Annotated in this window: 47 protein-coding genes, 1 tRNA gene and 1 pseudogene (1 of these 49 only partly in view); 22 read left to right on the plus strand and 27 right to left on the minus strand. The window is 68.9% G+C overall.

All coding sequences use genetic code 11. The features are described 5' to 3' along the window. From IEV99_RS23945 to pyrF, 3 genes and pseudogenes are all read left to right on the plus strand, one after another. Nucleotides 1-480, plus strand: a pseudogene (locus tag IEV99_RS23945) (class I SAM-dependent methyltransferase); its annotated part reaches 93 nt to the left of the window's first position; the annotation flags it as partial. Nucleotides 481-779: 299 nt separating this feature from the next. Then, a complete protein-coding gene (locus tag IEV99_RS01735; RefSeq protein ID WP_188516007.1) occupies nt 780-1,373 on the plus strand; it encodes a histidine phosphatase family protein in 594 nt (197 codons plus the stop codon). Beyond that, nucleotides 1,370-2,077 (plus strand): orotidine-5'-phosphate decarboxylase, encoded by a 708-nt coding sequence (gene pyrF, locus IEV99_RS01740; protein WP_244643456.1) that lies wholly within the window; start codon nt 1,370-1,372, stop codon nt 2,075-2,077. The genes IEV99_RS01735 and pyrF overlap by 4 nt, the downstream gene beginning before the upstream one ends. A gap of 101 nt (nt 2,078-2,178) precedes the next feature. On the opposite strand, the gene IEV99_RS01745 is transcribed toward pyrF, so the two are convergent. Beyond that, nucleotides 2,179-3,705 (minus strand): YifB family Mg chelatase-like AAA ATPase, encoded by a 1,527-nt coding sequence (locus IEV99_RS01745; RefSeq protein WP_188516008.1) that lies wholly within the window; start codon nt 3,703-3,705, stop codon nt 2,179-2,181. Between the two features lie 248 nt (nt 3,706-3,953). On the opposite strand from IEV99_RS01745, the gene IEV99_RS01750 reads away from it, so the two are divergent. Further along, the gene (locus tag IEV99_RS01750) at nt 3,954-6,770 is read left to right on the plus strand and encodes a [protein-PII] uridylyltransferase (protein WP_188516009.1); all 2,817 of its coding nucleotides are present in this window, start codon (nt 3,954-3,956) and stop codon (nt 6,768-6,770) included. A gap of 164 nt (nt 6,771-6,934) precedes the next feature. Here the strand turns inward: IEV99_RS01750 and IEV99_RS01755 are convergent, their stop codons facing one another. The 6 genes from IEV99_RS01755 to dctP form a co-directional block, all read right to left on the minus strand. After that, a complete protein-coding gene (locus IEV99_RS01755) occupies nt 6,935-7,144 on the minus strand; it encodes a DUF4287 domain-containing protein (protein WP_188516010.1) in 210 nt (69 codons plus the stop codon). 20 nt (nt 7,145-7,164) lie between these two features. Continuing rightward, the gene (locus IEV99_RS01760) at nt 7,165-8,682 is read right to left on the minus strand and encodes a malonate--CoA ligase (protein WP_188516011.1); all 1,518 of its coding nucleotides are present in this window, start codon (nt 8,680-8,682) and stop codon (nt 7,165-7,167) included. 160 nt (nt 8,683-8,842) lie between these two features. Beyond that, nucleotides 8,843-10,138 (minus strand): malonyl-CoA decarboxylase, encoded by a 1,296-nt coding sequence (locus IEV99_RS01765; RefSeq protein ID WP_244643757.1) that lies wholly within the window; start codon nt 10,136-10,138, stop codon nt 8,843-8,845. A gap of 142 nt (nt 10,139-10,280) precedes the next feature. Further along, nucleotides 10,281-11,642: a TRAP transporter large permease gene (locus IEV99_RS01770; protein ID WP_188516013.1), complete on the minus strand. Its 1,362-nt coding sequence runs from the start codon at nt 11,640-11,642 to the stop codon at nt 10,281-10,283. Then, the gene (locus IEV99_RS01775; RefSeq protein ID WP_244643458.1) at nt 11,639-12,190 is read right to left on the minus strand and encodes a TRAP transporter small permease; all 552 of its coding nucleotides are present in this window, start codon (nt 12,188-12,190) and stop codon (nt 11,639-11,641) included. Before IEV99_RS01775 ends, IEV99_RS01770 begins: the two co-directional genes overlap by 4 nt. Continuing rightward, nucleotides 12,187-13,206 carry a TRAP transporter substrate-binding protein DctP gene (gene dctP, locus IEV99_RS01780; RefSeq protein ID WP_188516014.1) on the minus strand — a complete coding sequence of 340 codons (1,020 nt, stop codon included), beginning with the start codon at nt 13,204-13,206 and terminating at the stop codon, nt 12,187-12,189. Before dctP ends, IEV99_RS01775 begins: the two co-directional genes overlap by 4 nt. A gap of 126 nt (nt 13,207-13,332) precedes the next feature. Between dctP and IEV99_RS01785 the strand changes: the two genes are divergently transcribed. The 3 genes from IEV99_RS01785 (at nt 13,333) to IEV99_RS01795 (ending at nt 16,134) form a co-directional block, all read left to right on the plus strand. Continuing rightward, complete coding sequence (locus IEV99_RS01785; RefSeq protein ID WP_188516015.1) at nt 13,333-13,980, plus strand: GntR family transcriptional regulator; 648 nt, start codon at nt 13,333-13,335, stop codon at nt 13,978-13,980. 67 nt (nt 13,981-14,047) lie between these two features. Then, a complete protein-coding gene (locus IEV99_RS01790; protein WP_188516016.1) occupies nt 14,048-15,343 on the plus strand; it encodes an O-acetylhomoserine aminocarboxypropyltransferase in 1,296 nt (431 codons plus the stop codon). A 2-nt stretch (nt 15,344-15,345) separates the two neighbouring features. Next, entirely contained in the window at nt 15,346-16,134 is a 789-nt protein-coding gene (locus IEV99_RS01795) for an alpha/beta fold hydrolase (RefSeq protein ID WP_188516017.1), read from the plus strand. Nucleotides 16,135-16,346: 212 nt separating this feature from the next. Here the strand turns inward: IEV99_RS01795 and IEV99_RS01800 are convergent, their stop codons facing one another. Beyond that, nucleotides 16,347-16,781, minus strand: coding sequence for a DUF983 domain-containing protein (locus IEV99_RS01800; RefSeq protein WP_188516018.1), 435 nt, complete (start codon nt 16,779-16,781; stop codon nt 16,347-16,349). 166 nt (nt 16,782-16,947) lie between these two features. On the opposite strand from IEV99_RS01800, the gene IEV99_RS01805 reads away from it, so the two are divergent. The 3 genes from IEV99_RS01805 to IEV99_RS01815 all read left to right on the plus strand — a co-directional run bounded on the left by IEV99_RS01805 (nt 16,948) and on the right by IEV99_RS01815 (nt 21,999). Beyond that, nucleotides 16,948-18,153, plus strand: a complete 1,206-nt coding sequence (locus IEV99_RS01805; protein ID WP_188516019.1) for an MFS transporter — start codon at nt 16,948-16,950, stop codon at nt 18,151-18,153. 260 nt (nt 18,154-18,413) lie between these two features. Continuing rightward, nucleotides 18,414-21,476, plus strand: coding sequence for a DNA polymerase I (gene polA, locus IEV99_RS01810; protein ID WP_188516020.1), 3,063 nt, complete (start codon nt 18,414-18,416; stop codon nt 21,474-21,476). A 172-nt stretch (nt 21,477-21,648) separates the two neighbouring features. Beyond that, nucleotides 21,649-21,999 carry a RidA family protein gene (locus IEV99_RS01815; RefSeq protein WP_188516021.1) on the plus strand — a complete coding sequence of 117 codons (351 nt, stop codon included), beginning with the start codon at nt 21,649-21,651 and terminating at the stop codon, nt 21,997-21,999. A 30-nt stretch (nt 22,000-22,029) separates the two neighbouring features. Here the strand turns inward: IEV99_RS01815 and IEV99_RS01820 are convergent, their stop codons facing one another. After that, the gene (locus IEV99_RS01820; protein ID WP_188516022.1) at nt 22,030-22,794 is read right to left on the minus strand and encodes an SDR family NAD(P)-dependent oxidoreductase; all 765 of its coding nucleotides are present in this window, start codon (nt 22,792-22,794) and stop codon (nt 22,030-22,032) included. A gap of 73 nt (nt 22,795-22,867) precedes the next feature. After that, nucleotides 22,868-23,014 (minus strand): hypothetical protein, encoded by a 147-nt coding sequence (locus IEV99_RS01825; RefSeq protein ID WP_188516023.1) that lies wholly within the window; start codon nt 23,012-23,014, stop codon nt 22,868-22,870. Nucleotides 23,015-23,071: 57 nt separating this feature from the next. Between IEV99_RS01825 and IEV99_RS01830 the strand changes: the two genes are divergently transcribed. From IEV99_RS01830 to ggt, 4 genes are all read left to right on the plus strand, one after another. Continuing rightward, entirely contained in the window at nt 23,072-24,154 is a 1,083-nt protein-coding gene (locus tag IEV99_RS01830) for a substrate-binding domain-containing protein (RefSeq protein WP_188516024.1), read from the plus strand. A 163-nt stretch (nt 24,155-24,317) separates the two neighbouring features. Then, entirely contained in the window at nt 24,318-26,579 is a 2,262-nt protein-coding gene (locus IEV99_RS01835) for an ABC transporter permease (protein ID WP_188516025.1), read from the plus strand. Nucleotide 26,580: 1 nt separating this feature from the next. Next, complete coding sequence (locus tag IEV99_RS01840) at nt 26,581-27,354, plus strand: ATP-binding cassette domain-containing protein (RefSeq protein ID WP_188516026.1); 774 nt, start codon at nt 26,581-26,583, stop codon at nt 27,352-27,354. A gap of 83 nt (nt 27,355-27,437) precedes the next feature. Next, nucleotides 27,438-29,183 carry a gamma-glutamyltransferase gene (gene ggt / locus IEV99_RS01845; RefSeq protein ID WP_188516027.1) on the plus strand — a complete coding sequence of 582 codons (1,746 nt, stop codon included), beginning with the start codon at nt 27,438-27,440 and terminating at the stop codon, nt 29,181-29,183. 132 nt (nt 29,184-29,315) lie between these two features. Here the strand turns inward: ggt and ptsN are convergent, their stop codons facing one another. The 7 genes from ptsN to IEV99_RS01880 all read right to left on the minus strand — a co-directional run bounded on the left by ptsN (nt 29,316) and on the right by IEV99_RS01880 (nt 35,785). Next, nucleotides 29,316-29,783, minus strand: coding sequence for a PTS IIA-like nitrogen regulatory protein PtsN (ptsN, locus tag IEV99_RS01850; RefSeq protein WP_188516028.1), 468 nt, complete (start codon nt 29,781-29,783; stop codon nt 29,316-29,318). A gap of 87 nt (nt 29,784-29,870) precedes the next feature. Continuing rightward, nucleotides 29,871-30,461: a ribosome hibernation-promoting factor, HPF/YfiA family gene (hpf, locus tag IEV99_RS01855; protein ID WP_188516029.1), complete on the minus strand. Its 591-nt coding sequence runs from the start codon at nt 30,459-30,461 to the stop codon at nt 29,871-29,873. Nucleotides 30,462-30,577: 116 nt separating this feature from the next. Next, nucleotides 30,578-32,143: an RNA polymerase factor sigma-54 gene (gene rpoN / locus IEV99_RS01860; protein WP_188516030.1), complete on the minus strand. Its 1,566-nt coding sequence runs from the start codon at nt 32,141-32,143 to the stop codon at nt 30,578-30,580. A gap of 353 nt (nt 32,144-32,496) precedes the next feature. After that, a complete protein-coding gene (lptB, locus tag IEV99_RS01865) occupies nt 32,497-33,309 on the minus strand; it encodes an LPS export ABC transporter ATP-binding protein (RefSeq protein ID WP_188516031.1) in 813 nt (270 codons plus the stop codon). A 320-nt stretch (nt 33,310-33,629) separates the two neighbouring features. Further along, the gene (locus IEV99_RS01870; RefSeq protein ID WP_244643460.1) at nt 33,630-34,313 is read right to left on the minus strand and encodes an LptA/OstA family protein; all 684 of its coding nucleotides are present in this window, start codon (nt 34,311-34,313) and stop codon (nt 33,630-33,632) included. Continuing rightward, nucleotides 34,310-34,996 carry an LPS export ABC transporter periplasmic protein LptC gene (gene lptC, locus IEV99_RS01875; protein ID WP_188516032.1) on the minus strand — a complete coding sequence of 229 codons (687 nt, stop codon included), beginning with the start codon at nt 34,994-34,996 and terminating at the stop codon, nt 34,310-34,312. Before lptC ends, IEV99_RS01870 begins: the two co-directional genes overlap by 4 nt. A gap of 174 nt (nt 34,997-35,170) precedes the next feature. Continuing rightward, nucleotides 35,171-35,785, minus strand: a complete 615-nt coding sequence (locus tag IEV99_RS01880) for a ribonuclease D (RefSeq protein ID WP_188516033.1) — start codon at nt 35,783-35,785, stop codon at nt 35,171-35,173. Nucleotides 35,786-36,136: 351 nt separating this feature from the next. Between IEV99_RS01880 and IEV99_RS01885 the strand changes: the two genes are divergently transcribed. After that, entirely contained in the window at nt 36,137-36,532 is a 396-nt protein-coding gene (locus tag IEV99_RS01885) for a DUF1801 domain-containing protein (RefSeq protein WP_188516034.1), read from the plus strand. A gap of 92 nt (nt 36,533-36,624) precedes the next feature. Here IEV99_RS01885 and IEV99_RS01890 read toward each other — a convergent pair. Further along, a tRNA-Leu gene (locus IEV99_RS01890) sits at nt 36,625-36,711 on the minus strand. Nucleotides 36,712-36,945: 234 nt separating this feature from the next. Here IEV99_RS01890 and IEV99_RS01895 point away from each other — a divergent pair. Together IEV99_RS01895 and IEV99_RS01900 are read left to right on the plus strand one after the other, a co-directional pair. Continuing rightward, nucleotides 36,946-37,314: a hypothetical protein gene (locus IEV99_RS01895; protein WP_188516035.1), complete on the plus strand. Its 369-nt coding sequence runs from the start codon at nt 36,946-36,948 to the stop codon at nt 37,312-37,314. Between the two features lie 34 nt (nt 37,315-37,348). Continuing rightward, entirely contained in the window at nt 37,349-38,347 is a 999-nt protein-coding gene (locus IEV99_RS01900) for a complex I NDUFA9 subunit family protein (protein ID WP_188516036.1), read from the plus strand. A gap of 15 nt (nt 38,348-38,362) precedes the next feature. On the opposite strand, the gene IEV99_RS01905 is transcribed toward IEV99_RS01900, so the two are convergent. From IEV99_RS01905 to IEV99_RS01920, 4 genes are all read right to left on the minus strand, one after another. Further along, complete coding sequence (locus IEV99_RS01905) at nt 38,363-39,070, minus strand: sulfate transporter family protein (RefSeq protein ID WP_188516037.1); 708 nt, start codon at nt 39,068-39,070, stop codon at nt 38,363-38,365. Between the two features lie 19 nt (nt 39,071-39,089). Further along, a complete protein-coding gene (locus IEV99_RS01910) occupies nt 39,090-39,569 on the minus strand; it encodes an MmcB family DNA repair protein (protein ID WP_188516038.1) in 480 nt (159 codons plus the stop codon). Nucleotides 39,570-39,578: 9 nt separating this feature from the next. After that, a complete protein-coding gene (locus tag IEV99_RS01915) occupies nt 39,579-41,873 on the minus strand; it encodes an NADP-dependent malic enzyme (RefSeq protein ID WP_188516039.1) in 2,295 nt (764 codons plus the stop codon). 542 nt (nt 41,874-42,415) lie between these two features. Then, nucleotides 42,416-45,265 (minus strand): DNA methyltransferase, encoded by a 2,850-nt coding sequence (locus tag IEV99_RS01920; protein ID WP_188516040.1) that lies wholly within the window; start codon nt 45,263-45,265, stop codon nt 42,416-42,418. A gap of 258 nt (nt 45,266-45,523) precedes the next feature. Here IEV99_RS01920 and IEV99_RS01925 point away from each other — a divergent pair, with 258 nt between their 5' ends. The 5 genes from IEV99_RS01925 (at nt 45,524) to IEV99_RS01945 (ending at nt 51,556) form a co-directional block, all read left to right on the plus strand. After that, on the plus strand, nt 45,524-46,819 hold the full coding sequence (locus tag IEV99_RS01925; protein ID WP_188516041.1) for an MFS transporter: 1,296 nt from the start codon (nt 45,524-45,526) through the stop codon (nt 46,817-46,819). A gap of 83 nt (nt 46,820-46,902) precedes the next feature. Continuing rightward, the gene (gene mutS, locus IEV99_RS01930; protein WP_188516042.1) at nt 46,903-49,623 is read left to right on the plus strand and encodes a DNA mismatch repair protein MutS; all 2,721 of its coding nucleotides are present in this window, start codon (nt 46,903-46,905) and stop codon (nt 49,621-49,623) included. An 80-nt stretch (nt 49,624-49,703) separates the two neighbouring features. Continuing rightward, nucleotides 49,704-50,168, plus strand: coding sequence for a pilus assembly protein N-terminal domain-containing protein (locus IEV99_RS01935; protein ID WP_188516043.1), 465 nt, complete (start codon nt 49,704-49,706; stop codon nt 50,166-50,168). A 156-nt stretch (nt 50,169-50,324) separates the two neighbouring features. Further along, a complete protein-coding gene (locus IEV99_RS01940) occupies nt 50,325-50,909 on the plus strand; it encodes a TadE/TadG family type IV pilus assembly protein (protein WP_188516044.1) in 585 nt (194 codons plus the stop codon). Beyond that, nucleotides 50,909-51,556 (plus strand): TadE/TadG family type IV pilus assembly protein, encoded by a 648-nt coding sequence (locus tag IEV99_RS01945; RefSeq protein ID WP_188516045.1) that lies wholly within the window; start codon nt 50,909-50,911, stop codon nt 51,554-51,556. The genes IEV99_RS01940 and IEV99_RS01945 overlap by 1 nt, the downstream gene beginning before the upstream one ends. A gap of 513 nt (nt 51,557-52,069) precedes the next feature. Here IEV99_RS01945 and IEV99_RS01950 read toward each other — a convergent pair. From IEV99_RS01950 to IEV99_RS01970, 5 genes are all read right to left on the minus strand, one after another. After that, nucleotides 52,070-53,569: a phosphomannomutase/phosphoglucomutase gene (locus tag IEV99_RS01950; protein WP_188517603.1), complete on the minus strand. Its 1,500-nt coding sequence runs from the start codon at nt 53,567-53,569 to the stop codon at nt 52,070-52,072. Nucleotides 53,570-53,757: 188 nt separating this feature from the next. After that, nucleotides 53,758-54,297: a retropepsin-like aspartic protease family protein gene (locus tag IEV99_RS01955; RefSeq protein WP_188516046.1), complete on the minus strand. Its 540-nt coding sequence runs from the start codon at nt 54,295-54,297 to the stop codon at nt 53,758-53,760. A gap of 104 nt (nt 54,298-54,401) precedes the next feature. Then, nucleotides 54,402-55,307 carry a ribokinase gene (locus tag IEV99_RS01960; protein ID WP_188516047.1) on the minus strand — a complete coding sequence of 302 codons (906 nt, stop codon included), beginning with the start codon at nt 55,305-55,307 and terminating at the stop codon, nt 54,402-54,404. Continuing rightward, nucleotides 55,304-55,951, minus strand: coding sequence for a 2-dehydro-3-deoxy-6-phosphogalactonate aldolase (locus IEV99_RS01965; RefSeq protein WP_188516048.1), 648 nt, complete (start codon nt 55,949-55,951; stop codon nt 55,304-55,306). Before IEV99_RS01965 ends, IEV99_RS01960 begins: the two co-directional genes overlap by 4 nt. A gap of 22 nt (nt 55,952-55,973) precedes the next feature. Continuing rightward, nucleotides 55,974-56,867 (minus strand): 2-dehydro-3-deoxygalactonokinase, encoded by an 894-nt coding sequence (locus IEV99_RS01970; RefSeq protein WP_188516049.1) that lies wholly within the window; start codon nt 56,865-56,867, stop codon nt 55,974-55,976. Nucleotides 56,868-56,892: the final 25 nt, after the last annotated feature.

Consider the following 56,892-nt stretch of genomic DNA (forward strand, 5'->3'; position numbering starts at 1 on the left):
TCCGGCCCCGCGCTCGCGCGCGCCATGGCGGCGTTGGTCGACGTCGGCCGTCCCGGTCCCGTCATCGAACTCGGGCCCGGCACCGGCCCGGTCACGCAGGCGCTGATCGAGCATGGGGTGGCGGAAGAGCGCCTCGTGCTCGTCGAGTTCGATCCCGATTTCTGCCAGCTCCTCCGGCAGCGTTTTCCGCGCGCGACCGTCGTGCAGGGCGACGCTTATGCGATCGACCGGACCCTCGCCGGACATCAGCGGGCGCCTGCCGCCGCCGTGGTGTCCAGCCTGCCGCTGCTCACCCGGCCCGAGGAAGAGCGAGCGCGCCTGCTCGTGCGATCGTTCGGGTTGATGGCTCCTGATGCGCCGTTCATCCAGTTCACCTACGGCTTGACGTCGCCGGTTCCGCGCGGCCCGGGCGTCGCGGCCGCGGCTTCGGCCCCCGTGTGGCTGAACATTCCGCCGGCGCGTGTCTGGGCCTATCGCCGCGCGGACGACGCGCCGGCGTTGCAGGCCAGGCGGCGCTCGCGCGCTGAAGCCGCGTTCGTCCGTCGCCTGAAGTCCGGCACCGGTCGCGTCCGCGACGAACTGCTGGACGGAGCGGACCGGGTGCGGCACGCCTGGGACGAGCAGGCCGATCGCGTGATGCGCGACGAGCGTGTGCGGCCCACGCTGGAGTTCCTGCGCCGCATCAACGCCCACATGGAGGGACCAGACGCGCATGTGGCCGCGGACGCGCAACTGCGGGCCTTGCGCAACCCGCGCCCCAGGCGACGCGGTTAGCCTGCATGGCGACGGTCTTCTACGTTACCCACCCGCAAATCCGGATGGACCCAGCCGTCCCGGTTCCGCGATGGTCCCTGTCTGAACTCGGCCGCGCCCGCATCGAGGCCGCCGCCGGCGCGCCCTGGGTCTCGGGCCTCAGAGCCGTCGCATCCTCGGACGAAGCCAAGGCCATCGAGACCGCCTGCGTGCTCACGCGCGCAACCGGCGCGATGCTGCTGGTGCGTCCCGGCCTGCACGAGAACGACCGCAGCGCGACCGGTTTTCTGCCGCCGCCCGAGTTCGAGGCCGTCGCCAACCAGTTCTTCGCCCAACCGGACGAGAGCGTTCGCGGTTGGGAGCGCGCCATTGACGCCCAGTCGCGCGTGGTCGCGGCTGTCCACGCCGTTTTGGCGGAAGCGCCAGCCGGCAATGTGGCGTTTGCCGGCCATGGCGGCGTCGGCACGCTTTTGTGCTGCGCGCTGAGCGGCTCGGCCATCGACCGGCGTTTTGACCAGCCGGCCGGCGGCGGAAATGTCTTCGCCTTTGACAGGGCCACGCTGCGCGTGCTCCACCGCTGGCGCCCCCTCGAGGACGCCAGAATCGGAGAGCCCGAATGACCGGAGCAGCCCACCCGCGCGACCGTATGATCGTCGCTCTCGACCTCCCCGGCGTGGCCGAGGCGCAGGCCATGACAGAGCGGCTCGGCGATACCGTGAGCTTCTACAAGGTGGGCCTCGAGCTGATCTATGCGGGCGGCCTCGACTTCGCCAAGCGGCTGATCGGAGACGGCAAGAAGGTCTTCCTCGACCTCAAGTTCCATGACATCCCCAACACGGTCTCTCGCGCCGCCGAGCAGGTCGCCAGGCTCGGCGCGACCTACCTCACCGTCCACGCCTATCCGCAGACCATGAAGGCCGCCGTTGCGGCGACCCAGGGCTCCGGCCTGACGCTGCTGGCCGTCACGGTGATGACCTCCTATGACGACGCCGATCTTCAGGCCGCCGGCTACGGCATGACGGTGAAGGACCTGGTGGCGCGGCGCGCCCGGCAGGCCCAGGAGGCCGGCGTCGGCGGGCTGATCCTGTCGCCCGAGGAGCTCGCCGCCACGCGGGCGCTGCTCGGCCCCGGTATGCGCCTCGTGACCCCCGGCATCCGCCCGGCGGGCGCGTCCCTCGGCGACCAGAAGCGCGCCGCCACGCCCGGCTCCGCCATCGCGGCTGGGGCCAATGCGCTCGTGGTCGGCCGGCCGATCACGCAGGCGCAAGACCCACGCGCCTCGGCCCAAGCCATCACGGCCGAGATCGCCGCCGCGCTGGCGTAGAGGGGGCCGACTTACCCTTCGCTATTCGGCAGACGCGGCAGCCGCACCCTCCCCCTCGAGGGGAGGGTGGCGCTTCGCGCTGCTCCGTTTCGACGGCTCGCCTAGCCGTCCACCACCTCGCGGCTGCGGTAAGACAGCGCTTCGGCGATGTGGAGCCGGCCAACTTTGTCGGCCTCGTCGAGATCGGCGAGCGTGCGGGCCAACTTCAGCACGCGGTGAAAGCCGCGGGCCGTGAGCCGCATGGCGTCGGCGGCTTCGCGCAGGATCTTGAGCCCTGCGGCGTCCGGCTGGGCGACGTCGTTCACCAGCCCAGGCGGACAGGCCGCATTGGTGGAGACGGACGCGCCCAGCGAGGCGTAGCGCCTGAGCTGGATCTCTCGCGCCCGCGCGACTCGGATCGCGACCTCGGCGGAGCCCTCGGCCGGGGAAGGGAGCATGAGATCGGCGGCGCTCACGGCCGGCACGTCGATCTGCAGGTCGATGCGGTCGAGCAGCGGGCCGGACAGGCGCGACTGGTATTGCGCCATGCACTTGGCGTTGGGCGCGCGCTTGCACGCGTAGCCGGGCTCGGTGGCGTGCCCGCAGCGGCAGGGGTTCATGGCGGCCACGAGCTGGAAACGCGCAGGGTAGACCACCCGCCTGTTGGCGCGCGAGATCGCGACCTCGCCGGTTTCCAGCGGCTGGCGCAGGCTGTCCAACGCCTGCGGGAGAAACTCGGGCAACTCGTCCAGAAACAGCACACCATGGTGCGCCAGCGAGATCTCGCCCGGCTTGGCGTTGATGCCGCCGCCCACCAGCGCCGCCATGGAGGCGGAGTGATGCGGCGCACGGAACGGCCGTCGATCCGTCAACGCCCCGCCCGCCAGCAGGCCGCCGACCGAATGCACCATGGAGACTTCCAAAAGCTCGCGCGGCAGCAGCGGCGGCAGGATCGACGGCAGGCGCGCCGCCAGCATGGACTTGCCGCTGCCGGGCGGCCCGCACATCAGGAGATTGTGCCCACCGGCGGCCGCCACTTCGAGCGCCCGCTTGGCGCTTTCCTGCCCCTTGATGTCGCGCAGGTCCGGGATCGACGCGCCCGGCTGGCGTACGGCCGGCGTGGGCGGGGAGAGCACCTGGACGCCACGGAAATGATTGGCGAGCTGGATCAGCGAGCGCGGGGCCAGGATGGTCATGTCGCCCGACGCCCAAGCGGCCTCCGGGCCGCATTCCGCCGGACAAATAAGCCCCATGTCCCGCTCGTTCGCCGCCATGGCGGCCGGCAAAACGCCCGCAACCGGCGTAATCTCGCCATCCAGCGCGAGCTCGCCCAGCACCGCGAAGCCGTCCAGCGCGTCGGACGGAATGGCGCCGATGGCCGCCATCACGGCCAGCGCCACAGGCAGGTCGTAGTGGCTGCCCTCCTTGGGCATGTCGGCGGGCGCGAGGTTGACGGTGATGCGCTTCGACGGTAGCGACAGGCCGGACGCCACCAGCGCCGAGCGCACCCGCTCGCGCGACTCGCCCACCGCCTTGTCGGGCAGGCCCACGATGGTGAACACGACGCTGCCGGGCATGATCTGCACCTGCACGTCCACCGGCCGGGCCTCGATGCCTTCGAACGACACGGTGGAGACGCGGGTCACCATGGGCGGGCGCCCGGGCCTGCGACGCAATACGCGATAGTCATGAAATCCGCACGGGAAAGGGCTGGAACAAGGTCAGCCTAGCCGATGGCCCGTGCGCCACAACCGACCGGCGCGTGCGCGAGGTTGTGAAACGCGTGCCGTTTGACGCCGGCGCGGGAACGCCCGAAAAGCAGGTTGTTTGCTTTTGTCGGTTATCGTGCGCCGTTCCGCTCGCCAGGGCCGAACGCTCCGCCTCTGGATTTCGCCTCATGGTCGCTCCGCGCAGCAATCCCGCCCGCCCGTCGCCGGTGTTCGACAGGGCGGAGCTCCGAACCGCGCTGGACAGCGCGCTCCAGGGGGCCGGCCTGGACTCAGCGGCGCGGCGGGCAGCCGTGGTGGGCGTCTTGCGCAAGGCGCTGGACGAGGGGCGTGAGAAAGCCCACGCGATGCTGGACCTGGAGCGCAACGGCCACGCCTGCGCGCGGCGGCTGTCCGATCTCATGGACGCCATGGTGGCGGCCCTGCACGACATCGCCGTGCGGGTGCTCTACCCGGTGCAGAACCCGTCCACCTCCGAGCGCCTCGCCGTGGTGGCGGTGGGCGGCTATGGCCGCGGCACGCTGGCGCCGGGGTCGGACGTCGATCTCTTGTTCCTTCTGCCCTACAAGACCACCCCGTGGTCCGAGAGCGTGGTGGAGAGCATCCTTTACGCGCTCTGGGACCTGAAGCTGAAGGTCGGCCATTCCACCCGTAGCCTCGACGAGTGCATCCGCGAGGCGCATGGCGACTACACCATCCGCACCGCGCTGCTGGAAGCGCGGCTGATCCTCGGCGACAAGGCGCTGTTTACCGAGTTCGAGGGCCGCTTTGACCGTGATGTGGTGCAGGGCACGGCCTCCCAGTTCGTGAGCGAGAAGCTGGCCGAGCGGGAGCGCCGGGTGAACCGCGCCGGGCAGTCGCGCTATCTCGTGGAGCCCAACGTCAAGGACGGCAAGGGCGGGCTCCGCGACCTCAATACGCTGTTCTGGATCGCCAAATACGTCTACCGCGTCCGCCGCACCGCCGACCTCGTCGAGGCCGGGCTGTTCTCGCAGGAGGAGGCGGACCTGTTTCGCCGCTGCGACGAGTTCCTGTGGCGCGTACGCTGCCAGATGCACTACGTCACCGGCCGCGCCGAGGAGCGGCTCACCTTCGACCTGCAGCGCCAGATCGCCGAGAAGCTCGGCTACGCGACCCATGGCGGCATGTCGTCGGTGGAGCGCTTCATGAAGCGCTACTTCCTGGTCGCCAAGGACGTCGGCGACCTCACCGCCATCGTGTGCGCCGCGCTGGAAGCGCGTCACGCCAAGCCTCGCGCCATGCTGGACCGGCTCGTCGGCCGTTTCCGCCGCAGCGGCCGCGCGATCTCGGAGAGCAAGGACTTCGTGGTCGACAACGACCGGCTGAGCGTGGCGCGGCCGGACGTGTTCGAGCGGGATCCCGTGAACCTGATCCGGCTGTTCTGGATCGCCGACAAGCTCAACCGCGCCATTCACCCGGACGCGGCCCGGCTGGTGACGCGCTCGCTGAAGCTGATCGGCCCGGCCCTGCGCAACACCCCGGAGGCGAACCGGCTGTTCATCGAGGTCCTGACATCCACCAACGCGCCAGAGGTGGTGCTGCGGCGCATGAACGAGGCCGGCGTGCTCGGCCGCTTCGTGCCCGAGTTCGGCCGCGTCGTCGCGATGATGCAGTTCAACATGTACCACCACTACACGGTGGACGAGCACCTGATCCGCTCCATCGGAATCCTGGCCGACATCGAGAACGGGCGGCTGAAGGACGAGCTGCCGGTCGCCAACGAGATCCTGCCGACCATCCGCAACCGCACCATCCTGGCGGTGGCGCTGTTCATTCACGACATCGCCAAGGGCCGGCCCGAGGACCACTCGGTCGCGGGCGCGCGCATCGCCCGCAAGCTCTGCCCGCGGCTGGGGCTGACGGACGCCGAGACCGACACGGTGGCGTGGCTGGTGGAGCAGCACCTCACCATGTCGACGGTGGCGCAGAGCCGCGACCTCTCCGATCCCAAGACCATTCAGACCTTCGCCGCCATCGTGCAGACGCTGGAGCGGCTGCGCATGCTGCTGGTGCTGACCGTTTGCGACATCAAGGCGGTGGGGCCGGGCGTGTGGAACGGCTGGAAGGGCCAGCTCCTGCGCACGCTCTACTGGGAAACCGAAATCGTGCTGGCCGGCGGCCATTCGCAGATCGAGCGCGCCCAGCGCGTCAGGCAAGCCCAGGAGGAGTTGCGCCGGGCTCTCCCGACCTGGCCGGACGCCGAGGTCGACGCCTATCTGGCGCGGCACTACCCGGCCTACTGGCTCAAGGTGGACGTGCCCCGCAAGGTCCAGCACGCCCTGCTGCTGCGCAGCGCCGAGCGCGAATTGCGTTCGCTGGCCACCGAGGTGGCGACGGACAGCTTCCGCGGCGTGACCGAACTCACCGTCACCGCGCAGGACCATCCGCGCCTGCTCGCCATCATCACGGGAGCGTGCGCGGCGGCGGGGGCCAACATCGTCGACGCGCAGATCTTCACCACCACGGACGGGATGGCGCTCGACACCATCTTCGTGTCCCGCGCCTTCGACATGGACGAGGACGAGCTGCGCCGCGGCGCCCGCGTGGCGCAGCACATCGAAAAGGCGCTGAAGGGCGAGATCAAGATCGCCGAGGCGGTCGCGGCGCGCGGCCCGGACCGCAGTTCGGCCTCCAAGGCCTTCACGGTGCCGCCGCAGATCATGATCGACAACGCGCTGTCCACCCGCCACACCGTGATCGAGGTCGCGGGGCTCGACCGGCCGGGCCTGCTCTACGAGCTCACGACGGCTCTGGGCAGGCTCAACCTCAACATCGCGTCGGCCCACATCGCGACCTTCGGCGAGAAAGCCGTGGACGTGTTCTACGTCACCGACCTCACGGGTTCCAAGATCGTGAACCCGGCCAAGCAGGGCTCCATCCGCCGCCACCTGATGGACGTGCTGCAGGCTCGCGACACCCACCGGGACCGCGAACCCAAGCTGCGCGTGGCCGCCGGCGGCAAGTAGCCGCCCGGTCGCAACCGCCTCGCCGTCATTGCGAGGCGAAGGCGAAGCAATCCAGTCTGATGGCGAGGCCTGAGGCTCTACGCCCGGCTTCTGGAGTGCTTCGCTGCGCTCGCAATGACGGGAGGATGTGGCCGCCGACCCGGATGACGCCTCGGCAGCACCGCCTACTTGGCGTCTTCGGCGAGGGTATGCGCCACGATCGCGTTGGCGTGGCCGTGGCCCATGCCATGCTCGGTCTTCAGAAAGGCCACGAGCTCCATGTGCTTGGCCGGGCTGCGCTGCCGGACAAGCGCTTTCCAGTGCGCGATCGGCTTCCCATAGGTCTTCTCGATCGACGGGAAGTAGGAGGCCGGGCCTTTGACCGTTTCCGCCATGAGTTCGAACTCCGCCGCGATCAGCCGCCGTACAGCCCCTTGTACTGCTCGCGCAGCACGTTCTTCTGCACCTTGCCCATCGTGTTGCGCGGCAGGTCGTCGACGATCATCACGCGCTTGGGCTGCTTGAACTTGGCGAGGCGGCCGTCGAGCCGGGCGACCACGTCCTTTTCGGTCAGCGCCGAGCCTTTCGGCACGACGACGACGGCCGTGACGCCTTCGCCGAAATCCGGGTGCGGGACGCCGATCACGGCGCTCTCCACCACGCCCGGGATGGCGTCGATCTCGGTCTCGACCTCCTTGGGGTAGACGTTGTAGCCGCCCGTGATCACGAGGTCCTTGCCGCGGCCGACGATGTGCACGTAGCCGCGCTGGTCCACCTTGCCGAGGTCGCCCGTGATGAAGAAGCCGTCCGGCCTGAATTCGGCCGCCGTCTTCTCGGGCATCCGCCAGTAGCCCTTGAACACGTTCGGCCCCTTCACCTCGATCATCCCGACCTCGCCGTCCGGCAGGCGAGCGCCCGTCTCGGGGTCCACCACGCGCAGCTCCACTCCGGGCAGCGGGAAGCCCACCGTGCCGGGCACGCGCTCGCCCTCATAGGGATTGGAGGTGTTCATGTTGGTTTCCGTCATCCCGTAGCGCTCCAGGATGGCGTGGCCGGTGCGCTCGCTCCAGGCGCGGTGGGTGTCGGCCAGCAGCGGCGCCGAGCCCGACACGAAGAGGCGCATGTGCGACGTCGTCTCGCGGTTGAGCCGGGGCTCCTGCAGCAGGCGGACGTAAAAGGTCGGCACGCCCATCATGCAGGTGGCGCGTGGCATGAGGCGCATCATCTCGTCGGCGTCGAGCTTGGGCAGGAACAGCATCGAGGCGTTGGCCATCAGGATGGTGTTCGTCGCCACGAACAGGCCGTGCGTGTGGAAGATCGGCAGCGCATGCAGCAGCACGTCATCAGCCGTAAAGCGCCAGAAGTCCTTCAACGTAAGAGCGTTGGAGGCCAGGTTCCAGTGGCTCAGCATCGCCCCCTTGGAGCGGCCCGTCGTGCCCGACGTGTAGAGGATCGCCGCGAGGTCGTCCTTGCCGCGCGCCACGTCGGCGAACTCGGCCGGCTGGCCGGCCGCGAGCTCCATGAGCGAGCCGTCGCCGCCCGTCCCGAGCGTCTCGGTGGCGGCCACGCCCAGGCGCGCGCACAGTTCGCCCAGCGCTGCTCCGGCCTTGGGCGAAGCCACGACGACACGCGGCTCGGCGTCGCCGATGAAGTATTCGAGCTCGGTCAGCGTGTAGGCGGTGTTCAGCGGCAGGTAGATCGCGCCGACCCGCAGGCAGGCGAGAAACAGCATGATCGCCTCGGGACTCTTGTCCACCTGCACGGCGACTCGGTCGCCGACCTCCACGCCTCGCGCCTTCAGGGCGTGCGCGAGCCGGGCCGAGAGGGCCAGCATGTCCTCATAGGTGAAGCGTCGCCCGTCATTGGTCTCGATGAAGAGCTTCTGCGGGTCGGTGACGCGCTCGCGCACCAGCGCGAAAAGGTTGTCGGACATGGGTGTTCTCTTGCTCTTTAATCGTGTCTGACCAGCCGCACAGCCGACCATCATTTGCCGTCATGGCCGGGCTTGTCCCGGCCATCCACGCCGACGCCCCGCGCGTGGATGCCCGGGACAAGCCCGGGCAGGACGGTGGAGGGACGCCGCGCCACCGCGCTCATTGCAGCGGCACGACCTCGCGGCTCGGCAGATCGCTCCGGAGCGCGTTGCGGACGCCGGAGGCCGCCGCGACGCGGCCCTTGTTGACGAAGGCCTCGTGGTTTTTCTCGATGTCGTCGAGGTCGTAGAGGTAGTTCACCATTAGGCCGTGCGCCTGCTTCAGGCCCTTCGGCGAGACGTCGCCCAGCCAGTTCAGCCGCTCCAGCCGCGCCCCGTTGCCGAGGTGGAACCGCGCCACCGGATCCACGGGCCGGCCGCCGGGCGTCTTGGCGCGGAGATAGTAGTAGGCGGCCGCCTCCATCAGCACGCGCCGAACCGCCGGCAGGCGCACGGCGTCCTGCGTCCAGCCCTGCGCGTCGAGCGCGTCCAGCACGCCCTTGTCCTCGTCCGTGAGCGCCTGGGAGGCCTCGTTGCGGCGCTCCCGCGCCAGCCAGCTCGCGAAGGTCGGGGCTGGCGACAGCGTGACGAAGTTCTTCAGCGCCGGAAGCTGGCGCGCCAGCTCCTCCACCACCTGCTTGATCAGGAAATTGCCGAACGAGATGCCGCGCAGGCCCTCCTGGCAGTTCGAGATCGAGTAAAACACCGCCGTCGTAGCCTGCCGCGGGTCGATCACGCTCCGGTCCTCGGCCAGCAGCGGCCCGATGCCGGCCGGGATCTCGGCCGTGAGCGCCACCTCGACGAAGATCAGCGGCTCGTCGACGATCTGCGGATGGAAGAAGGCGAAGCAGCGCCGGTCGGCCGGCTGCAGGCGCCGGCGCAGGTCGTCCCAGCTCTCGATGGCGTGGACGGCCTCGTAGCGGATGATCTTTTCGAGGATGTTGGCCGGCGTCGACCAGTCGATGGGCCGCAGCACCAGGAAGCCGCGGTTGAACCAGGACGAGAACAGGTGCTGGAAATCGGCGTCCAGCGCTTCAAGCTCGGGCAGGTCGGCCTGATGCCGAAACAGCTCCTCGCGCATGCGCACCAGCCGCAGCGTGCCGCCTGGCGAAAGGTTGAGCCGGCGGATCAGCTCCTGCCGGCGGGGCTCCGCGGCCTTGTGGAGGTCCAGCAGCGTGCGATGGTCGGGCTTCTCGCGATAGGCCGCGATGGCCTTCTCGAGCGCGGCGGGCTCGGCCCCGAAGCGCTGCACCAGCTCGCGCAGGAAGGCCGCCTTGGCGGCGTCCTCCAGCGCGTCGTAGCGATCCAGGATCTCGCGCGCCAGCGCCACCCCGGAGGCTTCGCCGCGGCTGGACAGGAGGTCGCCGCACAGCCCCGCGAGGTCCTTCGCGGTGCCGCCGCGCCCGCTCATGATCATCGAGCGGCCGCGATCCGCGATGCTCTGCAGCAGGTCGCTGAAGAACGAGATGTTCACGGCGTTGCGCCACCCCGCCGCCGCCGCGACGGCGGGGGCATCGGCGGTGGGTTGCGGCTCGGCGTCCGTCATGCGCGCGCTCCGGTCACTTTCCGGCCCCCGGCGGTCCCATCACGAGGTCCGGCAGGAAGGTCGAGATCTGCGGAAACAGGCAGAGCAGCAGCACCGCCACGGCCATCAGGATCACGAAGGGAAGCGTCCCCATGATGACGTCCCGCAGCGGGATGTCGGGAGCGATGTTCTTGATCACGAAGATGTTCAACCCGACAGGCGGGTGGATCAACCCCATCTCCATCACGATGGTCATCACCACGCCGAACCAGATCAGGTCGAAGCCGGCGGCCTTCAGCGGCGGCAGGATGATCGGGGCCGTCATCAGGATGATCGACACTGGCGGCAGGAAGAAGCCGAGCACGATCACCATGCCGAGGATCACAAGCAGCAGCAGCCACTTGGAAAGCCCGAGCGCCACAATCCACTGCGCGGTGGACTGGCTGATGTGCAGGTAGCTCATCACGTAGGCGTAGAGCAACGACATGCCGATGATCAGCATCAGCATCGTGCTTTCCCGCAGCGTGGCGTGCAGGATCGGCGACAGGTCGGCCGGCTTCCACACGCCGTAGATCGCCGCGATGAGCCCCAGCGCCATCACGCCGCCGAGCCCGGCCGTCTCGGATGGCGTCGCGAAGCCGCCATAGAGCGCGATCATCACGCCGGTGAGCAGCAGCACGAAGGGCAGCACGCGCGGCAGCAGCGAGAGCTTGTCGCGGGTCGACAGCGTGTCTTCCTCGAGGATCGGCGACAACGGGCCGCCGGCCTCGTACACCCGCTTGGCGAGCGCGTATTCCTGCCGGAAGCGGATGCCCGCATAGAGGGCGAAGAGCCCGACCAGCAGGAAGCCCGGCCCGATGCCGGCCAGGAACAGCCGGCCCAGCGATTGCTCGGCCGCCACCGCGTAGAGGATCATCGTGATGGAAGGCGGCAGCAGAATGCCGAGCGTGCCGCCGGCCGCGATGATGCCGGCCGCGAAGCCCCCCGAATAGCCGCGCCGCCGCATCTCCGGAATGCCGGCCGAGCCGATGGCCGAGCAGGTCGCCGGCGAGGAACCCGCCATGGCGGCGAACAGCGCGCACGCGAACACGTTGGCGATGCCGAGGCCGCCCGGGATCCGATGCAGCCAGGCGTGCATGGCGGAGTAGAGATCCTGGCCTGCCCGGGACCGGCCGATGGCCGCGCCTTTCAGGATGAACAGCGGAATGGCCAGCAGCGTGATCGAGGACATTTCCTCGTAGACGTTCTGCGTCACCGTATCGAGCGACGCGCCCGGCATGAAGAACGCCATGAACAGGATCGCGACCGCGCCGAGCGCGAAGGCGATCGGCATTCCGGAAAACATCGCCCCGAGCGTCGCGCCCGCATACAGGAAGCCAATGGCGGCGGCGCTCACGCGTGATTCCTCCGGTCCAGCGCAACCGCGATCTGGATGATGATCTGCAGGGTGAGAAGCGTCATCCCGATCGCCATCACCGAATAAGGGATCCAGAGCGGCGGCCCCCAGGTCGAGGACGAATGCTGGTCGTCCACCCAGGCCTCGTGCAGTAGCGTGAAGCTCTTCCACGAGAAGAAGGCGCAGAACGCCGCCGACGCGATGTCGGTGAACAGCATGCGCCAGCGGTTCGCGCGCGGCGACATGATGGACGCGAACGCCTCGATGCCCACATGCCCGCGCCGCGCCTGCACGGCCGCGCCGCTCATGAAGGTGGCGCCGACCAGCAGGAACACGGCCGTCTCGTCCTGCCAGTCGGTCGGGATCTTCAGGAAGTAGCGGACCACCACGCTGTAGGAGAGCACCAGCGCGGCCGCGACCAGCGCGATCCCGCCGAGCCCCATCACGAGCCGGTTGACGAGGTTCATGGCCCTGACGAGCACGCCGACCGGCCCCGGAACGACCGGGACCTCGATCGGCGCAGATATTTCGGGGGCGCCGTGGCTCACGCAACGCCCTCGGCGAGCTTCAGCAGGTCCGCGCAGGAGGCGTTGCGCTCGGCGAAGTCCTTCCAGGCGGTCTCGCGAGACAGCTTGCGCCACTGGTCGAGCGTCGCGTCGTCCAGCGTCTTGACGGTCGCGCCCGCCTTGGCGAACACCTTTTCGACTTCGTCGTCGTCCGCCTTGGCGCCGGCGACGCCGAACGGCTCCATCTCGGCCCCGACGGCCAGGATGGCGTCCTGCTGGTTTTTGGGCAGCGCGTCGAAGAGCGTCTTCGACATCAGGATCGGCTCCAGCATGAACCAGTAGAACTTGCCGCGCCCGGAGGTCAGGTTCTTGGCGAGCTCTTCCAGATGGAAGGAGATCAAGCTGGTGGACGACGTTACGACGGCGTCGCAAGCGCCCGTCTGCATGGCGGCGTAGGACTCGTTAGACGGAATGTTGAGCGTCGCCGCGCCTGCGGCCTTGAACACCATGTCCATCTCGCGCGAACCGCCGCGGATCTTGATGCCCTTGGCGTCGGCCGGGCTGAGCATCGGCTGCTTGCTGGCGACGCCGCCCGACTGCCACACCCAGGTGATGATCATCACGCCCTTGTCGGCCAGGATGTCAGAGAGCTTCTTGCCGACCGGAGAGGTCTTCCAGGCCGCGCCCTGCTCGTAGGAGGTCACGAGCCCGGGCATCAGGCCGATATTGGTCTCCACCACCTCGCCGCCGGCGTAGCTCAGCGGGTAGAGCGTCATGTCCAGCGCGCCCTTCCGGATGGCCGAGAACTGCGCGTTGGTCTTCATCAGCGAAGAGCCGGGATAGACCTGCGCGGTGAGTTCGCCCTTGGTGCGCTTCTCGATCTCGGCCGCGAACTTGCGGCACATGCGGTCGCGGAAGTCGCCCTGCTCGAGCGTGCCGCCAGGGAATTGGTGGGAGATCTTCAGCGTCTTCTGCTGGGCGAAGCTGCCCGTGGGCAGGGACAGGATGGCGGGGGCTGCGAGGCCCGCGCGCAGCACGGAGCGGCGTGAAATCAGCATGGCGTTTCCTCGACTTTGGCCGCCGTTGCCGACGGTCCGCTTCTGTGGCGATGAGGAATAGCCGTACAGGCTCCTGTACGAAGCGTCAATCAATGTGTATACATGGCGCCCAACGCAGGTGCACAAATGACTGACATCCATGCTGCGGCGCCAAACGGTAAGCTCCGCGACCTGATCGAGCAGGCGATCCTGACGGGCGATTTCGGCCCGGGCGAAAAGCTCGAGGAGGTCGCGCTCGCGCAGCGCTTCGGCGTGTCCCGCACGCCCGTCCGCGAGGCGCTGCACCAGCTTTCGGCCGCCGGCCTCGTCGAATCCCGCCCGCGCCGCGGCGCCGTGGTGGCCACCATCACGCCCGAGCGGCTGGTCGAGATGTTCGAGCTCATGGCCAAGCTGGCGGCCCGCCGCCTGACGCCCGAGACGGAGGTCGCCATCGTGGAGGCGCACAAGGCCTGCAAGGCCGCGCTCGCCAAGGGACCGGACGCCTACTACTACGAGAACGAGCGCTTCCACTTCGCCATCTACGCGGCGAGCCGCAACGGCTTCCTGATCGAGCAGGCCACCGCGCTGCACCGCCGCCTCAAGCCCTACCGCCGCCTGCAGCTTCGCGTCCGCAACCGCGTCGCGGCCTCGTTCGATGAGCACGCCGCCATCGTGGACGCCATCCGTGACGGCAAGGCCAAGAAAGCCGCCACCCTGATCCGCGACCACATCTCCGTGCAGGGCGAGCGCTTCGCCGACCTCATGGCGAGCCTGCCGAGCCTCAAGGCCGGGTAGGGCGGGGGAGGCTCTTGCGCGCCGGGCGTGCGGCCGGTCTACTCGGCGCAAACCGCACGAGCGCCCGATGTCCGGACCCAAGCCGCCCGCCTTTGAAACCCTGAGCCTGCATGCCGGGCAGCGCCCGGATCCGGCCACCGGCGCGCGCGCGGTGCCGATCCACCAGACCACGTCCTTCGTGTTCGAGGATTCAGACCACGCCGCCGCGCTGTTCAACCTGGAGCGGCCGGGCCACATCTACAGCCGCATCTCCAACCCCACCGTGGCGGTGCTGGAGGAGCGCCTCGCCGCGCTGGAGGGCGGCGTCGGCGCGGTGTGCACGGCCAGCGGCCAGGCCGCCATGCACCTCGCCATCGCGACGCTGCTCTCGGCTGGCGACCACATCGTCGCGTCGGCGTCGCTGTATGGCGGCACCGTCAACCTGCTCGCCCACACGCTGCCTCGCTTCGGCATCACGACGACTTTCGTAAGGCCGCGCGACCACGAAGGGCTGCGCGCCGCCATCGGGCCGAGCACCCGGCTTGTGATCGGCGAGACGCTCGGCAATCCCGGCCTCGAGGTGCTCGACATCCCGGCGGTCGCCGCCATCGCGCATGCGGCGGGCGTGCCGCTGCTGATCGACAACACCTTCGCGACGCCCTGGCTCTGCCGCCCCATCGCGCTCGGGGCCGACATCGTGATGCACTCCGTCACCAAGTGGCTGGGCGGCCACGGCGTGGCGATCGGCGGCGTGGTGATCGACGGCGGGCGTTTCGACTGGCTGGCGCACGGCAAGCATCCGACCCTCACCGAACCTTACGCGGGCTACCACGGGCTCTGCTTCGCCGAGGAGTTCGGCCCCGCGGCCTTCATCATGCGCGCCCGCACCGAGGGCCTGCGCGATTTCGGCGCCTGCCTCAGCCCCACCAACGCGTTCCACCTGCTGCAGGGCGTCGAGACGCTGCCGCTGCGCATGCAGCGCCACGTGGAGAACACCGCCTCGGTGCTCGACTTCCTGGGCCGGCACGAGGCGGTTGCCTGGGTGCTGCATCCCACGCTGGAAACGCATCCCGACCACGCGCTGGCGCAAACGCTCCTGCCGCGCGGGGCCGGCTCCATCGTGAGCTTTGGCGTGAAGGGTGGCCGCCCCGCCGGCCGGCGCTTCATCGAGGCGCTGAAGCTCGCCAGCCACCTGGCCAATGTGGGCGACGCCAAAACGCTGGTGATCCACCCGGCCAGCACCACGCATCAACAGATGGATGCGGCCCAGCTCGCGGCAGCGGGCGTCGGCGAGGACATGATCCGCCTCTCGGTCGGGCTGGAGAACGCCGCCGACATCATCGGCGACCTCAACCAGGCGCTACGCGCCTCGCAGCGGGGCTGACGATGCGCTTCACCGTCGACCACGAACCCGTGTTCGCCGCCACCGGCGGCAAGCCGTTCGACCCGGCGCTGCCCGCCGTGGTGTTCATCCATGGCGCGGGCATGGACCACACCGTCTGGGCGCTCCAGACCCGCTGGTTTGCGCATCATGGCCGTGCCGTTCTGGCCGTCGATTTGCCCGGCCACGGCGCCAGCGGCGGCGCGCCCCTGCGCACGGTCGAGGCCATGGCGGACTGGACGCTGCGCCTGCTGGACGCCGCCGGACTGCGCGAGGCGGCGCTCGTCGGCCACTCCATGGGCGGGCTGGTCGCGCTGCGCTGCGCCTTGCAGGCGCCGGAGCGCGTCCGCGCCATCGGGCTCGTCGGCACGGCCGGCGCGGCGCCGGTCTCGGCCGACCTGCTCGGGGCAGCGGAAGCCAACCAGCGCCGGGCGGTGGACATGGTGGCGCTCTGGAGCATGGGCGCCCGCGCCGCCATGGGAGGCTCGCCGATGCCCGGCCTCTGGATGCTGGGAGATGGAACCGCTCTCCTGGAGCGCGCCGCGCCCGGCGTTCTCCACGCCGATCTCGCGGCCTGCGACGCCTACCGGGATGGTCTCGCCGACGCCGCCCGCGTGCGCTGCCCGGCGATCCTGGCGCTCGGCGAGCGGGACATGATGACGCCGGCGAAAGCCGGCCGCGCGCTCGGCGCTGGAATCCCGGGCGCGACCACCGTGGTGGTCCCCAAGGCCGGCCACATGCTCATGGCCGAAGCGCCCGACGCCGTGCTGGATGCGCTCAAGACCGTGATGTGAGCGGCGCTAGCGCTCTATCCACTTCACAACGCCCCTCATCCTGAGGAGCAGGCCCCCTTGGGCCTGCGTCTCGAAGGACGAGGGACTTCAGGACGCTCAGAGGTGGAGCAAGCTGGAATCCCTCGTCCTTCGAGACGCATCGCCAAGGGGCGACGCTCCTCAGGATGAGGGGATCCTTCGGTAAACTCCTGGAGGGCGACGGGAACGATCTGTCACACTTTCTCCGCCGGCGGCGCTGTCGGCGCCGTTCCGGGCGGGGCCGCCTCGGGGCGCTCCTGTGGGGCCAATCGCCCTTGCTCGGCCTTGTAGAAATATTGCGAGCAGACCAGCCACCCCTTGATGGGCCGCAGCGGCAACACGCAGAGCGCCAGCAGCATGGGGAGCGACACCAGCAGGTGCCCCCACCACGGCGGCTGATAGGCGGAATCGTACCAGAGCGCGAAGCCCAGCACCGGGAAGCTCATGACGCTCATGGCGAAAAACGCCGGGCCATCGGCCGGGTCGGCGAAGTCGAAGTCGAGGCCGCAATGCTCGCAGCGCGGCGCCAGCTTCAGAAAGCCCGAGAACAGCTTGCCCTGGGCGCAGCGCGGACAGCGGCCGCGCAGGCCGGTCAGCACGGGATTGGGGAGCGCGGCGGCGCTGCTCATGGGTCAACTCCGGGGTCGGGCGGCCGGCGGAACCGGGCGCTGCAGACGAATGCGATGCGGGGCGGCGACGTTCCGCCCGCCATGCGCTGGAGGCGCTAACGCCCGTGGCGCAAACGTGGTTTGTAGCAACAAACGCAGTGAATGCGCCGATCGGGAGAAACTGTCCATGGCCGCGCTCGCGGTGCTGCTCTTCGCCTATGTGCTGAGCCAATTTTTCCGCGCCTTCCTGGCCATCGTGGCCTCGGATCTCACGCGTGAGCTCGGGCTCGACGCCGCCCAACTCGGCTCGTTGTCCGCCGTCTGGTTCGCCGCCTTCGCGTTCACGCAGTTTCCGGTCGGCGTCACGCTGGACCGCTTCGGCCCGCGCGGGACCATCGCGGGCTTCATGCTGCTCGCCGTGGCCGGCTCCGCCTGGTTCGCGGCGGCTGGCAGCTATGCGTCGCTGATCGTCGCGATGGCGCTGATCGGAGCCGGCTGCGCGCCCGTGCTGATGGGCAGCTTATACTATTTTGGCCGGGTCGCCCCGCCCGAGCGCTTCGCCATGATGGCGTCGATCACCATCGGGGTTGGCACCTTCGGCAACCTCCTGGGCGCGACACCGCTGGCGCTCGCGGTGGCGCGCTTCGGATGGCGGCCCAGCATCGCCGCCATCGCGGCCGTGACGCTGCTCGCCGCCGCCCTCGTGATGCTGGTGCTGCGCGACCCCCCGCAGGTGCGCCGCGAGGGTGAGCAGGCCGGCGTGCTGGCCGGGCTCGGCGAGATCGCCCGCATCCGGGCGCTGTGGCTCATGCTGCCGTTGATGCTGGTGAGCTATGCTGTCGTGATCGCGTTGCGCAGCCTCTGGATCGCGCCCTTTTTTGGCCAGGTGCACGGGTTCGACGCGGTGGAACGCGGCAATGCGGCGCTTGCGATGGGCGCTGCGCTCTCGCTCGGCGCCTTGTGCTATGGACCCTTCGAGCGCTGGATCGGCGGCCCCAAGTCCGCCACCCTGGCGGGCAGCGTCGTCACGGCGGCGACCCTGGCGGCGCTCGGCCTCGCGGGCCACGCAAGCGCCCTCGCCGCGGTGGCGCTCTATGTCGTTGTCGGCGCCATAGGGATGACCTACGGAATCCTGATGGCGCATGCGCGGCTGTTCTTTCCGCCGCATCTGCTCGGGCGAGGCGTCACGGCCATGAACTTCTTGTTCATTGGCGGCGCTGGCGTGGTGCAATGGTTGTCTGGCCAGTTCGTCCAGGCCCAAACCGTCGCGGGCGCGGCCCCGGCCGACACCTACGCCCACCTCCACCTCGCCTTCGGCCTCGCGCTTGCGCTGGCCACGGCCGCGTATGTGATGGCGCCAGCGCGGCCGGTTGCTTCAGTCGTAACCGCCTGATCGCGTCGCAGGCGCACCCTCCCTTTGAGGGGGAGGGTCTACGGCGGCAGGCCGGCGTGGTGGGGTGAAGCCGGGGACGAACGCAACTTCGACGAACCCGCACTAATGCGCTTCACGCCCGACGTCACCCCACCCCGGCCCTTCGGGCCGACCCTCCCCCTCAAGGGGAGGGTGGCGCTGCGCGCTTCCACGCTGGCGCGTCCACACCGGCGGCGTCTCGCCCTCTCGCCCGGCGGCGCGGCGGCGTGTAGAACAGGCGCATGACCGACGCCGCCGCCATCTCCCCCGAATCCCGCTCGCCCGTTCGCCCCATCCGCAAGGGCGACCACGTCTTCGTGGTGGACGGATCGTCCTATATTTTCAGGGCGTACCACGCCCTGCCGCCGCTGACCCGTAAGTCCGACGGACTGCCGATCGGGGCCGTGGCGGGCTTCTGCAACATGCTGTGGCGGCTCTTGCGCGACTCGGTCGCGGGCGAGAAGCCCACGCATCTGGCGGTGGTGTTCGACAAGTCGGCGTCGACGTTTCGCAACGAGCTCTACGACGCCTACAAGGCGCACCGGCCCGAGGCGCCCGAGGACCTGCGGCCGCAGTTCCGGCTGATCCGCGACGCCGTGCGGGCCTTCGACATTCCCTGCGTGGAGCAGGACGGCTTCGAGGCCGACGACATCATCGCCACCTATGCGCGCGTGGCCTGCGAGGCGGGCGCGACCACCACCATCGTGGCGTCCGACAAGGACCTTATGCAGCTCGTCGGCAACGGCGTGACCATGTACGACACCATGAAGGAGAAGCGCATCGGCCGCGACGAGGTGGTCGAGAAGTTCGGCGTCCAGCCCGAAAAGGTCGTCGAGGTGCAGGCGCTGATCGGCGACCCCGTCGACAACGTCCCGGGTGTGCCCGGCATTGGCGTGAAGACCGCCGCGCAGCTCATCACCGAGTTCGGCGATCTCGAGACGCTGTTGTCGCGTGTGCACGAGATCAAGCAGCCCAAGCGCCGTGAGGCCTTGGTTGAGAACGCCGACAAGGCCCGCCTGTCGCGCAAGCTTGTGCTGCTCGACAAGCACGTGCCGCTGGAGCGGCCGCTGGACACCATCGGGGTGCACGATCCCGACCCCAAGCGCCTCGTCGCATTCCTGAAGGCCATGGAGTTCGGCGCCGTCACGCGCCGCGTCTGCGAGGCCTACGGGCTGGATGCATCCGAGATCGACGCCGACCCGGAGCTCGCCGCCCCCGGCGCGGCGACCGGCTGGCACGGCGCGGCCGGCTTCACGCCTGCGCCCGCGGACGGCGACGCCGCCGCGCGACCCGCCCGCAGCGCCGCCATGGGCGCGCCGCAGACGCGCGCCGGCTCCTACAAGGGCGCGGAAAACACGGTCCCGGCGGCTCCCTCGGCGGCAGGCGACGCCGCCGGCCCAACGCCCGGCCACGTGGCGGGCGAGATCGCGGCCCGGATGCGCGCCATCCCGTTCGATCTCGCCTCCTACGAGACGGTGCGGACGACCGAGCGCCTCGACGCCTGGATCGCGCAAGCACGCGAGGTCGGCATGGTGGCGTTCGACACCGAGACCACCTCGCTCGACGCCATGCAGGCCGAGCTCGTCGGCTTCTCGCTCTGCACCGCGCCTGGCAAGGCCTGCTACATCCCGGTCGGCCACAAGGGCGAGGGCAAGGGCGACCTCTTCGGGGGCGCCGACCTGCTGCCGGACCAGCTGTCGCTGGCCGACGTGCTGGCGCGGCTCAAGCCGCTGGTGGAGGACCGGAGCGTCCTCAAGGTGGCGCAGAACTTCAAGTACGACTGGATGGTGCTCTGCCGCCACGGCATTCACGTCGCGCCGGCGGACGACACCATGCTGCTCTCCTATGTGCTGGACGCCGGCCGCGCCAACCACGGCATGGACGCGCTGGCCGAGAGCGTGCTCGGCCACACCTCGATCCAGTTCGGCCAGGTCGCCGGCAGCGGCAAGAGCTTCGTGGGCTTCGCCCGCGTGGCCATCGACAAGGCCACAGAATACGCCGCCGAGGACGCGGACGTCACCTTCCGGCTCTGGCAGGTGCTGAAGGCGCGCCTGCCCGCCGAGGGCATGACGACCGCCTACGAGACGCTGGAGCGCCCGCTCAGCACCGTGCTGGGCCGCATGGAGGAGCGCGGCATCTCGATCGACCGGCAGATGCTGTCGCGCCTCTCGGGCGAGTTCGCGCAGAAGATGGCCGGCCTGGAGGCCGAGATCCACGAGCTCGCCGGTGAGCCCTTCAACCTCGGCTCGCCCAAGCAGCTCGGCGACATCCTGTTCGGCAAGATGGGCCTGCCGGGCGCCAAGAAAACAGCCACGGGCGCGTGGTCCACGTCCGCCGGCGTGCTGGACGAACTGGCCGAGCAGGGCCATGAACTGCCGGCCCGCATCCTCAACTGGCGCCAGCTCTCCAAGCTGAAATCCACCTATACGGACGCGCTGCCGAGTTATGTGCACCCGCAGACGCATCGTGTACACACGTGCTTCTCGATGGCGTCCACGACGACGGGGCGGCTCTCCTCCTCCGAGCCCAACATCCAGAACATCCCGATCCGTACCGAGGAAGGCCGCAAGATCCGCGCCGCCTTCGTGTCGGCGCCGGGCACGAAGCTGGTGTCGGCCGACTACTCGCAGATCGAGCTACGCGTGCTCGCCCACGTGGCCGACATCCCGCAGCTGCGCCACGCCTTCGCGGAGGGCATCGACATCCACGCCCTCACGGCGTCCGAGATGTTCGGCGTGCCCGTGGAAGGCATGGACCCGATGGTCCGCCGCCGCGCCAAGGCGATCAACTTCGGCATCATCTACGGCATCTCGGCCTTCGGCCTCGCCAACCAGCTCGGCATTCCGCGCGAGGAGGCCGGCGCCTACATCAAGAAGTACTTCGAGCGTTTTCCGGGCATCAAGGACTACATGGAGGAGACGAAGCGCTTCGCCCGCTCCAATGGGTATGTGACGACCATCTTCGGCCGCCGCGCGCATTACCCGCAGATCAACTCCAAGAACCCGCAGGAGCGCGCCTTCATGGAGCGCGCCGCCATCAACGCGCCCATCCAGGGCTCGGCCGCCGACATCATCCGCCGCGCCATGGTGCGCATGGAGCCGGCGCTCGAAAAGGCGCGCGTCTCCGCCAAGATGCTGCTGCAGGTGCACGACGAACTCGTCTTCGAGGTGCCGGACGAGCTGCTCGAAAAGGCGATCCCGATCATCCGCAGCGTCATGGAGGACGCCCCGCACCCCGCAATCCAGCTCGCCGTCCCGCTGCAGGTGGACGCAAGGGCCGCGCACAACTGGGAGGAGGCGCACTAGCGCGCCAGCGCCTCGCCGTCATTGTGAGCCGGAGGCGAAGCAATCCAGACTAAAAGCCCGCCGTAGGGCTGGATTGCTTCGCTGCGCTCGCAAAGACGGGAGGGCGTCATGCCATCCCTTGCGCTCCCGCCCCCGCCGCCCTAATCCGGGGCTCCCCAACGGAGAACCCCCAATGAGCATCGAACGCATCGGTTGCGGCCCGCGCATGAGCGACGCCGTGGTGCACGGAAACACGGTCTATCTGGCCGGCCACGTGGCTGACGCCGCCAAGGGCAAGAGCGTCACCGAGCAGACGCGCGACATCCTGGCCCAGATCGACGAGACTCTGGCCGAGGCCGGCACGGACAAGACCAAGGTCCTCTCCGCCACCATCTATCTCGCCGACATTTCGACTTTCGCCGAGATGAACGCCGTGTGGGATTCCTGGGTCCCGCAGGGCAACACGCCCGCCCGCGCCACCGTGGAGGCGAAGCTCGCCGCCCCGGCCTACACGGTCGAGATCGTCATGGTGGCGGCGCGCTGAAGCGCCGCCCGAGCCAACAAAGGGCGGCGGCTACACCCAGCCGCCGTCCACCACATAGTGCTGGTTGGTGCAGGCGCCAGCCTCCTCCGAGGCCATGAACACCGTGAACTTGGCGAGGTCGTCCGGCACGAGCTTGCGCTTCAGGCACTGGCGCTCCATCAGCTCCTTCTCGCCCTCGGGCGTGAGCCACAGGTCGAGCTGCCGCTGCGTCATGATCCAGCCCGGCGCGATGGCGTTGACCCGGATGTTGTACTCGCCGAAGTCGCGCGCCAGCGAGCGCGTCAGGCCGATCACGCCGGACTTCGAGGCCGTGTAGGCGGCCATGCCGCCCTGTCCGACCATCCAGGACACCGAGCCGAAATTGATGATGGAGCCGGCCCGCGCCGCCTTCATGTCCTCCAGCACCGCTTGCGCGCAAAAGAACTGGTGGCGCAGGTTCACGGCGATGCGGCCGTCCCAATATTCGGGCGTCACGTCCTCCGTCTTGTGACGCTCGTCATGGGCGGCGTTGTTGACCAGCACGTTCACGGGTCCGAGCTTGGCGCGGATCGCCGCGATGGAGGCGCGCAGCGCCGCAATGTCCGTCAGGTCGCAATGCTCGAACGCGACCGTCGCGCCCTGGCCGGCGACATCGGCCGCCACCTTCTCGGAGGCCGGCTTGTTGATGTCGAGGAAGCCCACCTTGGCCTTCTGGCGCGCAAAGGCGCGCACGATGGCCTCGCCGATGCCGCTGCCGCCCCCGGTCACGACCACGACCTTGCCTTCGAGATCGGGGTAGATGGCTCCCTGCGCCATGATGTCCTCGCTGTTGCCCGGCCGCCCGGCGAGCGGCTTCTGGTTTGGCGCACATTGCCACAGCCCAACGGCGTTATCCAGCCGGAGCGCCACTGGTCGAGGCACGTACCTCAACCTGAAATTGCATGGCTTGAAAGCTGATTTGCGCGAGCAGTTCGGCGGACAAAGAGCGGCGCACGTCATCCTTGATTTTCGCCCACAGGCCGATACCGTTGCGCATGCCGCCGAGCCGGACGCCGCAAACGGCGCCGCGAGCGGCGCTTTGGAGGGCGTCCTCATGCCATTGTTTCTGCGCACGGCCGCGCTGGCCGCCGGGCTTTCATTGATCAGCATCGCCGCGCAGGCCCAGTCGGGCGCGCTTAACAAGGCGGTCGGCGGCTATTCGTTCGAGGACGCCGCCAAGGAGGCTCCCGGCACCAAGGATTTCAACTCCAAGGACGGCAAGCTCACTTTCGCGATCGTCACCCACACGGCCGGCAACGGCTTTTTCGATCCCACCTATGTGGGCGCGCAGGTGGCCGCCAAGGCGTTCGGGGTCAATCTGATCATGCTGGGCTCGGAAGCCCCGGTGGACGACATCCCGCGCGAGATCGCGATCCTCAACCAGATCGTGCAGGACCCGACCATCGACGGCGTCATCATGACGACCCCGCAGTCGGGCGCCTACAACGACCTCGTCAAGAAGCTGATGGAGCGCGGCATCCCGGTCGCGACCACCAACTCGTACGATCCCAACATCACCAACCGCAACGGCATCTCGCACACCGGCCAGGACGCCAGCGCGGCCGCGATCGGCGGCGAGGCGCTGGTGCAGTGCCTGGTGAAAAACAACGTGAAGGGCGGGACGATCATCTTCCCGAACACCACCACGCTGGGCAATGTCGAGGTCAACAACCGCATCACGGCCGCGTTCCAGGCCACCGTGAAGGCGCTGAACGCCGCCGGCAAGCTCAAGGACTTTAAGATCGACGCCGGCCCGCAGAACATCGGCATCGACGTCGACAAGGACAACATCGTCGGCTCGATCGTGACCCTGATCGAGAGCCGCAAGGACGTTGTCGGGGCCTTCGCGGCCAATGGCTTCGTCACGCCCGCGCTGGGCGACGCCATCAGCCAGGTCAGGAAGAACAACCAGGTTTGCGCCTTCGGCTTCGATCTCGGCCCCAAGCAGCAGGAGCAGATCCGCACCGGCGCGCTCACGGGCTCGCTCGGGCAGCAGCCGTTCCTGCAGGGCTTCTGGCCGGTGGCGCAGCTCTACCTGCAGATCGACCGCGGGATCGCGGCCGCCAACCTCGACACCCGCGCCCAGCTCGTCACCAAGGACACGGTCGACAAGATCGGCAAGCGCTTCGAGAACTGACGCACGCTGTTCGAGCCCCTCGCCGTCATTGCGAGGAGCGGAGCGACGAAGCAATCCAGACGCCGGGCGGGAGGCTCCGCGTCTTCTGACCCAGCATCGGCTGGATCGCTTCGCTGCTGCTCGCAATCACCGCGGGGACATGCCGCCATAGACGAGGGCCCTCATGACCAGCGTCGCCTCGGCCACTCCGGCCGCCGGCAGGCCGGCCTCCCTGCCGCTGCAGCTTGCGGGCGGCTGGGAGGTGGGCATCCTCGTGTTCATGGCGGCGCTGTACGGCGTCGGCGTCTTCATCAATCCCGGCTTCTTCGGCTCCACGGACGCAATCTCGTCCGTGCTGCGCGACACCGCCCGCTATGGCGTCATGGCGGTCGGCATGACCTTCGTGATCGTCAACAAGGAGCTCGACCTCTCGGTCGGCTCCATCCTGGGCCTCGTCGCGACAGTCTTCTCGATCCTCTACGCCCCCTCGCATCTTGATCTCGGCGCCGGCTGGGCGACCTTCGGCGCCGTGCTCACCGGGCTCACAATCGGTCTCATCAACGGCGTGCTGGTGACCCGCCTCAAGGTCCCGGCCTTTATCGCCACGCTCACCATGCTGTTCATTGGCCGGGGCTTCGTGCTGGGGCTCACGGGCGGCAAGACGGTGGCGTATGAGCGCAAGGCCGCGGCGGACGGCTGGTTCTTCGGCTGGGGCGAAACCAATGCGTTCGGCTTCAACAGCCAGATCCTGATCTTCGCCGTTGTCGCCCTCCTGGGCGCGCTGGCGCTGGCCAAGACCCGCATGGGCTTTGAGACCTATGCGGTGGGCGACAACGAGCAGGCGGCCTCCTATGCGGGCATCCCGACCCGCTGGGTGCGCATGCGCGCCTACCTGCTCTCGGCGCTCGGCGCCACGCTGGCCGGGCTCATGATCGTCGCGCAGGACAAGGGCATCACGTCGCAATATGGCGGCGGGGCCGAACTCGTCGTGATTGCGGCCGTGATCGTGGGCGGCGCTTCTATCGCGGGCGGGCGCGGCCGGGTCGTCGGCGCCTGCCTGGGCGCCGCGCTGGTGGTGCTGATCGACAAGGTCCTGCGCGAAGGCATCCCGATCACGCGCGAGATCGACGTCGGCGGGATCAAGATGGAGGTGCAGGCCTACGCGCAGTTGCCGCCCGGCGCGGTGCCGGCCTTCCTGGGTCTCATCCTGCTCGGCGCCGTGCTGATCGAGCCCTGGGCCATCAAGGGCGGCGGCGCGGCGCGCGTCTGGGCCTTGCTGCGCCGGCGCGCCGCCCCGCCCGCCGCCGACCGGGGCGAGGCCGCGATCGTGGGCGCGCAGACGCGCGGCGCCGGATCGGATGCGCGCGGCGTCGGGGCGACCGGCCTGCGCGCCTTCCTGGCGCGGCGGGACGCGGCCGCCATCCTGCTCACCGTGGGGCTGTGGCTGGTCGGGCTCTGGTTGCGGCCGGATTTCTGGGGCTCGCTCGACAACTCCTTCAATCTCCTGCTCGCCTTTACGGAGATTGCGCTGGTGAGCGTCGGCCTCACTTTCGTGCTCGCCAACGCGGACGTCGACCTTTCGGTCGGCTCCGTGCTGGCGCTCTCGGGCGCCATCGCGGCCTTTCTGATGAAGGAGCTCGGGGCCGACCCCGCCGTCGCGGTGCTGTGCGCTCTGGCCGGCGGCACGCTGTGCGGCGTCGTCAACGGCCTGCTCACGGTGCGCTTCGGGCTGCCGGCCTTCGTGGCCACGCTCGGGACCTTCTACATCGCCCGCGGTCTCGGGGCGTGGCTGGTCGCGGGACGCCAGCTTTCGGGCTTTTCCGAAAGCTTCAACCTGATGGGCCGCAACCTCTTCGAGGTGCTGGCCTGGGCCGGGGCCGCGCCGTCCTCCGGTCTCATGCTCGCCGTCGCCAAGGCCGTGAGCGTGCAGACGATCTTCCTGGGAGTCGTCGCGCTCGTCGCCGGCGTCGTGCTCGCCCGCACGGTGTGGGGCCAGATGATCTACGCGGTGGGCGGAAACGAGCGCGCGGCCCGCTATGCGGGCATCGACACCCGCGCGGTGCGGTTCTGGTCGCTCGTCTTCTCGGCGCTCTGCGCCTCGGCGGCCGGGGTGATCTACGTGGCCTATTATCGCTCGTTCAATCCGTCGGCCGGCCAGCTGCGCGAGCTTGACGGCATCGCGGCGGTGATCATCGGCGGCGGATCCATCTTCGGCGGCTTCGGCTCGGTGCTCGGCTCGCTCGCGGGGGCGGCCGCCATCACGCTCATCCGTTCGCTGCTGTCGCTGCAGCTCATCCTGGCCGATGGCTCCTCCTTCGTGATGCCGCAGCACTGGATGAACGTGTTCATCGGCCTCGTGCTGATCGGCGCCGTGGTGGGCGACATCTGGATCCGGCAGGAAAACATCCTGGCGCGCCTCGTGCGCCGGCGATCGGGAGTTTCGTGACATGGCGCCCGTGATCGAGATGCGCGGCATCCAGAAGCATTTCGGCGCAGTGCACGCGCTGCGCGACGTCAACTTCACGCTCGGACCGGGCGAGATCCTCGGCCTTGTCGGCGACAATTCGGCCGGCAAGTCCACGCTCATGAAGGTGATGACCGGCGCCTATGCGCGCGACGGCGGCGACGTGCTGGTGGACGGCGCGCCCACGCAGTTCCGCAGCCCGCAGGAGAGCCGCGACCGCGGGATCGAGATGATCTACCAGGACTTCGCGCTTTGCGGGAACATGGACGTCGGCCAGAACATCTTCCTTGGCCGCTGGCCGCGCCGCTTCGGCCTGTTCGTCGACCGGCCGCGCATGTACGCGGAGGCCAACGCCGTGCTGAAGCGCCTGAAGGTGGACGTCAACTCGGTGTTCCAGAAGGTCGAGAGCCTGTCGGGCGGACGGCAGCAATCCGTCGCCATCGCGCGCGCCATTTCGTTCAACCCGCGCGTGGTCATCTTCGACGAGCCCACCGCCAACCTGTCCGTGATGGCCACCGAGCGGCTGCTGGAGACCATGGCGGAGCTGAAGCGGCAGGGCGTCGCCCAGGTGATCATCTCCCACCGGCTCACCGACATCTTCGAGGTTGGCGACCGCGTGATGGTGCTGAAGCGCGGCGAGAACGTCGGCGACCGCTACGTGAAGCACACGACCGAGCGCGAGGTGCTGGAGCTCATCGTCTCCGGCGCGCCCGAAACCGCCCTGACGGCCGACGAGGCGCTCGCGAAGGCTGCGTGAGGGCACGAGGCCCCAACCCTTAATTGCGGGCTCTCACGCTCTGGCGCACCATGGCGGCCAAGAAGCCTCCGGAGGATCTACCAATGCGCGTCAAGCTGGCCGTTCTGGCCGTCCTTTTCTCGAGCGCGGCCTCGCTTGCCCAAACCGCGCCCCCGGCGCAGGCGCCTGCGCCCGAAGGCGCGACCGGACGTGCGGTGCGCACGACCCAGGAGGCCACGCGCTACATGGTGGCGGCCGCAAACCCGCTCGCCGCCGAGGCCGGGCGCGAGATGCTGCGGGCCGGCGGCAGTGCGGTGGACGCCGCAATCGCAGTGCAACTCGTGCTCAATCTCGTGGAGCCGCAGAGCTCAGGCATCGGCGGCGGCGCCTTCATGGTGCACTGGGACCAGAAGAACAACCGCGTCCTCACGCTCGACGGGCGTGAAATCGCCCCTGCGGCTGCGACGCCGGACCGCTTCATGGGCCCGGACGGCAAGCCGATGAAGTTCTACGACGCCGTGGTGGGCGGGCGCTCCGTGGGCGTGCCGGGCACGCCTCGCCTGCTGGCCGAGGCGCACAAGCGCTGGGGCAAGCTGCCCTGGCCCAAGCTGTTCGAGCCGGCGATCAGGCTCGCCGAAGGCGGCTTCGCGGTGTCGCCACGCCTCAACGGCCTGCTCGGGCAGGAGAAGTTCCTGGCCGCCAACCCGGCCGCTCGCGCGCTGTTCTACGACCAGGACGGCAAGCCGCTCGCGGTCGGGACGACGCTCAAGAACCCGGCCTTTGCGCAGACCCTGCACACCCTCGCCGACAAGGGCGTGGAGGCGTTTTACGCCGGCCCGATCGCCGACGACATCGTCGCGACCGTGAAAGGCCATCCGTCCAACCCGGGCGACATGACGCTGTCGGATCTCGCCGGCTACGCCGTGAAGGAACGCGAGCCGGTCTGCGGAAACTACCGCGTGTATCGCCTATGCGGCATGGGCCCGCCGAGCTCCGGCGCGGTCGCCGTGCAGCAGATGCTGGGCGTGCTCGAAGGGCAGCCCATGGCGCGCCTGCGTGGCGCGGAGGCCGCCCACTGGTTCGCCGAGGCCGGCCGCCTCGCCTTCGCGGACCGGGCCCTTTACCTCGGCGACCCCGCCTTCGTGAGCGTGCCCGTCGAAGGCCTGATCGACCCCGCCTATGTGAAGAGCCGCGCCGCCCTCGCCAACCCCGATCGCAGCATGGGCAAGGCCAAGGCCGGCGAGCCGCCGATGCGCAAGACCGACCTCCTGCTGGCTCCCTCGGACGGAATCGAGCACGGCACCAGCCACATCTCGGTGGTGGACGCCGACATGAACGCCGTGTCGATGACCACCACCATCGAGGACGGCTTCGGCTCGCGCCTGCTCACCAAGGGCGGGTTCCTGCTCAACAACGAGCTCACCGACTTCAATTTCGCCCCAATGGAGGACGGCAAGCCGGTGGCGAACCGCGTCGAGGCCGGCAAGCGGCCGCGCAGCTCCATGGCCCCCACCATCGTGTTCGACGCCTTCGGCCGGCTCTACGCCGTCACGGGCTCGCCCGGCGGCAGCCAGATCATCGGCTTTGTCGGCAAGACGCTGGTCGGCCTCCTGGACTGGAAGCTTGACCCGCAGGTCGCCGTGGACCTCCCCAACATGGGAAGCCGCAACGGCCCCACCGAGCTCGAGGCCGGCACGGAAGCCGAGGCCTGGAAGCCTGCTTTGGAAGCCAAGGGCCACGAGGTGAAACTGATCGAGATGACGTCCGGCATCCAGGCCATCGTGCTCACGCCCGGCGGCTTCCTGGGCGGCGCCGACTCCCGCCGCGAGGGCGTGGCGATCGGGGACTAGGGCGGGGCAGGTCTACGCCTCTCCGCCGTCATTGCGAGCGCAGCGAAGCAATCCAGGCGCCGGGCGTCGAGCCCGGCATCGGCTGGATAGCTTTGCCTTCGGCTCGCAATGACGTGAGGGTGGAGGGACGCGTCAGGCCGCGTTGGACGAGTTGGCCGTCTGCGTCAGGATGGCGTAGATCGCGTCCGCGTCGCGGGCGGCGCGCAGCTTGGCGGTGATGGCCGGCTCGCGCAGCACGCGGGCGACCCGGGCGAGCGCCTTGAGATGGTCAGCGCCGGCCGCCTCGGGGGCGATCAGCAGGAAGATGAGGTCGACGGGCTCGCCATCCAGCGCCTCAAAGTCGATCGGCTTCTCCAGCCGGGCGAACAGCCCGAACAGTTTCGGCGACTTGGCGAGCTTGCCGTGCGGTATCGCGATGCCGTGCCCGATGCCGGTTGAACCCAGGCGCTCGCGCTGCAGCAGCGTGTCGAAGAGGTCGCGCTCCGGCAGGCCCGAGAGCGCGGAGGCGCGCTCGGCCAGGTCTTGGAGTGCCTGCTTCTTGGTGTTTGCCCTCAGAACGGGCAGAACCGCCTCGGGTGTCAGGAAGTCGGAAAGCGGCATGGTCGCCTTGTCTTCATGGATGCGCGCCGAACCAGACCCGCGTAGCACGAAACGGGCCAAGGATCCGTGTACGGAAGGGCACCGGGATCAGGCGCCGGCGGTCGCCGTGATGGCGGGAGGGTCGATCCACCCCAGGTTCCCGTCGGTCCTGCGGTAGACCATGTTCACCCGCCCGCTGCCGGCGTGGAGGAACACCACGACGGGCGATCCGGTGAGGTCGAGCTCGATCACGGCCTCGCTCACCGAGAGCGTGCGCATGTTCTTCTTGGTTTCGGCGATCACCAGCGGGTGGAACTCCTGCTGCGGCTCCTCGTCCTCGTCGAGGTCGGGAGTTTGGATCACCGAATAGGGCGCCTCCACGACGCGGCCTGCGGCCTGGGCCGGCCCGCGATCCTTCAGGCGGCGCTTGTAGCGGCGCAGGCGCTTCTCGATGCGCTCGGCCGCCTGGTCGGAGCTCGCATAGGGATCATGCGCCGATCCTTCGGCCTGCAGCGTCACCCCGGAGGCGAGGTGCAGCGTGCAATCGGTCCGAAAGCCCGTGCCTTCGCGCTGCACGATGGCGTGGCCCGAGAAGCCGCCGTCGAAATACTTGGCGATCGCCGCCGTGACACGGTCGACGACTTGTGCCCGCAACGCTTCGCCGATGTCCAGATTTTTGCCCGAGACGCGCAATGCCATTGGGTCCACTCCCGGTCGCCTTGTGCCCGGCGACAAATGGACGGGTCCAAGCGCCCCGTCTCTCTGGTCGGCAAGACGTAAGGACGGCCAGTTTGGAAGTCAATGCGGCTGGCGTCTTAACCCCGCGCCAGGGCGGCGGCGCTCAGCGCCATCTTCTCGCGGCGTCGCTCGACCGAAGACGGAATCCTCAAGCCTTCCCGGTACTTGGCGACGGTCCGCCGGGCGATGTCGACCCCCGAGTCGCGCAACTTCTGCACGATGGCGTCATCCGACAGCACGTCCTGCGGGCTCTCGGCGTCGATCATCTGCTTGATGCGGAATCGCACCGCCTCGGCCGAATGCGCCTCGCCGCCCCGCGTCGCCGCGATGGAGGCGGTGAAGAAGTACTTCATCTCGAAGATGCCGCGCGGCGTGGCGACGTATTTGTTGGAGGTGACGCGCGAGACGGTCGATTCGTGCATCCCGATCGCGTCCGCGACGGTGCGCAGGTTCAGGGGCCGCAGATGCTGCACGCCCAGCGCCAGAAACGAATCCTGTTGCCGCACGATCTCGGTCGCGACCTTCAGGATCGTGCGGGCCCGTTGCTCCAGGCTCCGCGTCAGCCAGTTGGCGGTCTGCAGGCAGTCGGTCAGGTAGGTTTTGTCGGTGTCGCTCTTGGCCGATCCCGACACCTTGGCGAGGTAGCTCTGGTTCACCAGCACGCGCGGGAGCACGTCGGAGTTGAGCTCTATGAGCCAGCCGCCGTCCGCCGCCTGGCGGATATACACGTCCGGGATCACGGGCTGGATCGGCGAGCCGCCAAAGCGCAGGCCGGGCTTGGGGTCGAGCCGCCGCACCTCCGCGACCATGTCGCTGAGGTCCTCGTCGTCCACGCCGCAGAGCCGCTTCAGGCTGGCGAAGTCGCGCCGGGCCAGAAGGTCGAGATGCGCCAGCAGGGTCGCCATGCAGGGGTCGAAGCGGTTCTGCTCCTGCAGCTGGAGGCGCAGGCATTCGGCCAGCGAGCGGGCGCCCACGCCCGTCGGCTCGAAGCTCTGCACGATGGCGAGCACGCGCTCCACGGCCGCCAGCGGCACGCCCAGGCGCTCCGCCACCGGCTCGATCGGCTCGGTGATGTAGCCGGACTCCTCCACCAGATCGATCAGCGACAGGCCGATCAGCCGCTCCACCGGGTCCTCGGTCGCCACCTGCAACTGCTCGGTCAGGCTGTCATGCAGCGACCCCTGCGCGGCCACGAAGGCTTCGAGGTTGACCTCGTCGTCGCCGTCGCGTCCGCCGCCGCCGACGCCGCTCCAGTTCGTGGAGGACAGCCCCAGCCCGTCGCCCGCCTCGCCCGTGGTGGAGCGCGGCTCGGCCGTCAAGGCCGGCGCGTCGTCCGGAAATACGTTGTCGAAGCTGGTGTCCTGGCGGTCGTCGATCTCGCCGCGCTCCGGCGTCATTTCGGCTGGCGCCCACTCGGTCTCGCCCGACGCCGCGTCGCCGGCCTCGAACGCATCGGCCGTGCGCTCGACCGGCCCGTCGGGCTCCTCGGCCCTCTCCAGCAGGGGATTGCGCTCGAGCTCGGCGTCAACGTAGTTCACCAGCTCGATGCTGGAGAACTGCAGCAGCTTGATCGCCTGCAGGAGCTGCGGCGTCATCACCAGGGACTGCCCCTGGCGGATTTCCAGCCGCTGAGAGAACCTCATATCGTATCGCGCCCCACACTTCGGCGTGACCACGCAGGTCCCGGCACGAAATTTGCTGGGGCAGTTTTACCGCGCTTTTTACAGGCTGGTCAAAGGGGCGAGCCCGACTAACGCGTCCGGTGTTTAACGAATTGCGTCGTCGCGGCCGGGCGCGCAACCGCCTTTGGCGTCAGGCGGGGAATCACAACCACAAGGCGCTGGTCGAGACAGAACACGACGCCATTTCGGGCGACCCCCCATTCCCTCGCCTGCGAGACGCAGGCCCAAGCGGGCTGCTCCTTGGGATCACGGCATTCAGGGTTTAACGAGCCTCGCTCAGCCGAGAGGTGCTGGGGGAAGGATGCGTTTTCCGCCTAGAGCCGGAAGTCCTCGCCCAGATACAGCCGCCGCACTTCCTCGCTCGCGATGATCTCGTCGGGCTTGCCCTCCATCAGCACCCGTCCCGAGTGAATGATGTAGGCGCGGTCGATCAGCCCCAGCGTCTCGCGCACATTGTGGTCGGTGATCAGCACGCCGATGCCGCGGCCGGTGAGGTGGCGCACAAGCGCCTGGATGTCCCCGACCGCAATGGGGTCAATGCCCGCGAAGGGCTCGTCCAGCAGCATGAAGGACGGCCGCCCCGCCAGCGCACGGGCGATCTCGCAGCGCCGCCGCTCGCCGCCCGAGAGCGCGATGGAGGGCGACTGCCGCAGCCGCTTGATGTCGAATTCTTCCAGCAGCGAATCGAGGTCCGCCTCGCGCTTGTCGCGGTTCGGCTCCACCACCTCGAGCACGGCCCGGATGTTGTCCTCCACGTTCAGCCCGCGGAAGATCGAGGCTTCCTGCGGCAGGTAGCCGATGCCCAGCCGCGCGCGCCGGTACATCGGCAGCGGCGTGATGTCGTGCCCGTCCAGCGAGATCCGGCCGCGATCGGCCTTCACCAGCCCGGTGATCATGTAGAAGATCGTGGTCTTGCCTGCGCCGTTGGGACCGAGCAGTCCGACGGCCTCGCCCTGCCGCACGGTCAGGCCCGCATCCTGCACCACGGCGCGGCCGCGATAGCTCTTGGCGAGCCCGCGCACCAGGAGAACGCCGGGGCCGCCCTCGTCATCCATCCCGACGCCCATGCCGCCCGGGGCCGTGGGCTGGCCGGGCGCGCTCTCGTGTTTGCGGGACAGAAAATTCATGAGCTCGGGGTCCGTGTGGCGCGGAGCGCGCCTGTCCTAGCCAAGGACAGGCCAACCCGCAATCATCTCGCAGCGTGGCCGGGCGGCCGAAGCCGGCCAGCCCTGGTCATCCGCAACCACAAACTCTGGCTGCTACTCCGACACTCCCACCCTGGGAAGCAGCCCCGCTTGGGGCTGCGTCCCGGGAACGAGGAACTCCAGCAAGCTCATCCGTGGAGCGCTCTGGATCCCCCCGGCCTTCAAGGCGCCAAGCGAAGCCGCTCGGCTCCTGTCGACGAGGGGTGGTGTAGTGGACGCTCCACCAAGGCTCTTGGTGAATCTCAGCTCTTCGGCTTTGCCGGCGCGGCCGGCTTCTTCTTGGCGTCGGCCTCGTCGTTGCCGGGCACGAAGAAGCCCTTCACGCGGCCGCCCTCGACGATCGCGACGCCGGTTTCGGTGTTGTAGACGAGCTTCTGGCCCTTGGTGACGTTCTCGCCCTGGCTCAGCGCGACGTCGCCCGTTAGGACGATGCGGTTGGAGCCCCGGTCGAACACGCCCTCGTTGCCGGTGGCGATCTGGTCCTTGTTGATCACGATCACGCCGCCCTTGGCCTCCACGCGCTTGAGCTGCGTGCCGCCTTCACCCTCGCCATCGGCGGCCGGTGCTGCGGCGGGCGCAGCCGGTGCGGCGGCGGGGGTTGTGGCGGGCGTCGCCTGGCCGTTCGCGGCCGCCGGGGCGGTTTTGTTCTGCCGCTCGAAGTACACGATCATGGTCGGGCACTTGATCGTGGTGTCGCCCTGGATCGCGATCACGTTGCCGGTGTAGATCGCCCGCTGCTCCTTGTTGAACACTTCGAGCTTGTCGGCGTCGATCTTGATCGGCTCCTTGGAGTTGCCGCCGAAGCCCGGCAGGCCGGCGCTTTTCTTGGCCGGGGTCTGCGCCGTAGCGGGGGTCGCGGCGGCCAGCGCCAACGCGCCGGCGGCGACCATCAACGCGAGGGTGGGGCGGGCGAAAGCGCGGATCATGGAGTCGTTCCCTTGGCCTGGCCGGCGGGCCGGTCGCTCTGGTCGGACAGCATCACAGTGTGGACGCGCCCCTTGAAGATCACTACCTGCCCGTTGTCCAGCATTTCGAGCGCGTCGGCGCGGATCGTGCCGCCCGTGAACTTCATTTCGATCGCCTCGGTGGATTGCACCGTGCCGGCCTTAAAGTTCACGTCCGCGACCTTCATCAGGACATCGTAGCCCGTGTCGGTCTTCACCCGCACGTCGTCCTTGAGCTGGATGGCCTCCGCCTGCGAGTTGTAGACGCCGTTCAGCGCCTCCACGTTGGCGAAGCCCTTGTCCTGCAGGGCGATGCGCGCCTTGATGTCCTTGAGCTCGATCACGTTGGGGTTCTTGACGTCGGATGAGGCCCAGCGGGCGGTCACCTCATAGGGGCGCTTGTCCTTCTTGAAGCCCGAGAGTTTCGGGGCCTCCATCGTCACCTTGGTGCCGTTGATGCTGAGCGGCCCCACCGACACGCCGTCCGGAATGGCCCGGAACGGGTTCCAGAACGCGAAGAAGCCTACCCCGAGCACCATCAGCACGGCGCCGACCGGGATGATGCGCCGCAGCCAGCGCACGCGCCCGGAGTGGCGCAACGCCGCATCGTAGCGCCGCTGCGTTCCGGGCGTCTGCTGTCCGAACCGCGTGCTTCCCGTCGCCATGGAGGCTGGTGATCTCCGTCTGGGCTGTCGCAAAGGGCGAAGCCGGTGTCCATCCGCCGGATCGCGCCTGTCGTGGCGCGCGTATCGCTGGCCCTGCGTCGGGCTCGGCGGCAAAGTTGTAACGCATAGATGGGGCGCCCGGCCGGAATTTGCCAGCGTCAGCCCGTCACGTGCTTAAGCGTGGGCAAAGATATCCGTTTCGGCCCAGCCAAGTAAATCCAGCCGCGCGCGGGTTGGCAGGAATGTGAACGCCGCCTGCGCGAGGTCCGTGCGGTTTTCCCGCGCCAGCATTGCGTCGAGCTTCAGCTTCATCGCATGCAGGTGCAGCACGTCCGAGGCCGCGTAGCTTTGCTGCGCATCCGTGAGCGTCGCCGCGCCCCAGTCGGAGGATTGCTGCTGCTTGGAGATTTCCTGCCCCAGCAACTCGCGCACGAGGTCCTTCAGCCCATGCCGGTCCGTATAGGTGCGAACCAGCTTTGAGACGATCTTGGTGCAGTACACCGGCCCCGGCATCACCCCGAAGGTGTGGAACAGGACCGCGAGGTCGAAGCGCGCAAAATGGAAAAGCTTGGTCACCTGCGGGTCGGCCAGCAGCCGCTGCAGGTTGGGGGCGCTCGTCTGGCCGGCCGCGATCTGCACAAGATCGGCGTCGCCGTCTCCCGAGGAGAGCTGCACGAGGCAAAGCCTGTCGCGCAGCGGGTTGAGCCCTAGGGTCTCGGTGTCGATCGCCACGATCGGGCCAAAGGAGGCGTGATCGGGCAGGTCGCCTTGGTGCAGTCGAATGGTCATGAGAAACCGGCGTCCGGAGAGCGGCCGGGGCGGCGCGCGTTGCCTAGCGCGTTACCACGGTTTCGCCGCCCGGAACCACCGGTTTCTGAGATCATGCCCGTCGATCAGCGCAGTCCAAAGAACGACAGCACCGCAATTACCACAACCACCAGTCCGACGATGTAAATCACGCTGTTCATGTCCAGCCTCCGTTTGAAAGATGCCCGAATAACGGCGTGACGACGGAGATCGTTCCGGCAGCGCTCAAGAATCAACGACGCCTCTATTGTGGCGGCCGCGCGCTCGCTCCCGGCTCTTGCCTGACCGCCTGAACCGCGAGAGCCTGCACGGCCAGCATGGGAGCCCGCCCTCATGAACACCGAAGGACCGACAGAACCGCAATCCGCCACGCAGGCGATCGACGCAAAGATCGCCGGGCTCGGCGACTGGCGCGGCGAGGCGCTGGCGCGCGTCCGCGCGCTGATCCGGGCGGCCGAGCCCGACGTCATCGAGGAAGTGAAGTGGCGCGGCGTGCCGGTCTGGTCGCTGGCAGGCATCCTGTGCACGGGCGAAACCTACAAGGCGGCCGTGAAGCTGACCTTCCCCAAGGGAGCCTCGCTGCCGGATCCCGCTGGCCTGTTCAACGCCAGCCTCGAAGGCGGCACGCGACGCGCGATCGACATTCACGAAGGCGAGGCTCCGGACGAAGACGCCTTCATTGCGCTGATCCGGGCCGCCGCGGAGTTGAACCGCGCAAAGCGCAAATAGCCTGGCCAGCCGCAGCCCAACAAAAAAGCCGCCCGAAGGCGGCTCTTTTTCGTTGGGCCGGGCTCCACCGCGCCTGCATGGCAGGGTTGCGATGGTGCCCAGGAGAGGACTCGAACCTCCACGTCCTTTCGGACACTGGCACCTGAAGCCAGCGCGTCTACCAATTCCGCCACCTGGGCCCGGCGCGCTTTCTAAGGGGGGGATTCAGGTGTGTCAACGCCGCCTCGGGCCCATTCGCGAACAATCTTCGGCCGTCGGTCGACCATCCCAGGCGCGGCCCCGTTCCGGCCATCGGCGAAACGCTCCCGAAACCTCAACTTGACTGTGCGGGCGCGTCGCGGCGGTCTGCCCTTGTCAGGACGCATTCTCGGCCCCACCATATCACCATGGCAAAAAGCCCCAGAGGCGATGCGATGAACACGAACGCCGGCCGCAAACTCCCGCCGCTCATGAAGCGGCACCCGGTTCTGCGGCTCGTGCTCGAACACGCGGCGGTTGGCGCGCTGCTTGGCCTTGTTTTCGCGGTCGCGCTGCTGGCCTTCGACGCACACGGCCTGCGCCGGCTGATCGCCGAATCGGACAGCGGCTACGTGGCGTTCGCGATGCTGGCTGTCGGCTTCATGGTCACGTTCGGCAGCCTCGTGGCGGGCGGCGCCATCATGTCGCTGCCCAAGGGCGACGACGACGGCCCGGGGGGCGGACGCCGGTACCGTTTGCAGCCCATTCCGGTGCGCGCCAGGTCCTCGCGTCGTTCGTCCTCTATACAGCGCGACTGGCATTGACTAAGAGCCTCCTGTTACGCGCAGGAGACCGGCCATGATCCCGACGTCCAACCAACTCGTCACCGTTTTCGGCGGGTCCGGCTTCGTCGGGCGGCACGTCGTGCGCGCGCTGGCCCGCCGCGGCTACCGCATCCGCGTCGCGGTGCGCCGGCCCGACCTCGCGCTGTTTCTCCAGCCGCTCGGCCGCGTCGGCCAGATCCACCCCGTCCAGGCCAATTTGCGCTTCCCCGCCTCCGTGGCCTCCGCGATCGCGGGCGCGGACGCGGTGGTGAACCTCGTCGGCATCCTGAGCGAGGGCGGCAACCAGACCTTCACGGCCGTGCAGGCCGACGGCGCCAGGGCGGTCGCGGAAGCCACGGCCGCCGCCGGAATCACGCGCCTCGTGCAGATGTCGGCGCTGGGCTCCGACCCCGATTCCGAATCGGACTACGCCCGCACCAAGGCGGCCGGCGAGGCCGCCGCCTTCGCGAGCGTGCCCGAGGCCGTTGTGCTGCGGCCCTCCATCGTGTTCGGCCCCGAGGACCAGTTCTTCAACCGCTTCGCGGCGCTCGCCCGCATGTCGCCCGTGCTGCCGCTGGTCGGCGGCGGCGAGACCCGTTTCCAGCCGGTCTTCGTTGGCGACGTGGCCGAAATGGTGTGCCGCGCCATCGACGGGACGATCCGCACCGGCGTGGTCTACGAGTGCGGCGGCCCGGAGGTGAAGACCTTCCGGCAGATCCTCGAATACGTGCTCGCCGTCACCGGCCGCAAGCGCCTGCTCGCGCCGCTGCCTTTCGGCGCCGCCAACATCCAGGCCGGCGTGCTGGAGTTCATTGACAAGATCAGCCTCGGCCTGCTGCCCGACGCCCTCAAGCTCACGCGCGACCAGGTGCGGCTGCTGCAGGTGGACAACGTGGTGTCGGACGCCGCCAAGGCCGAAGGCCGCACGCTGGAAGGCGTCGGCCTCACGCCCGAGCTCATCGAGGCGGTGGTCCCGTCCTATCTCTACCGCTTCCGGGCCCGCGGCCAGTTCGACGCCAGCAAGTTCGCCTGAACGTCGAAGCGTCGCCTAGCGGGCCGGCAGCGCCGCCCGGGCGTCCTCGCGCGCCGACAGCCGTTTGTGCACGTGCACCATCAGAGCCGTGCCGAACAGCGGCGTCAGCAGGTTCAGGATCGGCACCGCCACCATGCAGGCGATGATGAAGCCGGCGAACAGCACCGTCCCGGCGTTGCGCTCGCGCATCGCCCGCACCTCCGTGAGCGGCCGGAACCGCCCCGCCGCCAGCGCGAAATATTCCCGCCCGAGCAGATAGGCGTTGGCGGCCAGAAACGCCGCGATGTTGATGGGCGGGATCAGCAGGAAGATCAGCGCCACCAGGTTCACCAGCAGCGCCACCCCGGCGAACCGCACCGCCTCCCACAGCGCAGTGGCGGCCGGCAGCGCCGTTCCGGGCGGGTCGGCGGGATAGTGCAGCGCCTCCACCTTCTCGGCCACGTCGTCCAGAAAGAAACCCGCCACCAGCATGCTGACGGGCGGGATCAGGTAGCCGAGCCCGATCACCAGCCCGAAACCGGCCAGGAACACCGCGTAGGCGTCCACCCACGGGTGCTCGGCCACAAAGGCGGAGCTGCCGAGCCAGTAGGCGAAGAGCTTGGTTAGCGCCGCCCAGATCAGCGCCAGCAGCACGGCCGTGAGGCCGAGCGATTTCCACAGCACCTTCCGGAACGGCGGCGACAGGATCTGCCGGAAGGCCCGGAGAGCGGCGTCGATGATCATGGGCGGGGGATCCTGAGCGTCACAGCATGCCGCTGCCGGCCTCGGGGTCGAACAGCGCGTGCAACCGGCCCGCGCAGGCCTGACCGAAGCGGATCAGCAGCGCCTTGCGGGTGGCGGCCGGCATGCGGTGCTCGTCGGGGTCGCGCAGCACCGCCGCCCCGTAGGCGTCCGCCACGATCAGCCCGGCGTCGGGCGGCATGATGCCTTCCGGCACGTGGCCCGGAATGGCGAAATAGAGCCGGTCGCAATGGGCCCGGTAGTCCGGCCATTTCCGGTCCGTCCGAAAATCCTCGACGCTGGACTTGATCTCGACGATCCACACCGAGCCGTCCGGCCCCAGCGCGACGATGTCGGCCCGCCGGCCGGACGCCAGCGGCAGCTCGGTCACGGAGGCGAAGCCGAGCCCTGTCAGGAGCCGGCGCGTGCCGCGGCACACCGCCGACGCTGTTTCGGACTGCCGCCCGTCCACGGGCGGAGGGAGAATCGCGGATGCAAGCATCCTGCGAGTTTATCCCCCCACGTTGAACGCCGCCAGCGCCGCCATGTTGACGATGTCGGTGTCCTTGGCCCCCAGCGGCACGATCTGCACGGCCTTGTCGAGCCCCACCAGCAGCGGCCCGATCACGGTGGAGCCGCCCAGGCTCGCCATCATCTTGGTGGAGATGGAGGCCGAGTGGAACGCCGGCATCACCAGCACGTTGGCGGCGTCCGACAGCCGGCAGAACGGGTACTGGGTCATCAGCTCCCGATCCAGCGCCACGTCGGCAGCCATCTCGCCGTCATACTCGAAGTCGACGCGCCGCTGGTCGAGGAGGCGCACGGCCTCCTGCACATGCGCGGTGCGCTCGCCCGGCGGATGTCCGAAGCTCGAGAACGCCAGCAGCGCCACCCGCGGCTCGTAGCCGAGCCTGCGCGCCACGCCGGCGGCCTCGATAGCGATCTCGGCCAGCTCCTGCGCGCTCGGCAGCTCCGTGATGGCGGTATCCGCCACCAGCACGGTGCGCCCGCGCGCCAGCACCAGCGAGATGCCGATCACCCGGTGCCCGGGCTTGGGGTCGATCACGTGGCGCACGTCGTCCAGCGCCACCGAGAAGTTGCGCGTCACGCCCGTCACCATGGCGTCGGCGTCGCCCAGCGCCACCATGGCGGCCGCGAAGTGGTTGCGGTCCTGGTTGATCATCCGCTGGCAGTCGCGGAACAGGTAGCCCTTCCGCTGCAGCCGGTCATACAGGTACTGCGCGTAGGCCGTATTCCGGTGCGACAGCCGCGCGTTGTGGATCTCGATGCCGCTCTTGCCGTCGATCTCCAGCCCCACCTGCCGGGCGGTCTCCTTCACGCGCTCGTCGCGGCCCACCAGCACGGCGGTGCCGAGCCCCTGGTTCACGAAGCTCACCGCCGCGCGGATCACCTGCTCCTCCTCGCCCTCGGCGAAGACCACGCGCTTGGGATAGCGCCGCACCCGCTCCACGGTGCGCTGCAGCGCGCCGGCCACCGGGTCGCGCCGCGCCGAGAGCTGCGCCTTGTAGGCCCCCATGTCCACGATGGGCCGCTGCGCCACGCCCGAATCCATGGCGGCCTGCGCCACCGCGGCCGGCACCCACGAGATCAGCCGCGGGTCGAACGGCGCCGGGATGATGTAGTCCCGCCCGAAGCGCGGCCGCGCCCCCTGGTAGGCGGCCGCCACCTCGTCGGGCACGTCCTCCTGGGCGAGCTGCGCCAGCGCGCGCGCCGCCGCGATCTTCATCTCCATGTTGATGGTGGTGGCCCGCACGTCCAGCGCGCCGCGGAAGATGTAGGGAAAGCCCAAAACGTTGTTGATCTGGTTCGGGTAGTCCGAGCGCCCCGTCGCCATGATCACGTCGTCGCGCACCGCATAGGCGTCCTCGGGCGTGATCTCCGGGTCCGGATTCGCCATCGCGAAGATGATCGGGTTCTCGGCCATGGAGCGCACCATCTCGGCCGAGACCGCGCCCTTCACCGACAGCCCGAAGAACACGTCCGCGCCCGCGATGGCCTCGTCCAGCGTCCGCAGCGGCGTCTCGATGGCGTGCGCGGACTTCCACTGGTTCATGCCCTCGGTGCGGCCCTTGAACACCACCCCCTTGGTGTCGCACAGGATCACGTTCTCATCCCGGAAGCCGAGCGCCTTCAGGATCTCCAGCGACGCGATGCCGGCCGCCCCCGCGCCGTTGCACACCAGCCGGGCGGTCGCGATGTCGCGCCCGGTGAGCTGCAGCGCGTTCATGATGCCGGCCGCCGCGATGATGGCGGTGCCGTGCTGGTCGTCGTGGAAAACCGGGATCTCCATCAGCTCCCGCAGCTTCTCCTCGATGATGAAGCATTCCGGAGCCTTGATGTCCTCCAGGTTGATGCCCCCGAAGGTCGGCCCGAGATAGCGCACCGCCGCGATGAATTCGTCCGGGTCCTCGGTGCCGATCTCCAGGTCGAACGCGTCCACGTCGGCGAAGCGCTTGAACAGCACCGCCTTGCCCTCCATCACGGGCTTGGACGCCAACGCGCCGCGGTTGCCGAGCCCCAGGATGGCGGTGCCGTTGGAGATCACTCCGACGAGGTTGCCCTTCACCGTCAGGTCATAGGCCTTGGACGGATCCTCGGCGATCGCCAGCACCGGAATGGCGACGCCCGGCGAATAGGCCAGCGACAGGTCCCGCTGCGTCGTCATCGGCTTGGTGGCGACGACCTCCAGCTTCCCGGGCCGGCCGCGCGAGTGAAACAGCAGCGCCTCCTGGTCCGTGATGGTGGGGCGGGTGCGTTTCCTCGGTGTCTTGTCGTTGTCGGTCATGGCCAGCCCGGTCTTCTGCACGGATGCGGGCGGCCAACTTACGGACCGGCCTGATGTTTCTCAAGCGCGATGGCGTGCGACGATGGGGGGAGGGGGAGGTGAACCGGGATGACGCGCCTCCGCCCGCCACCCCCTCCCGTCATTGCGAGCGCAGCAAAGCAATCCAGACGCCGGGCGGCGCCTGCGAAGCCGGGGCCGGCCCCCCTCTCCCGCCAGCGGGAGAGGGGCAGGGGTGAGGGCGCCCGCCCCAAGCCCACCGCGCTGTCCACCCGGTCCCGCACCCCTCCACCGTCATCCCCGGGATCGTCCCGGGGATCCACACGCTGGGCTCCCGCGTGGATGGCCGGGTCAGGCCCGGCGATGACGCACAACGAGGAGTTAAGCAGCTATCCCGTCACACCCGCCAGTCCTTGCGAGCGCAGCGAAGCAATCCAGGCCTAAAAGCCGGGCCATTAGACTAAATTGCTTCGCCTCCGGCTCGCAATGACGGCGAGACGGTGCTCCTCACTGAACAAAAGCGCATTAGTAGAAGCATCTCTGAATTAAGCCGCCGCCTTAGCACGGCGCTTTTTTCGAGTCTTTGCGGCGTCAATCGTCAGCAGGTTTGCTGTGAGCTTCTCATAAAGCCCAAACAGGTGCTCGACCCGTTCGCGGTCTGACGAAAAAGGTTCGCGCCGGTAGAGGCGATCAATCGCAAGGTCGAGGGAGCGGTGGGCCTTGCGGAGGTCGAGCGGCATGGTCTTGGTGTCGTAGAGATCGGCCAGCGTTGCGCCGGGATGGGCGTCGCGCGCGTCGAGCACGCGTTGGGCAAGACCACGAATGACTTCCATCTCGATTACATCGGCGTGGGGCCAGGGAAAGGTGTTGTAAACAACGCCAACGGAATACATGTAGTCGCTCTTCATGCGCCCGGTGATCGTACGCGTCCATGCCATATGCATTTGCGAAGTGAGTATGCCAAAATCCCATAGATCGGCGTCCAGAATTATCCGGAGCTTATCACTTGGAATGCTAGGTGGCGCTAGCCATCCAATAGGTATGTAGTCTCGAAATTCAGAACTTGTCTGGGGTATCACAAGGAAAGGAGCGCTAGGAAGGACGTTCACGTGAAAAAGGACAGGCGTGGTGGCGAGCTTCACTGTTCCTGCGTTCCTCGCCGTTCCGGCCTTTTCTGAATTCCGAGCGCCTCTCTTGCCGCGGCGAAACTCTGAAACTTGAGTCAGGCGTTCCGATATCAGCTTCAAGAGGCGGAAGACATGCGGAGGTTCAGCCTGCAAGCACAAGATCCAACGCATTCGCCCGTTTATGTATTCCGCGGCACCCAAATAAGGGCGCAGAAATTGAGACAGTTGAGGCGTCCGGAGACAGCCTTCGTTTTTTTCATCATCAGTAAAGGTCAGATAACCGCCGTCCAGCGGCTTAGATCCGGTGATCATCGTCTTTGAAGGACAGAGAGGACGCGGCACTTCGTGCACGACGATGTATCGAGATGATAGGTTGCATGCGTCCGTAAGATATGCAGTCAGCGCCGAATGCCGCGTCTCCACAGGATCGCCGTTGATTTCCTCATACGAGAACAGCCGTTTTTCTTTCGGCTCGTCCTCTCGGCGCACGAGCCCGAGAATAACGCAATGGACATGAGCAGCACCTTTGGCATCGGAAAGCCACTGAAAGGTGCGATGGGCAAAAGCAATTTCCAATCCGTAACGCTGGAACAGGATGGGCCAGAGTTGGGCCACCTGTTCGCCCTGCGTAATCGAATTTGTCGCCACAAAGCCGATTCGCGGCGCAGCTTCCGCGCTGGCGCGGATATAGGCGCCGGCCTTGATGAACCACGCGCAGACATAGTCGAGCGTCCCCCCGGTCTTGCCGAGTGATGCGATGCCGATCATCTGCGCACGTTGTTGCTCGCTTTGGTTTTTCGCTCCAATGAAGGGCGGGTTCCCGAGGACGTAAGAACAGCGCTCGGGCGGCAGCAGCGACGCCCAGTCCGCCTCCAGCGCGTCGCCATGGAGGATGTTGGGCGAGGCTCTCAGAGGGATGCGCAGATAGGATTTCCCGAACTCGGCCGAGAGCCGGGCGTTCATGATGTGGTCCATCATCCACATCGCGACCTCGGCGATGCGCGCCGGAAACTCGCCGATTTCGATCCCGTAGAACTGGTTGACGTTGATGCGGGTATAAAGACCGATGTCGGTGACGAGTTGGGCGGCCGGAAGCAGCTCGCGCATTACCTCGATCTCCAGCAGCCGCAACTCGCGGTAGGCGATCACGAGGAAGTTGCCGCAGCCGCAGGCGGGATCGAGAAAAGTTAGCGCGCCCAGCCTGTCGTGGAACTCTTGCAGCGCGCGCCTGCGGCCGTTGTCGAGCCGCGCCCTGATGCGGGAGAACTCCGCCCGGAGGTGGTCGAGGAACAGCGGCTGGATAACTTTCAGGATGTTCTTTTCGCTGGTGTAGTGCGCGCCCTTCTTGCGCCGCTCGGCCTTGTTCATGACCGACTGGAACAGCGAGCCGAAGATGGCCGGCGAGATGTTCTGCCAGTTGAACCCGCAGGCGTAGAGCAGCTTCTCGCGCATGGCGCGGTCGAAGGCGGGCAGCGGCAGGCGCTCGGCGAAAAGGTCGCCGTTGATGTAGTCGAACTGGGCGAGATCGGCGTCGAGCGTGGTCTGCCGCTGGTCAGCCGGCGTATTCAGCACCTCGAACAGGTGCGAGAGGCGTAGGCCAAGGTCCGAGCCATCCTCGCTGGTGCGGTGGACGATATAGTCCTCGAAGGCGCCGAGCGGATTGAAGATGCCCGTGTCGTCCGCAAAGAGGCAGAACACGATGCGCACTAGGAAGCGCTCGAGCGCGTGGCCGGTGTAGCCGGAGGCTTCGAGCGCGTCGTGCAGCGCGCCCATGACCTCGGACGCCACGATGTTGACGGGGTCCTGGTCCTTGAAGACCCGCTTTTCCTGCCCAACGATGAAGCCGAAGTCCTGCACCCGGTCCGGCAGGTCGGGCAAACGGAAGCGAATCGGTTCGTCGGGACGGGTGTCGAGATCGAACAGTTCGAAAGTCTGGAAATCCGAGAGCAGCACGTAACGCGGCAACTCGTCGTCGCGCAGTCCTGGAAAATAATCGAGCGCTTGCTTCCGGGCGGGTCTGAGGTCTCGGCCGGCTGATTTCTGCTCCACGAGCAGCTTGCCCGGCCAGAACAGGTCGATGAACCCGCGCTCGCCCGGCCGTGGCTTCACCGCGCGTTCGAACGACGCTACCCGTCGGCGCGGGACGCCGAATACTTCGAAAAAGTCGTTGTAGAAGCTTTGTGTCTCGCCCTTTTCGTACGCCGCATCGCTCCACTCGCGGGCAAAATGGGCCGCCCGGGCACGTATGTCGTTCCAATCCAGTCGCATGGCACCGCAATGACCTTTGAGAATAAATTGATTTTAATCATTTTCGTGTTCGCGTGAAGCAATCGTCGGCTGTAAATTGCAAGCCAAGGGTAAGTAGCTTTCTGTCCCTCATCCGGTCCTTCGGACCACCTTCTCCCGGGGGGAGAAGGCGCTCACCCCCTCCATCCCCACCGCCGCCTGAAACCCTCCGCGCCGCGTTGCATTTCCAGCAACATAGCAACGCGAGCCCGTGGACGCGCCACGGTGGGGAGTTCCAGCATGGCGGTCTTGGAGGGGGCCGCCTCGGCCCGGGGTGGGGCGCGGGGCGACGGGGAAGCGCGCGCCGGGCGGGCGCTGGACGCCGTGAACTTCACGCTCGCGGACGTGCGCGATGGGCTCGGGCCCTATCTGGCGATCTACCTGCTCGCCGTGCGCGGGCCGCAGCAGGGGTGGGACGAGGCCACCATCGGCCTCGTGATGACGGTGGCGGGGATCGCCGGGCTGGTCGCGCAGGCGCCGGCCGGGGCGCTGATCGACCGGACGTCGCGCAAGCGCGCCGTGATCATCGCGGCCGCGCTCGCGGTGACGCTGAGCTCGCTGGCGCTGCCCTTCATCAGCTCCTTTGCGGCCGTGGCCGCCACGCAGTCGGTCGCCGCCGTGGCCGGGGCGGTGTTTCCGCCGGCGCTGGCCGCCATCACGCTCGGCATCGTCGGGCCCAGGCATTTCGCCCGGCGGGTCGGCCGCAACGAGGCGTTCAACCACGCCGGCAACGCCGTCTCGGCCGCGATCGCGGCCGGTTGCGCGGCGCTGTTTGGCCCCATCGTGGTATTCTGGCTCATGGCGCTGCTCGCCGTGCTGAGCATCGGGGCGACGCTGATGATCCCGGCCGACGCCGTGGACGACGCCGTGGCGCGCGGGCTGGACCACCGGGCCGGCGAGCCCGACGAGGCGCCCTCGGGCTGGCGCACCCTGCTGGAGAACCGGCTGCTGCTGCTGTTCGCCGTGCTGGCCGCCCTGTTCCACCTCGCCAACGCGGCCATGCTGACCTCCGTGAGCCAGTTGTTGTCGCGCCTCGCCGGCAAAGAAAGCGCGACCTCGCTGGTGGCGATCTGCATCGTGGCCGCCCAGGTCGTGATGGTCCCGGTCGCCATGCTGGTCGGCGCCAAGGCCGACGCCTGGGGCCGCAAGCCGCTGTTTCTGGCCGCCTTCGGCGTGCTGGCGCTGCGCGGCGCGCTCTACACGCTGTCCGACAACCCCTACTACCTCGTCGCCGTGCAGTGCCTGGACGGCGTGGGGGCGGGCGTCTACGGGGCGCTGTTTCCCGTGGTGGTGGCGGACCTGACGCGCGGCACCGGCCGCTTCAACGTCGCCCAGGGGGCCGTCGGCGCCGCGCAGGGGCTCGGCGCGGCCGTGAGCGCGACGCTCGCCGGGGTGATCATCGTGAGCTTCGGCTACGGGGCCGCGTTCTGGAGCCTCGCCGCCATTGCGGCGGTGGGCTTTGCGCTCTACGCCGCCGTGATGCCGGAAACCCGCGGGCGGGGGAGCAGCGCCGCCGCCAGGCCCGGCCCGGGCTGACGCGCGCCGCCGGGCTGCAATTCCCGTGGACAAGCCGGGCCCGGGGCCGCGCCTTCCGGGGCGGGCTCTGGTAGCGTCCGCGCATGACTGTTCAAGGCCCCGCCCTGACCCTGCCGGACGCCGCGCCCGAGGCGCCGGACGCGCGCCTCACGCCCATGATGGCGCAGTATCTGGAGATCAAGCACGCCAATCCGGATTGCCTGCTGTTCTACCGGATGGGCGATTTCTACGAGCTGTTCTTCGGCGACGCCGAGATCGCGTCGCGCACGCTCGGCATCGTGCTCACCAAGCGCGGCAAGCACGCCGGCGAGGACATCCGCATGTGCGGCGTGCCGGTGGACCGGGCCGAGGACTACCTGCAACGCCTGATCGCGGCCGGCCACCGCGTCGCCGTGTGCGAGCAGCAGGAGGACCCCGCCGAGGCCAGGAAGCGCGGCGCCAAGAGCGTGGTGAAGCGCGGCGTCGTGCGCCTGGTCACGCCCGGCACGATCACGGAGGAGACCCTGCTGGAGCCCGGCCGCGCCAGCCTGCTGGCCGCCGTGGCGCGCGTGCGGGCCGGGGAGGGGTGGACGTACGGGCTCGCGGCCGTGGACATCTCCACGGGCGCGTTCACGGTGGCGGAGGCGTCCGAGGGCGCGCTGGCGGCCGAGATCGCCCGCCTGGAGCCGCGCGAGATCCTGGTCCCGGACGCGATCCTGGACGAGCCCGCGCTGCGCGCGCTGTGGCGCGAGACGCGCGCCCACGTCACCCCGCTCGCCCGCGACGGGCTGGACGCGGCCTCGGGCGAGCGGCGCCTGTGCGCGTTCTATGGCGTGAGCTCGCTCGCGGGCTTTGGCGCCTTCGCGCGCGCCGAGATCGCGGCCGCGGCTGCGGCGGTCGCCTATGTGGAGCGCACGCAGCTGGGCGCGCGGCCGCCCCTGTCCGCGCCCGCGCGCGAGGCCGCGGACGCCTGCATGGCCATCGACGCGGCTACGCGCGCCAGCCTGGAGCTCACGCGCACGCTCGCGGGCGAGCGCGCGGGCAGCCTCCTGGCCGCGGTGGACCGCACGCTCACGCCCGCCGGCGGGCGCCTCATGGCCGAGCGCCTGGCGGGCCCGCTCACGGACGCGGGCGCCATCAACGCGCGCCTGGACGCGGTCGCGTGGCTCGTGGACGACCCCGCGGCCAGGTCCGCGTTCCGCAGCGCGCTGAAGCGCGCGCCCGACATGGCGCGCGCCCTGTCGCGCCTGACGCTGGAGCGCGGCGGCCCGCGCGATCTCGCCGGCCTGCGCGACGGGCTCGCGGCCGCCCGCTCCCTCGGCGCCGCCCTCGCGCAGGCGGCCGTCCTCCCCGCCGAGCTCGCGCAGGCGGGCGCCGTCCTGCGCGGCATGGACGGCGCGCTGGAGGCCGCGCTCGCGGGCTGCCTGGCGGACGAGCTCCCGCTCAACAAGCGCGACGGCGGGTTCGTGCGCGCCGGCCACGATCCCGCGCTGGACGACGCGCGGGCGCTGCGCGACGAGAGCCGGCGCGTGGTCGCGGCCCTGCAGGCGCGCTACGCGGAGGAGACCGGCGCCCGCACGCTCAGGGTCAAGCACAACAACTTCCTCGGCTATTTCGTCGAGGTCCCGCAGGCGGTGGGCGAAACGCTGGTCAAGCCGCCGCTCAACGCCGTTTTCGTGCATCGCCAGACCATGCAGGGCGCGATGCGCTTCTCCACCGCCGAACTCGGCGACCTGGAGAGCCGCATCGCCTCTGCGGCCGACCGGGCGCTCGCGCTCGAACTCGCCCATTTCGACAGGCTGCGGGAGATGGCCGTGGCGGGCGCGGCCGGCCTCAAGGCGGTCGCGGCGGCGCTGGCGCGCATCGACGTCGCGGCCGCGCTGGCCGACCTCGCCGAGGCCGGCGGCTGGGTGCGCCCCGCCGTGGACGACAGCCTCGCCTTCGCGATCGAACGCGGGCGCCATCCGGTCGTGGAAGCCGCCCTGAAACGCGACGGCCAGCCCTTCGTGGCCAACGACGCGGACCTCTCCGCGCCGGAAGGCGGCCGCGGCGGCCGCATCGCGCTGATCACCGGCCCCAACATGGCTGGCAAGTCGACCTTCCTGCGCCAGAACGCCCTGATCGCCGTGCTGGCCCAGATGGGGTCCTTCGTGCCCGCCGCCCGCGCGCATCTGGGCGTGGTGGACCGCCTGTTCTCGCGCGTCGGCGCGGCCGATGATCTCGCGCGCGGACGCTCCACCTTCATGGTGGAGATGATCGAGGCCGCGGCCATTCTCAACCAGGCGACTCCACGCTCGCTGGTGATCCTGGACGAGATCGGCCGCGGCACCGCCACCTTCGACGGCCTCTCGATCGCGTGGGCGACCATCGAGCACCTGCACGAGACCAACCGCTGCCGCTCACTCTTCGCCACCCATTTCCACGAGCTCACCGCGCTGGCGCGCCGGCTGCCTCGGCTGCTGAACCTTACCGTGCGGGTCACCGAGTGGCAGGGCGACGTCGTGTTCCTCCATGAGGTCGCGCCCGGCGTGGCGGACCGCAGCTATGGCGTGCAGGTGGCCAAGCTCGCCGGCCTGCCGCGCGCCGTGGTCGACCGCGCCCGCATGATCCTGGACGAGCTCGAAGCGTCCGAGCGCCAGGCGCCGGTGGATCGCATGGTGGACGACCTGCCGCTGTTTGCGGCGGCGCGCCCTACCGCCGGCTTCGCCGAAGCGCCGGCCGGCGCCGATCCGCTGCGCGATGCGCTAAAGGCCGTGGACCCGGACGCCCTGTCGCCGCGCGAGGCGCTGGAGGCGCTGTACCGCCTCAAGGCGGCGGCGCAATAGCGGGCCCAACGCCACGCATTAGCTGAAAATTCACCAATCCCCATCATGCTCACCAAAAGGTTTACAGCGGGGATCGAGTGATGCTGGGCGCTTCCAAGACACTGCGCGTGGGTGCGAAACTGGGCTTGCCGGTCTTCGCAGGCCTGTTGGCGTTCGCAGGCCCGGCCGCGGCGCTGGACAGCATCGTGGTGCAGACCGACCATGCCCAGGTGCTCAAGCTGCCGCCCAGGGCGACCACAATCGTGATCGGCAATCCGATGATCGCGGACGTCGCCGTTCAGAAAAACGGCTCGATGGTGCTCACCGGCAAGAGCTATGGCGAAACCAATCTCATCGCGCAGGATTCCAGCGGCGCGGTGATCGGCGAGTCCAGGATCCGGGTGGAGGCTGCGTCGGAGAACATCATGGTGGTCCAGCGCGGCATGGAGCGCGAGACGTATTCCTGCGCGCCGAACTGCCAACCCACGATGTCGCTGGGCGACGTGCAGCGCCACTTCGAGAGCGTCGGCGCACAGACCACCAACCGCAACCAGCTCGCGAAGTAATCGCCGCCGGAACCCTCGCATTCTGCCGGATATATTCGGCTTTGATTCATTATACGCGCAGGTTGAGCGCGCAATTGCGCTGAACCGAAACATACTCTCAACCGGTCCTGATCAATCGTCCAAGGCGCGACGATGGTTCCGTATCGGAGATTGAGGATGCAAACGTCCAACTCGCCACAGGCGAAGCCTGGACCGGCCCGGCCGCGCAAGCGCCGTGGCGTCTTCGCACGTTTCGGCCGTGATCGGCGCGGCTCCGTCGCGGTCGAGTTCGCGATGCTGGCCATTCCGTTCATCAGCCTCGTCTACGCGATCTTCGAAACCTCCATGGTGCACATCACCGGCCAGGTGCTGCAGACGGCCGTCACCGACGCGTCGCGCCTGGTGATGACCGGCCAGGCCCAGTCCGGCGGGTTTGACGCCGCGAAGTTCAAGACGGAGGTCTGCAACCGCGTCAAGGCGATGTTCGACTGCCCGACGCTCCTGAAGGTCGACGTCCGCGTGGCGACATCATTCGGCGCGGCGGACACGTCGCGGCCGCCGGTGAACTCGGGCAACCTGGATACAAACAGCTTCGCGTATGCGCCAGGTGGTCCCCGCACCATCAACGTCGTGCGCGCCGTGATCGCCTATCCGATCATCCTGCCGCTCATCGGCCAGACCTTCGTGAACCTCAACGGCAACAAGCTCCTGATCATGGGCACCGCCGTGTTCCAGACCGAACCTTTCGCGGTGACGCCGTGATGACCGCGTTGATGACCCGCCTGCGGCATGTTCCGGCTCTGCGCCGCGTGCTTTCGGCTGCTTCCGATACGCGCGGCGTCGCCGCCGTGGAGTTCGCCCTGATCCTGCCCGTGATGCTGGTGCTCTATATCGGCTCGGTGGAGGTTAGCCAGGGGCTCAGCGCCGACCGCAAGGTCGTGCTCCTCACCCGCACGCTCGCCGACCTCGTGACGCAGAACGACACGCTCAACAGCACGCAGGTGAGCCAGATTATGTCGGCCGGCACGGCCGTGATGTCCCCGATGGCGGCCAGCCCCATCGAGATGCGCATCACCAGCGTGGCGATCTCGGACGTCTCCGGCAAGGAGGCGACCGCCTGCTGGAGCCAAGCCAGCACGAACTGGTCGGGCACGCCGGCCAGCGCCTTTCCCAAAGGCTACATCTTCAACACCATCCAGGTTCCCACGGCCCTGCGGGCCGACCCCGGGACCTCCGTGGTGCTGGCCGAGGTGCGGTATCCCTACAAGCCCGTGATGGGCTACGTGATCACCAGCACACTCACGCTCAGCGAGCGCATCTTCATGCGTCCGCGCATCGCCGCCTATGTGAGCAACACCGACGTCGCCAACAGCGGCAAGCCCACGGCCGCAAGCGGCCCCTGCACCTGAGACCACGGCATCGACCGCCACCCTCCCCTTGAGGGGGAGGGTGGCGGTCCGCGCCGTTCGGGAGGCCGCACTCCGTCATCAACTCGGTCGCTCAACTCTCGCGTCATCCCCGGCGGCGCGCAGCGCCGGGAGGGGTATCCCAGGTTGAGCATGTTGCTCTGGATCCCCTTGCCGACCTGCTGCGCAGGGCGCCGGGGATGACGGCCCATCGAGGCGGACATCTCCTGGCGACAACCCGCGCCACCCTCACGTCATTGCGAGCCTAGCGAAGCGATCCAGTCTTGAAGCCGGGCCTTTAGACTGGATTGCTTCGGCATCCGGCTTGCGATGACGGCGGAGAGGCCGGCGGGAGTCTGAGCGTCTGAGTACGGCGGTCCGACGGCGCGCACGGAAGCTTGCGCCGCCCTCTCGTCATTGCGAGCGCAGCGAAGCAATCCAGGACTAAAGGCCGGGCCTCTACACTGGATTGCTTGCCTGCGGCTCGCGCTGCCGGAGAGCGTCGGGCCGCACCCGTCAGATCGACTGGTTGTAGGCGCCCACCTCGGGGTTCTCGCGCAGCACCCCGTCCACGGCCTTGAACATCTCGCGCATGCGAGCTTCCGAGACCGGGCTCTCGATCACGACCACGAGCTCGGGCTTGTTGGACGAGGCGCGAACGAGGCCCCAGGTGCCGTCCTGCGCGGTGACGCGCACGCCGTTCACCGTGACGATGTCGCGGATGGGTTGGCCCGCGATGGCCTCGCCGGCCGCCTGCATGGCCTGGAAGCGCTGCGTGACCCGCTCGGACACTTGGTACTTCACCTCGTCGGCGCAGTGCGGCGACATGGTGGGGGTGCCGTAGGTTTTCGGCAGGGCGCGGTAGAGATCGGCCATGGTTTTGTCGGGGTTGCGGTCGAGCATGTCCAGAACCGCGATCGCGGTGACGAGGCCGTCGTCATAGCCGCGGCCCACCGGGGCGTTGAAGAAGAAGTGGCCCGACTTCTCGAAGCCCGCGAGCGCCTTCAGGTCGGCGACGCGCCGCTTGATGTAGGAGTGCCCGGTCTTCCAGTAGTCGGCCTTCACGCCGTTGGCCTGCAGCACGGGATCGGTCGCGAACAGGCCGGTGGACTTCACGTCCACCACGAAGGTCGCGCCGGGATGCAGGGCGGACAGGTCGCGCGCCAGCATGACGCCGATCTTGTCGGCGAAGATCTCCTCGCCCTCGTTGTCGACGACGCCGCAGCGGTCGCCGTCGCCATCGAAGCCAAGGCCCACGTCGGCCCCGTGCTCCTTCACGGCGTGCGCCATGGCGTGGAGCATTTCCATGTCTTCGGGGTTCGGATTGTAGCGCGGGAAGGTGTGGTCGAGCTCGACGTCGAGCGGGATCACCTCGACGCCGAGCCGCTCCAGGATCTGCGGCGCGAAGGCGCCGGCCGTGCCGTTGCCGCAGGCGGCCACGACTTTGAGCTTGCGCTTGATCGGTGAGCGGGTGGTCAGGTCCGCGATGTATCGCTCGGGGAAGTTCTCGACGAAGTTGTAGGACCCGCCCTCGCGCGTCTCATACGCGCCCGAGAGCACGATCTCCTTCAGCCGGCTCATCTCGTCCGGCCCAAACGTCACCGGGCGCTGGGCCCCCATCTTCACGCCGGTCCAGCCGTTGTCGTTGTGCGAGGCCGTCACCATCGCGACGCAGGGCACGTCAAGCTCGAACTGGGCGAAATACGCCATGGGCGAGAGCGCCAGCCCGATGTCGTGGACCCGGCAGCCGGCCGCCATCAGGCCGTTGATCAGCGCCATCTTGATGGCCGACGAATAGCCGCGGAAATCATGGCCCGTGACGATCTCGGGCTTCACGCCCATTCCGCGGATCAGCGCGCCAAGGCCCATCCCGAGGGCCTGGACGCCCATCAGGTTGATCTCTTTCTCGAACAGCCAGCGGGCGTCGTATTCCCGGAAGCCAGTGGGCTTCACCATCGGGAGGGTCTCGTAGCCATACGTATTGGTGTGAAGGAGGGGGACGGGTTTTGGGAACATGAGCCTGCCGATGATGTGCTGATCGTGCGCCACGCTGGCCCGAAAGAGGCAGCGCCGCAACGGTTTCAAAAGCGTTAGAGCCTGCTGCGAAAAGGTGGGATCCGGCTGTTTTCGCGAACATGCCCGCAGGCCGGAGGCGACGCCATGGCGCCGAGGTTCACGGAAACGCGGCGGATGCCCCGGACCGACTACTGGGTGAGAACGAGGCGCCCTTGGGCGAACTCCATGCCGCCCAGCCGCCGCAGAAAGGACATGCCCAGCAGCGTGCCGGTGAGACGGCCAGGCGGCATCACCATGGCTTCCACGTCGCGCACCACGATGCCGTTGAGGCGCACCTCCGGCAGGCGCACCTGGGCGGCCCGGATGACCCCGTTGGCGGTGTTCACCGGAATGCGGAAGTCGGCGCCGGCCGGAAACACGCCGACGCGCCGCGCGTCCTCGGCCGAAAGCGCGACCGCGGACGCGCCGGTGTCCACCAGCGTGCGGACGATGATGTTGTTGATCTGCAGGTTGGCGACGAAATGCCCGCGCGCGTCGGCCGCCAGCGTCACGGTGGCGCGGCCCTGGGCGTTGCGCGCTGGCGGGGCCGGCGCGGTCGACGCCGGTTCCGGCGTCACGGCGGTCTGCGCCGCCACGGCGGCCGTGGGCGCAGGCGGACGGCCGACGGATTTCACCGCGAACACGCTGACCAGAACAATGAATGCGGCGGTGGCGGCGATCTTCAGCATGACGTCTCCTCGCCGAGACCCTACACCGGCCCGTGTTCAGCCGGCGTTTGCGCCCGATCGCGGATTGCGCGCTTTGCCGTAACCCCTCGTTCAGCCTGTTTCGCTCAGGCCTGGAAGCCCGCCACCGCGGCGTCGATCGCCTCCCGGGTGGGGATGCTGGTCTGCGCCCCCTCGGCCGCGCAGGCGAGGCTGCCGGCCGCTGCGGCGCGCGCCAGCGCGGTGGTGAATCCGAGCCCGCCATCCATCGCGGCCGCGAGCGCGCCGCAGAAGGTGTCGCCCGCCGCCGTGGTGTCGAGCGGGGTGACCGGCAAGGCCGGCGCGGCGCGGCGCAGGCCGCCCGTCCACCCCACCGCGCCGTCGGCGCCGAGCGTCACGATGGTCGAGACGCCGTGCCGGGCGTCGATGTCGCGCGCGATGGCGTCCGGCTCGCCCGCGATGTCGAGCCCGGCGCCCACGATCACGGCCTCGTGCTCGTTCACGATCAGGAGGTCGAGGCAGGCCAGAAGGGCGGGATCGAGCCGGCCTGCGGGCGCGGCGTTCAGGATCACCCGCGCTCCGGCCTTATTGGCGATCCTAGCGGCCGCCAGAGCCTCGGCGTCCGGAACCTCCCGCTGCAGCAGCAGCGTGTCGCCATCGCCAAGCGGCGCATCGTGCAGCTGTTCGGCGCTGACATGCGCATTCGCGCCAGCCGCCACCACGATGGCGTTCTCGCCGCCGTCCGACACGCTGATGAAGGCCGCGCCCGTGGGGGCGTCCACGGTGGCCACGCGGCTGAGGTCCACCCCGTCCCGCTCCAGCAGCGACAATGCGAGCGGCCCGAAGGGATCTCGCCCCACAGCGCCGACCAGCGCGACGGCTGCGCCGGCGCGCCGGGCCGCGAGCGCCTGGTTGGCGCCCTTGCCGCCGGGGATCACCGCGTATCCAGGACCCAGGATGGTCTCGCCCGGCCCGGGGATGCGCTCCACCCGGGTGACGAAATCGACGTTGACCGAACCAAACACCACGATCATGCGCGCGCCGCCTTGAATTCTTCATAAGCCTGCAGGAACAGGCGGGCCTTGTCGCCGACCTGCGCGGCCGCATCGCCGGGCTTGAACAGCGCCGAGCCCAACCCGAAGCCGCTCACGGGGCCGTCCGCGTAGCGCGGGAGGGTGTCGGGCGTGATTCCGCCCACCATCACGAGCGTGGCGCCCTTCGGCAGCACGGCCCCCATGGCCTTGGCGCCGGCCGGGCCGATGACCTCGCCGGGGAAGAATTTCAAAACGTCCGCGCCAGCGTCCAGCGCCGCATAGGCCTCGGTGGGCGTCATCACGCCCGGCGCGGAAACGAGGCCGAGCGCCTTGGCGCGGCGGATCACGTCCGGGTTGGCGTTGGGTGAAACGATCAGCGTGCCGCCCGCGTGCGCGACCGCATCCACGTCGGGAACGCGCACCACCGTGCCGGCGCCCACCACGGCGCGGCCGGCCAGCGCCGTCGCGAGCCGGCCGATGCTGTCCAGCGGCTCGGGCGAGTTCAGCGGCACTTCCAGGATGGTGAAGCCCGCGCCCGCCAGCGCCTCGCCCACCGCCACGGCCTCGTCGGGCCGTAGCCCGCGCAGGATCGCGATCAGCGGGCAGCGCGCATAGGCGGCTTGGAAGGCGGCGGTGTGGGACATGGCTCGCGCCTTTCGGTTGGGATCAGACGGCCGCGAGCCGGCGCAGGCCGGCCACCACGGCGTCCTCGGGGTCGATGAGCCGGCAGGCGCGGCCACGGCTGGCCAGCGCCTCCGTGTAGGACTGGGCGAACACCCCGTCCGCCACCAGGGCGATGGCGGCCGCGGCGCCCGCGCCCGCCAGCCCGGCGTCGATCTCGGTCCCGATCAGCAGGCCGGAGAGGTAGGGCCCCACCTGCGCGGGCGGCAACTCGCCCATCAGCACCAGCGTGCGGGCCGAGAACGCCACATGCGTGAGCCCGCCGGGGCGGCGCGCGGCGTCCAGGCCTCGCGCGAAGCCCGCCGGGTCTGCCGGCTCCTCGGCGAGCTTGCCCAGGATGGTGTGGTCCTTCAGGGCGCCGAAGAAGTCGCCCGTCATGAAGGTCGAGAAGCCGGCGATCCGTCCCGCCTCGATGCGGGCCCACTTGGAATGCGTGCCCGGCATTACGACGAGCCCGTCGGACACGCCGCAGCCCGCGATCTTGGTTTCCTCGCCGCGCATCACGTCCGGCGCGCCGGCGGCGTCGCGGGCCGTGAGCCCCGGCACGATGGCGGCGCGGCGCCCGCCGCCGGCGTCCACGGCCGCGAAGCCGCCCGCCAGCGCGTCGATCGCCACCGGGCAGCGGAGATAGGGCGCCTCGACCCAGCCGTTGCGGCTGCCCACCATGCCGGCCATCACCACCGGCGCGTCGGGCCAGCGGTCGAGCCAGGCCCCGACGTGGCGGCGGAACACCGCCGGGAAGCCGCCCGGCGGCACCGCCATGATGCCGTCGTCGCCGGTGACGCGGTCCAGCACCGCGCCGGAGCCGTCCACCAGCCAGGCCCGCAGCCGGGTCGTGCCCCAGTCCACGGCGATCATCGCTGGATCCTGCGCGCTCATGCTGATTGTTCCGGCTTTCGTCGAC

The organism is Alsobacter metallidurans (assembly GCF_014636935.1).
Classification (GTDB): domain Bacteria; phylum Pseudomonadota; class Alphaproteobacteria; order Rhizobiales; family Beijerinckiaceae; genus Alsobacter; species Alsobacter metallidurans.

Coding starts and splice junctions, on each gene's coding strand:
- dctP (WP_188516014.1), bottom strand. CDS start 13,206: ATGCTGATTTCACGCCGCTCCGTGCTGCGCGCGGGCCTCGCAGCCCCC.
- IEV99_RS01955 (WP_188516046.1), bottom strand. CDS start 54,297: ATGCTGAAGATCGCCGCCACCGCCGCATTCATTGTTCTGGTCAGCGTG.
- IEV99_RS01935 (WP_188516043.1), top strand. CDS start 49,704: ATGCTGGGCGCTTCCAAGACACTGCGCGTGGGTGCGAAACTGGGCTTG.
- IEV99_RS01880 (WP_188516033.1), bottom strand. CDS start 35,785: ATGACCATTCGACTGCACCAAGGCGACCTGCCCGATCACGCCTCCTTT.
- mutS (WP_188516042.1), top strand. CDS start 46,903: ATGACTGTTCAAGGCCCCGCCCTGACCCTGCCGGACGCCGCGCCCGAG.
- IEV99_RS01925 (WP_188516041.1), top strand. CDS start 45,524: ATGGCGGTCTTGGAGGGGGCCGCCTCGGCCCGGGGTGGGGCGCGGGGC.
- rpoN (WP_188516030.1), bottom strand. CDS start 32,143: ATGAGGTTCTCTCAGCGGCTGGAAATCCGCCAGGGGCAGTCCCTGGTG.
- IEV99_RS01915 (WP_188516039.1), bottom strand. CDS start 41,873: ATGACCGACAACGACAAGACACCGAGGAAACGCACCCGCCCCACCATC.
- IEV99_RS01760 (WP_188516011.1), bottom strand. CDS start 8,682: ATGTCCGACAACCTTTTCGCGCTGGTGCGCGAGCGCGTCACCGACCCG.
- IEV99_RS01965 (WP_188516048.1), bottom strand. CDS start 55,951: ATGTCCCACACCGCCGCCTTCCAAGCCGCCTATGCGCGCTGCCCGCTG.
- IEV99_RS01840 (WP_188516026.1), top strand. CDS start 26,581: ATGGCGCCCGTGATCGAGATGCGCGGCATCCAGAAGCATTTCGGCGCA.
- IEV99_RS01785 (WP_188516015.1), top strand. CDS start 13,333: ATGACTGACATCCATGCTGCGGCGCCAAACGGTAAGCTCCGCGACCTG.
- IEV99_RS01885 (WP_188516034.1), top strand. CDS start 36,137: ATGAACACCGAAGGACCGACAGAACCGCAATCCGCCACGCAGGCGATC.
- IEV99_RS01945 (WP_188516045.1), top strand. CDS start 50,909: ATGACCGCGTTGATGACCCGCCTGCGGCATGTTCCGGCTCTGCGCCGC.
- IEV99_RS01940 (WP_188516044.1), top strand. CDS start 50,325: ATGCAAACGTCCAACTCGCCACAGGCGAAGCCTGGACCGGCCCGGCCG.
- IEV99_RS01950 (WP_188517603.1), bottom strand. CDS start 53,569: ATGTTCCCAAAACCCGTCCCCCTCCTTCACACCAATACGTATGGCTAC.
- IEV99_RS01895 (WP_188516035.1), top strand. CDS start 36,946: ATGAACACGAACGCCGGCCGCAAACTCCCGCCGCTCATGAAGCGGCAC.
- IEV99_RS01910 (WP_188516038.1), bottom strand. CDS start 39,569: ATGCTTGCATCCGCGATTCTCCCTCCGCCCGTGGACGGGCGGCAGTCC.
- IEV99_RS01820 (WP_188516022.1), bottom strand. CDS start 22,794: ATGGCGCAGGGAGCCATCTACCCCGATCTCGAAGGCAAGGTCGTGGTC.
- IEV99_RS01765 (WP_244643757.1), bottom strand. CDS start 10,138: ATGATCATGAGCGGGCGCGGCGGCACCGCGAAGGACCTCGCGGGGCTG.
- IEV99_RS01830 (WP_188516024.1), top strand. CDS start 23,072: ATGCCATTGTTTCTGCGCACGGCCGCGCTGGCCGCCGGGCTTTCATTG.
- ggt (WP_188516027.1), top strand. CDS start 27,438: ATGCGCGTCAAGCTGGCCGTTCTGGCCGTCCTTTTCTCGAGCGCGGCC.
- IEV99_RS01795 (WP_188516017.1), top strand. CDS start 15,346: ATGCGCTTCACCGTCGACCACGAACCCGTGTTCGCCGCCACCGGCGGC.
- IEV99_RS01805 (WP_188516019.1), top strand. CDS start 16,948: ATGGCCGCGCTCGCGGTGCTGCTCTTCGCCTATGTGCTGAGCCAATTT.
- IEV99_RS01960 (WP_188516047.1), bottom strand. CDS start 55,307: ATGATCGTGGTGTTTGGTTCGGTCAACGTCGATTTCGTCACCCGGGTG.
- IEV99_RS01920 (WP_188516040.1), bottom strand. CDS start 45,265: ATGCGACTGGATTGGAACGACATACGTGCCCGGGCGGCCCATTTTGCC.
- polA (WP_188516020.1), top strand. CDS start 18,414: ATGACCGACGCCGCCGCCATCTCCCCCGAATCCCGCTCGCCCGTTCGC.
- IEV99_RS01800 (WP_188516018.1), bottom strand. CDS start 16,781: ATGAGCAGCGCCGCCGCGCTCCCCAATCCCGTGCTGACCGGCCTGCGC.
- pyrF (WP_244643456.1), top strand. CDS start 1,370: ATGACCGGAGCAGCCCACCCGCGCGACCGTATGATCGTCGCTCTCGAC.
- IEV99_RS01835 (WP_188516025.1), top strand. CDS start 24,318: ATGACCAGCGTCGCCTCGGCCACTCCGGCCGCCGGCAGGCCGGCCTCC.
- IEV99_RS01745 (WP_188516008.1), bottom strand. CDS start 3,705: ATGGTGACCCGCGTCTCCACCGTGTCGTTCGAAGGCATCGAGGCCCGG.
- lptB (WP_188516031.1), bottom strand. CDS start 33,309: ATGAATTTTCTGTCCCGCAAACACGAGAGCGCGCCCGGCCAGCCCACG.
- IEV99_RS01750 (WP_188516009.1), top strand. CDS start 3,954: ATGGTCGCTCCGCGCAGCAATCCCGCCCGCCCGTCGCCGGTGTTCGAC.
- IEV99_RS01825 (WP_188516023.1), bottom strand. CDS start 23,014: ATGCGCAACGGTATCGGCCTGTGGGCGAAAATCAAGGATGACGTGCGC.
- IEV99_RS01790 (WP_188516016.1), top strand. CDS start 14,048: ATGTCCGGACCCAAGCCGCCCGCCTTTGAAACCCTGAGCCTGCATGCC.
- IEV99_RS01735 (WP_188516007.1), top strand. CDS start 780: ATGGCGACGGTCTTCTACGTTACCCACCCGCAAATCCGGATGGACCCA.
- lptC (WP_188516032.1), bottom strand. CDS start 34,996: ATGGCGACGGGAAGCACGCGGTTCGGACAGCAGACGCCCGGAACGCAG.
- IEV99_RS01870 (WP_244643460.1), bottom strand. CDS start 34,313: ATGATCCGCGCTTTCGCCCGCCCCACCCTCGCGTTGATGGTCGCCGCC.
- IEV99_RS01905 (WP_188516037.1), bottom strand. CDS start 39,070: ATGATCATCGACGCCGCTCTCCGGGCCTTCCGGCAGATCCTGTCGCCG.
- IEV99_RS01755 (WP_188516010.1), bottom strand. CDS start 7,144: ATGGCGGAAACGGTCAAAGGCCCGGCCTCCTACTTCCCGTCGATCGAG.
- IEV99_RS01815 (WP_188516021.1), top strand. CDS start 21,649: ATGAGCATCGAACGCATCGGTTGCGGCCCGCGCATGAGCGACGCCGTG.
- ptsN (WP_188516028.1), bottom strand. CDS start 29,783: ATGCCGCTTTCCGACTTCCTGACACCCGAGGCGGTTCTGCCCGTTCTG.
- IEV99_RS01900 (WP_188516036.1), top strand. CDS start 37,349: ATGATCCCGACGTCCAACCAACTCGTCACCGTTTTCGGCGGGTCCGGC.
- hpf (WP_188516029.1), bottom strand. CDS start 30,461: ATGGCATTGCGCGTCTCGGGCAAAAATCTGGACATCGGCGAAGCGTTG.
- IEV99_RS01970 (WP_188516049.1), bottom strand. CDS start 56,867: ATGAGCGCGCAGGATCCAGCGATGATCGCCGTGGACTGGGGCACGACC.